This is a genomic window from Corynebacterium sputi DSM 45148, assembly GCF_000427865.1.
GTDB lineage: Bacteria > Actinomycetota > Actinomycetes > Mycobacteriales > Mycobacteriaceae > Corynebacterium > Corynebacterium sputi.
On record NZ_ATYV01000024.1, the window covers coordinates 1 to 41,300 of the forward strand.

Annotated in this window: 35 protein-coding genes and 1 pseudogene; 18 read left to right on the forward strand and 18 right to left on the reverse strand. The window is 62.2% G+C overall.

Annotated elements, in window-relative coordinates:
- The 3 genes and pseudogenes from YWU_RS16565 to YWU_RS18815 form a co-directional block, all read left to right on the forward strand.
- Nucleotides 1–260 (forward strand): annotated as a pseudogene (locus YWU_RS16565) (integrase core domain-containing protein); the annotation flags it as partial.
- Nucleotides 261–294: 34 nt separating this feature from the next.
- On the forward strand, nucleotides 295–1,341 hold the full coding sequence (locus tag YWU_RS16570; protein WP_276201926.1) for an FAD-dependent oxidoreductase: 1,047 nt from the start codon (nucleotides 295–297) through the stop codon (nucleotides 1,339–1,341).
- Nucleotides 1,342–1,647: 306 nt separating this feature from the next.
- The gene (locus YWU_RS18815) at nucleotides 1,648–1,773 is read left to right on the forward strand and encodes a hypothetical protein (RefSeq protein WP_276201925.1); all 126 of its coding nucleotides are present in this window, start codon (nucleotides 1,648–1,650) and stop codon (nucleotides 1,771–1,773) included.
- Nucleotides 1,774–1,819: 46 nt separating this feature from the next.
- Here the strand turns inward: YWU_RS18815 and YWU_RS0111600 are convergent, their stop codons facing one another.
- Entirely contained in the window at nucleotides 1,820–2,125 is a 306-nt protein-coding gene (locus YWU_RS0111600; RefSeq protein ID WP_027020611.1) for an RNA-binding S4 domain-containing protein, read from the reverse strand.
- A 36-nt stretch (nucleotides 2,126–2,161) separates the two neighbouring features.
- Between YWU_RS0111600 and YWU_RS16575 the strand changes: the two genes are divergently transcribed.
- Entirely contained in the window at nucleotides 2,162–2,683 is a 522-nt protein-coding gene (locus YWU_RS16575) for an HPP family protein (RefSeq protein ID WP_084142138.1), read from the forward strand.
- Nucleotides 2,684–2,705: 22 nt separating this feature from the next.
- On the opposite strand, the gene YWU_RS0111610 is transcribed toward YWU_RS16575, so the two are convergent.
- From YWU_RS0111610 to gltB, 3 genes are all read right to left on the reverse strand, one after another.
- A complete protein-coding gene (locus YWU_RS0111610; RefSeq protein ID WP_338025290.1) occupies nucleotides 2,706–3,026 on the reverse strand; it encodes a heavy metal-binding domain-containing protein in 321 nt (106 codons plus the stop codon).
- 182 nt (nucleotides 3,027–3,208) lie between these two features.
- On the reverse strand, nucleotides 3,209–4,759 hold the full coding sequence (locus tag YWU_RS0111615) for a glutamate synthase subunit beta (RefSeq protein ID WP_027020613.1): 1,551 nt from the start codon (nucleotides 4,757–4,759) through the stop codon (nucleotides 3,209–3,211).
- Entirely contained in the window at nucleotides 4,752–9,290 is a 4,539-nt protein-coding gene (gene gltB / locus YWU_RS0111620; protein ID WP_027020614.1) for a glutamate synthase large subunit, read from the reverse strand. Before gltB ends, YWU_RS0111615 begins: the two co-directional genes overlap by 8 nt.
- A 335-nt stretch (nucleotides 9,291–9,625) precedes the next feature.
- Between gltB and YWU_RS16580 the strand changes: the two genes are divergently transcribed.
- The 3 genes from YWU_RS16580 to YWU_RS0111635 all read left to right on the forward strand — a co-directional run bounded on the left by YWU_RS16580 (nucleotide 9,626) and on the right by YWU_RS0111635 (nucleotide 14,370).
- On the forward strand, nucleotides 9,626–10,387 hold the full coding sequence (locus YWU_RS16580; protein WP_051260305.1) for an HNH endonuclease family protein: 762 nt from the start codon (nucleotides 9,626–9,628) through the stop codon (nucleotides 10,385–10,387).
- Nucleotides 10,388–10,475: 88 nt separating this feature from the next.
- The gene (locus YWU_RS0111630) at nucleotides 10,476–12,503 is read left to right on the forward strand and encodes an acyl-CoA dehydrogenase family protein (protein WP_027020615.1); all 2,028 of its coding nucleotides are present in this window, start codon (nucleotides 10,476–10,478) and stop codon (nucleotides 12,501–12,503) included.
- 178 nt (nucleotides 12,504–12,681) lie between these two features.
- Nucleotides 12,682–14,370, forward strand: coding sequence for an AMP-binding protein (locus tag YWU_RS0111635; RefSeq protein ID WP_034647785.1), 1,689 nt, complete (start codon nucleotides 12,682–12,684; stop codon nucleotides 14,368–14,370).
- Here YWU_RS0111635 and YWU_RS0111640 read toward each other — a convergent pair.
- On the reverse strand, nucleotides 14,367–14,993 hold the full coding sequence (locus tag YWU_RS0111640) for an SDR family oxidoreductase (protein WP_027020617.1): 627 nt from the start codon (nucleotides 14,991–14,993) through the stop codon (nucleotides 14,367–14,369). The genes YWU_RS0111635 and YWU_RS0111640 overlap by 4 nt on opposite strands.
- A 6-nt stretch (nucleotides 14,994–14,999) precedes the next feature.
- The gene (locus YWU_RS0111645) at nucleotides 15,000–15,749 is read right to left on the reverse strand and encodes an SDR family NAD(P)-dependent oxidoreductase (protein ID WP_027020618.1); all 750 of its coding nucleotides are present in this window, start codon (nucleotides 15,747–15,749) and stop codon (nucleotides 15,000–15,002) included.
- 120 nt (nucleotides 15,750–15,869) lie between these two features.
- On the opposite strand from YWU_RS0111645, the gene YWU_RS0111650 reads away from it, so the two are divergent.
- Entirely contained in the window at nucleotides 15,870–17,894 is a 2,025-nt protein-coding gene (locus YWU_RS0111650; RefSeq protein WP_027020619.1) for an oxidoreductase, read from the forward strand.
- Here YWU_RS0111650 and YWU_RS16585 read toward each other — a convergent pair.
- Nucleotides 17,857–19,053 (reverse strand): MFS transporter, encoded by a 1,197-nt coding sequence (locus YWU_RS16585; protein WP_084142142.1) that lies wholly within the window; start codon nucleotides 19,051–19,053, stop codon nucleotides 17,857–17,859. The genes YWU_RS0111650 and YWU_RS16585 overlap by 38 nt on opposite strands.
- A gap of 206 nt (nucleotides 19,054–19,259) precedes the next feature.
- Between YWU_RS16585 and YWU_RS0111660 the strand changes: the two genes are divergently transcribed.
- The 4 genes from YWU_RS0111660 to YWU_RS0111675 are packed head-to-tail and all read left to right on the forward strand — an operon-like array spanning nucleotide 19,260 to nucleotide 23,100.
- Nucleotides 19,260–20,180, forward strand: a complete 921-nt coding sequence (locus YWU_RS0111660; RefSeq protein ID WP_051260307.1) for an ABC transporter substrate-binding protein — start codon at nucleotides 19,260–19,262, stop codon at nucleotides 20,178–20,180.
- The gene (locus tag YWU_RS16590) at nucleotides 20,177–20,968 is read left to right on the forward strand and encodes an ABC transporter ATP-binding protein (RefSeq protein WP_051260308.1); all 792 of its coding nucleotides are present in this window, start codon (nucleotides 20,177–20,179) and stop codon (nucleotides 20,966–20,968) included. Before YWU_RS0111660 ends, YWU_RS16590 begins: the two co-directional genes overlap by 4 nt.
- Nucleotides 20,968–22,554 carry an ABC transporter permease gene (locus YWU_RS17680; RefSeq protein ID WP_051260309.1) on the forward strand — a complete coding sequence of 529 codons (1,587 nt, stop codon included), beginning with the start codon at nucleotides 20,968–20,970 and terminating at the stop codon, nucleotides 22,552–22,554. Before YWU_RS16590 ends, YWU_RS17680 begins: the two co-directional genes overlap by 1 nt.
- Before the next feature lie 18 nt (nucleotides 22,555–22,572).
- On the forward strand, nucleotides 22,573–23,100 hold the full coding sequence (locus YWU_RS0111675) for a nucleoside 2-deoxyribosyltransferase (RefSeq protein WP_034647788.1): 528 nt from the start codon (nucleotides 22,573–22,575) through the stop codon (nucleotides 23,098–23,100).
- On the opposite strand, the gene YWU_RS0111680 is transcribed toward YWU_RS0111675, so the two are convergent.
- From YWU_RS0111680 to YWU_RS0111690, 3 genes are read right to left on the reverse strand one after another with little or no spacing between them, the layout of a single operon-like run.
- Entirely contained in the window at nucleotides 23,097–23,732 is a 636-nt protein-coding gene (locus YWU_RS0111680; RefSeq protein ID WP_156892829.1) for a nitroreductase family protein, read from the reverse strand. The genes YWU_RS0111675 and YWU_RS0111680 overlap by 4 nt on opposite strands.
- A 40-nt stretch (nucleotides 23,733–23,772) precedes the next feature.
- Entirely contained in the window at nucleotides 23,773–24,438 is a 666-nt protein-coding gene (gene trhA, locus YWU_RS16600; RefSeq protein ID WP_051260310.1) for a PAQR family membrane homeostasis protein TrhA, read from the reverse strand.
- 27 nt (nucleotides 24,439–24,465) lie between these two features.
- Complete coding sequence (locus YWU_RS0111690) at nucleotides 24,466–24,942, reverse strand: methylated-DNA--[protein]-cysteine S-methyltransferase (protein WP_027020623.1); 477 nt, start codon at nucleotides 24,940–24,942, stop codon at nucleotides 24,466–24,468.
- Nucleotides 24,943–24,982: 40 nt separating this feature from the next.
- On the opposite strand from YWU_RS0111690, the gene YWU_RS0111695 reads away from it, so the two are divergent.
- Nucleotides 24,983–25,630 (forward strand): DNA-3-methyladenine glycosylase I, encoded by a 648-nt coding sequence (locus tag YWU_RS0111695; RefSeq protein WP_034647805.1) that lies wholly within the window; start codon nucleotides 24,983–24,985, stop codon nucleotides 25,628–25,630.
- A gap of 411 nt (nucleotides 25,631–26,041) precedes the next feature.
- Here the strand turns inward: YWU_RS0111695 and YWU_RS0111700 are convergent, their stop codons facing one another.
- The 5 genes from YWU_RS0111700 to YWU_RS0111720 form a co-directional block, all read right to left on the reverse strand.
- Nucleotides 26,042–27,268 (reverse strand): hypothetical protein, encoded by a 1,227-nt coding sequence (locus tag YWU_RS0111700; protein WP_156892830.1) that lies wholly within the window; start codon nucleotides 27,266–27,268, stop codon nucleotides 26,042–26,044.
- A gap of 519 nt (nucleotides 27,269–27,787) precedes the next feature.
- Nucleotides 27,788–29,413, reverse strand: coding sequence for an ABC transporter ATP-binding protein (locus YWU_RS18365; protein WP_205618333.1), 1,626 nt, complete (start codon nucleotides 29,411–29,413; stop codon nucleotides 27,788–27,790).
- The gene (locus tag YWU_RS18820; protein WP_034647790.1) at nucleotides 29,410–30,795 is read right to left on the reverse strand and encodes an ABC transporter transmembrane domain-containing protein; all 1,386 of its coding nucleotides are present in this window, start codon (nucleotides 30,793–30,795) and stop codon (nucleotides 29,410–29,412) included. Before YWU_RS18820 ends, YWU_RS18365 begins: the two co-directional genes overlap by 4 nt.
- On the reverse strand, nucleotides 30,795–31,691 hold the full coding sequence (locus YWU_RS0111715; RefSeq protein ID WP_027020628.1) for a cation diffusion facilitator family transporter: 897 nt from the start codon (nucleotides 31,689–31,691) through the stop codon (nucleotides 30,795–30,797). Before YWU_RS0111715 ends, YWU_RS18820 begins: the two co-directional genes overlap by 1 nt.
- 10 nt (nucleotides 31,692–31,701) lie before the next feature.
- Complete coding sequence (locus YWU_RS0111720) at nucleotides 31,702–32,493, reverse strand: amidohydrolase family protein (RefSeq protein ID WP_034647792.1); 792 nt, start codon at nucleotides 32,491–32,493, stop codon at nucleotides 31,702–31,704.
- 30 nt (nucleotides 32,494–32,523) lie between these two features.
- Here YWU_RS0111720 and YWU_RS0111725 point away from each other — a divergent pair, with 30 nt between their 5' ends.
- Together YWU_RS0111725 and YWU_RS0111730 are read left to right on the forward strand one after the other, a co-directional pair.
- Nucleotides 32,524–34,869, forward strand: coding sequence for an ATP-dependent RNA helicase (locus YWU_RS0111725; protein ID WP_027020630.1), 2,346 nt, complete (start codon nucleotides 32,524–32,526; stop codon nucleotides 34,867–34,869).
- Nucleotides 34,870–34,880: 11 nt separating this feature from the next.
- Entirely contained in the window at nucleotides 34,881–35,579 is a 699-nt protein-coding gene (locus YWU_RS0111730; RefSeq protein WP_027020631.1) for a YggS family pyridoxal phosphate-dependent enzyme, read from the forward strand.
- On the opposite strand, the gene YWU_RS16605 is transcribed toward YWU_RS0111730, so the two are convergent.
- The 3 genes from YWU_RS16605 to YWU_RS0111745 are packed head-to-tail and all read right to left on the reverse strand — an operon-like array spanning nucleotide 35,576 to nucleotide 38,481.
- On the reverse strand, nucleotides 35,576–36,013 hold the full coding sequence (locus YWU_RS16605) for a BLUF domain-containing protein (protein ID WP_034647793.1): 438 nt from the start codon (nucleotides 36,011–36,013) through the stop codon (nucleotides 35,576–35,578). The two genes, YWU_RS0111730 and YWU_RS16605, sit on opposite strands and share 4 nt — an antisense overlap.
- Nucleotides 36,010–36,252, reverse strand: a complete 243-nt coding sequence (locus YWU_RS0111740) for a hypothetical protein (RefSeq protein WP_034647794.1) — start codon at nucleotides 36,250–36,252, stop codon at nucleotides 36,010–36,012. Before YWU_RS0111740 ends, YWU_RS16605 begins: the two co-directional genes overlap by 4 nt.
- A gap of 57 nt (nucleotides 36,253–36,309) precedes the next feature.
- Complete coding sequence (locus YWU_RS0111745; RefSeq protein WP_169718913.1) at nucleotides 36,310–38,481, reverse strand: acyltransferase family protein; 2,172 nt, start codon at nucleotides 38,479–38,481, stop codon at nucleotides 36,310–36,312.
- Nucleotides 38,482–38,640: 159 nt separating this feature from the next.
- On the opposite strand from YWU_RS0111745, the gene YWU_RS0111755 reads away from it, so the two are divergent.
- From YWU_RS0111755 to YWU_RS18960, 3 genes are all read left to right on the forward strand, one after another.
- Nucleotides 38,641–39,018, forward strand: a complete 378-nt coding sequence (locus YWU_RS0111755) for a phage holin family protein (RefSeq protein ID WP_027020634.1) — start codon at nucleotides 38,641–38,643, stop codon at nucleotides 39,016–39,018.
- 22 nt (nucleotides 39,019–39,040) lie between these two features.
- Nucleotides 39,041–39,526 (forward strand): glutathione peroxidase, encoded by a 486-nt coding sequence (locus tag YWU_RS0111760; RefSeq protein WP_027020635.1) that lies wholly within the window; start codon nucleotides 39,041–39,043, stop codon nucleotides 39,524–39,526.
- A 1,059-nt stretch (nucleotides 39,527–40,585) separates the two neighbouring features.
- On the forward strand, nucleotides 40,586–41,300 hold a 715-nt coding region (locus YWU_RS18960; RefSeq protein WP_476695845.1), incomplete at its 3' end, for an HNH endonuclease signature motif containing protein.

Here is a 41,300-nt window from a genome sequence, read left to right on the forward strand (position 1 = left end):
TCACCCGTCACCGCATGGTCGGATCGATGGGCAAAGTCGGCGCTGCCGGCGATAACGCGGCCATGGAATCGTTCTTCAGCCTGCTCCAGAAGAACGTCCTCGACCGCCGCACTTGGACCCGCCGAGAAGAGCTGCGCATCGCGATCGTGATCTGGATCGAACGGACCTACCATCGGCGCCGTCGCCAACCCCGCCTCGGACGTTTGACCCCGATCGAGTTCGAGGCCATCATGAACACGCCAGCCGCACTGGCTGCGTGACTAGAACCTGTCACCTATCCGTGCAGCAGACCCCATCAACACGTGGGCGCCGTTGCTTGTGCGGGAACGAGACGCCACTGAGCCGATCGCCGCTACCTACGCCGCCGAGGGCACTGATGTGGATTTCGGAAGTGTGACCCGCCAGCTCTTCGAGGATTTCACCCAGCGTGGCGGAAACATCAGCAGGGGCACCGAAGTAATTGACTTGCACCGTGAGACCAACGGCCTGTGGGAAGTGGACACACGCGACCGAAACTCCGGAGCGGTGTCGACACTTCATGCCCGCACAGTGCTCATTGGTGCGGGAGGCTGGACGCTGAAACTGTTGCGGTCAGCTCACGCTCCAGAGGTGCGCGGTTACGGGCTTTTGCCGGTCAGCGGCACGTTTCTGAGTACTACCGCCTCGGAAATTGTGGAGCAGCATCCGGTCAAGGTCTACGGTAAAGCGCCCACAGGTGCCCCACCGATGTCGATGCCCCACCTTGATGCGCGGGTTATTGACGGCAAACCCTCGGTGCTGTTCGGCCCGTTCGCAGGTGCGGTACCGAAATACCTAAAGAACGGGTCGATGCTCGACCTCCCCAAATCGTTGCGCCCAGACAATCTCTGGTCCCTGGCTACGATGAGCGTCAAGAACCTCAGCTTGGTCTCGCTTTTGGTACGAGACCTAATGACATCTCACGCCGGAAAAGTCGAAGCACTCCGAGCCTTCGCGCCCTCGGTACGCGATACCGACTGGCACACCACCGTGGCGGGTCAGCGCGCGCAGATCGTGAAACCTAACGCCAAAGGCCGCGGCGTGCTCCAGTTCGGCACCGAGGTGATTTCCTCAGCCGAAGGCACACTCGCAGGCGTTTTGGGAGCTTCACCAGGAGCATCCACAGCAGTGCCGATAGCTCTCGATATACTCGGCCGGAGCTTCCCAAGCAAGATCGATACGTGGACGAGCGGACTACTGCGCGACTACATCCCTTCGCTGGGTACGGCACTTGCTACCGACGCCAAACGCTCCGAAGAAGTGAAAGCATCCATCACCGCTACACTCAAGCTCAACCAGCCGAATTCCGGGTATCAGGGTTAAAACAATATCGGCGAAGGTGGTGCGATGAGCAGCAGAAGTCACCTGCTACCTACCATAGCCGGTCGAACCGTCACAGCCGCCCAAACCATAGGCACAAGCGCATAGAGCTGCGTGCGTCTTGTGACCGTTCGCAGCGGCTCCGTGGTGCTCTGCGATGAGTTCGGGGCGGAAACGGTCAATGTGGGTACCCAGTTGCGTTGACTACGTCCGAGTGACGGCACGGAATCCTAAGACACTCCGGATAACCGTTTCCACCGGTATGTACGGTCGTAGTAAACGGGTATCCAGAATCGAAATGAGGAATCCATGGGCATCGGCATTTTCCAGATCGTGGTCATAGTCGGGGCAATCGCGTTAGTTCTTGTCATACCCGCGATCTTGCTCGGCATATATCTGGAGCTGAGGAAGAGAAACAGGCACGACGGGAAGTAGCGCCCCACAAATCGGGCGTAGTCCGACTAGGGACACCGCCCGTCCGTTAGAGCTCCAGGTTGCGCCACTTCTCCGGATCGAAATCGTCATCGGCGGTGGCTTCGTCGAAGAAGTCGTCGTCGCCTTCGACATCTTCCGGCTTGGCGACACGGGCTGCGACCCCTGCGACCTCGACAACATCGCCATTGCGCAGCTGGCGGCCGCGGCGGGTGTCGACCTCGCCGTTGACCTTGACCTCACCCTCGGCGATGAGGGACTTACCCAGACCGCCGGTGTCGACAAGGTTCGCCAGCTTCACGAACTGACCGAGACGGATTGACTCATCGCTGATCGCGACATCATAGGGCTCCATGCCATCTAGTGTCCCACAGTCGTAGAGTCGTGCAGTATGTCCGATTCCAGTTCCCGATCACACCGGTTCGACAGGTACCGATCTCACGCCCCTAAGCGCCCGCCGTTCAAGAGCGCGGTGGGCGCAACGGTGCTCCTAGGAATCCCATTGGTGCTGATCGGACTGATGTCGGACCTCAGTGGACTTGTGCTTCTCGTCCCGCCGATTGGAGCCTCCGCGGCTCTGGTCATCGGTGCGCCCGAGTTACCGTTGTCTCAGCCCAGGAACGTCATCCTCGGGCACTTCGCCGGCATCGTCACAGGGATTATCGGCGGGCTGTTGGCCCCGGGTTCACTCGCAGCCGGCGGTATCGCCGGAGCACTCGCATTCTTGATGATGCTGCTCATGCGCTCAGCGCACTCCCCTGGAGTCGCGACCGCAATCATGCTCGTGATGCTGCCGACCTCCACGATTTGGCTGACCTCAATCGAGATCCTCCTGTGCGCTGTCCTGGTCACCCTGGTGTGCTGGTTTATCCACCGGGTCCGTCAAGTCCCCTACCCCGCGTATTGGTGGTGAAAGGGGCAGGAAGGGGACGTCGTTATGCGAGTCGTACTGCAGTTCCCGTTGCTGTCACCATCAACATGCCGTTGTCTGCTCCCAGAACTTCGTAGTCGATGTCGATTCCGACGACTGCATCCGCGCCGACCTGCTGGGCACGGTCGTACAACTCGGCCAATGCGGTCTCGCGGGTGTTCTGCAATTCATTCTCGTAGGCCTGTGCGCGGCCGCCTACCATATTGCGAATGCTCGCACCGAAGTCTTTGAACATGTTGACGCCGGCGACCGCTTCCGAGGAGACGATTCGGATGTACGCGGCGATTTCGCGGCCCTCAACTGTCGGGGTGGTGGTCATGATGATCATGGGTCCCAGAATACGACCGGAAGCGCCAGGCGGCGGTAGTGCTGGCGATACCTTTTGCTCGACCTCCGCACATAGAAAAAGAGCCTGCGAACCGAAGTTCGCAGGCTCTTCCCCATCACGTCCGGAAGCTCCGCCCTGGAGGGCTCAATCTGAAGGGCTCCGCCCCCGGACGCGCCGGACTAGACACCGATGGGCATGTCCGACGGATTGACTGCACGAGGCAGGTTCGTTTCGCCCATCAGCACGCGGTCAACGGCTTCAGCGCAGGCGCGGCCCTCGGAGATCGCCCACACAATGAGCGATGCACCTCGACCGTTATCGCCGGCGATGAAGACCGGACCGTCGAAGCCTCCGAAGGCGGAGGCGGTTTCGGCACGTTCAGCCTGGTAGTCCTCGTCACGGACCAGACGGCCACGCTTGTCGGCCTGCAGACCCAGGTCGTGGACAAGCCCGCCGCGCTCGGGGCCGGTGAAGCCCAGTGCCAGCAGAACCAGGTCAGCGTCGAGGTGGTACTCGGTGCCGGCGACGGGAACGCGCTGTCCGTCGACGACCTCGACCTCGTTCACCGTCAGTCCGGTGACCTTGCCGTCCTCGCCGTGGAACTCCACGGTGTTGGCCGAGAAGAGTCGGTCTGCGAGCGAGGAGCCGGTCTTGCGGTGAGCCAGGCCGAGGCGCTCAGCGAGCTCCTCCGGCTCTTCGCCGGTGACCACGTAGTCGCCTTCTTCGTGGGCAGAGGCGCTGCTCTTGATCAGCGGGAACATCGGCCACGGGGTGACCGGTGAGCGCTTCTCCGGAGCCGGAACGTGGATGTCCAACTGGGTGACACTCTTGGCACCCTGGCGCAGTGCGGTACCGAAGCAGTCGATACCGGTGTCACCGCCACCGATGACGACGACGTTCTTGCCCTTGGCATCGATCGTGTCCTCGTGGCTTTCGCCAGCAGCCTGACGGTTCGCCCAGGGCAGGTACTCCATTGCCTGGTAGATGCCGCTGTGCTTGCGGCCCGGGGCCGGCAGGTCGCGAGCGAGGGTAGCGCCAGTGGCCAGGACCACGGCGTCAAAGCCGGACAGGTCCTTCACCGTCGGCGAGACACCGACGATGAATTCAGTGCCCTCGGCACGCATCTGCTCCAGGCGACGGTCGATGTACTGCGCCTCGAGCTTGTAGTCCGGCACGCCGTAGCGCATCAGACCACCGAGCTTGTCATCACGCTCGAAGACAGTGACGCTGTGGCCGGCACGGGTGAGCTGCTGGGCAGCTGCCAGACCTGCCGGACCGGAGCCAACCACCGCGATGGACTGACCGGTGTCGAAGCTGGCCGGGATCGGCTGAACCCAGCCCTCTTCGAAACCGCGCTCGGCGATGGCGAGCTCGATGTTCTTGATCGTCACTGCGTCATCGTCGATGGCAAGCACGCAACCACCCTCACAAGGTGCCGGGCAGATACGTCCGGTCCATTCGGGGAAGTTGTTGGTGGCGTGGAGGCGGTCGAACGCCTCCTTCCACCGGTCCATGCGGACCAAGTCGTTCCACTCCGGGATGATGTTCGCCAGCGGGCATGCTGCGTGGCAGAACGGCACGCCGCAGTCCATGCAGCGGGACGCCTGCTTCTCGACGGTCGCTGCCGAATCATGCTCGTGGACTTCACGGAAGTCCATCAGTCGCAGCGGGATGGGACGGTGTGCCGGCTCTTCGCGGCGGTGCTTCAGGAATCCTCTTGGATCAGCCATTGTTCACAGCCTCCATGATCGCGGTGTCTACATCGGTGTTCTCTTCTTCGGCCCGCTCGATGACCTTGAGAATGCGGGCGTAGTCGCGCGGCATGACCTTGCGCATGTCGGCGGCGGTGACGGTGGTCTCGGAACCGGTGAACTCCTTGTGGCGTGCGATGGTCGCATCGAGCCACTCGGTCTCTTCCTCGGTGAGGTCCTGGAGGTCGACCAGTTCGGGGTTGACCTTGGCCTCGAGGGTGCCGTCGTTAAGCAGGTAGGCGATGCCACCGGACATACCGGCGGCGAAGTTGCGGCCGACCTTGCCCAGGACGATGGCGTAGCCGCCGGTCATGTACTCACAGCCGTGGTTGCCGATGCCTTCGACAACGGCGGTACAGCCGGAGTTACGGACGAGGAAACGCTCGCCAACGGTGCCGCGGAGGAAGATTTCGCCCTCGGTGGCGCCGAAGCCGATCACGTTGCCGGCGATGACGTCGCTCGCGGCGTCAGCGGTCGGCGGTGCCGAACGGGAAGGCTTGACGATGATCCGACCACCGGACAGTCCCTTACCCACAAAGTCGTTCGCGTCACCTTCCAGGGTGATCTGCAGACCCTTCGGCAAGAATGCACCCATGGAGTTACCGGCAGAACCGGTGAACCTCAGGTCCAGGGAGCCATCCGGCAGTCCTTCAGCGCCGGACAGTTGGGTGACTTCGTAACCAAGCTGCGTCCCGACGGACCGGTCCACGTTCGTAATCGTGTGCTCCAGCGTGACCGGCTCACCGGAGTAGCGCTTTGCCTCCTGGATGAGCTGCTGATCGAGGATGCCATCCAAACCGTGGTCCTGCGTCGTGGTGCAGCGCGGGTCCTGTTCCGGGAAGAACGGGGTCTCCGGCTGAGCCAGAATGCGGGACAGGTCCAGGTGGGAGTCTGCACGCTGCTGGAGGCAGTCGACCTGGCCGATGGCCTCGTCGAGGGTGCGGAAACCGAGGTCAGCGAGGTACTCGCGGACCTGCTCGGCGATGAACACGAAGAAGTTCACTACGTGGTCAGCCTGGCCCTGGTAGCGGGCGCGCAGCTCCGGGTTCTGGGTCGCGATGCCGACCGGGCAGGTGTCCAGGTGGCAGACGCGCATCATGATGCAGCCTTCGACAACCAGCGGAGCCGTCGCGAAGCCGAACTCCTCTGCGCCGAGCAGAGCAGCAACCATGACGTCGCGGCCGGTCTTCATCTGACCATCACACTGCACGCGAATGCGGTCGCGCAGACCGTTCATCATCAGCGTCTGCTGGGTCTCAGCGAGGCCGAGCTCCCAGGGTCCGCCGGCGTGCTTGAGGGAAGTCAGCGGCGATGCACCAGTTCCGCCGTCGTGGCCGGAGATCAGCACGACGTCAGCGTGTGCCTTAGAGACACCCGCAGCGACGGTGCCGACGCCCAGTTCCGAGACCAGCTTCACGTGGATGCGGGCCTTGGGGTTAGCGTTCTTCAGGTCGAAGATCAGCTGCGCCAGGTCCTCGATGGAGTAGATGTCGTGGTGCGGCGGCGGGGAGATCAGGCCCACGCCGGGGGTCGTGACTCGCACTTCAGCGATCCACGGGTAGACCTTGTTCGGCGGGAGCTGGCCGCCCTCACCGGGCTTGGCACCCTGTGCCATCTTGATCTGGATGTCCGTGCAGTTAGCCAGGTAGTGGCTGCTCACACCGAAGCGACCGGAGGCGACCTGCTTGATCGCCGAGCGACGCCAATCGCCATTGGGGTCCGCATCGAAGCGTGCCGGGTCCTCGCCGCCCTCACCGGAGTTCGACATGCCGCCGAGGCGGTTCATGGCGATAGCGAGTGTTTCGTGGGCCTCAGCAGAGATGGAGCCGTAGCTCATCGCGCCGGTAGAGAACCTCTTCACGATGGACTCGACCGGCTCAACCTCATCCAAGGAGATCGACGGGCAGTCGTTGGAGATCTCCATCAGGCCACGCAGGGTTGCCAGACGCTTGGTCTGGTCATCGACCTTATTGGCGTAGTCCTTGAAGATCTCGTAGCTGCCGGTACGGGTGGCGTGCTGGAGTCGGAAGATCGTCTCCGGGTTGAACAGGTGGTACTCACCTTCACGGCGCCACTTGTACTCGCCGCCGAGGTCCAGGTCGCGGTGCGCCTGCTCCTCCGGCCGGGGCAGGAAGGCGCTGCGGTGACGAGACTCGACCGCTTCGGCGATCTCTTCCAGTCCGACACCACCGAGCGGGGAAACCGCACCGGTGAAGTAGTGGTCCAGCAGTTCCTGGGACAGGCCCAGGACGTCTGCCAGCTGAGCACCGCGGTACGACTGCACTGCAGCGATACCCATCTTCGACATCACCTTCAACACGCCGGTAGCGGCGGCGTTGCAGTAGTTGTCGCAGGCCTCATCGAGGGTCAGGTCGCCGAGCTGCTGCTTCATGCGCAGCTCGTCGATGGTCTCAAAGGCCATGTACGGGTTGATGGCGTCTGCACCAAAGCTGATGAGCATTGCCATGTGGTGCACCTCGCGGGCATCACCGGACTCGACGATCAGCGAAACGCGCGAGCGATTGCGGGTCTCCACCAGGTGGTGGTGCACCGCGGAGACCAGCAGCAGCGACGGAATCGGTGCCTGGTACTCGTCCGACTCTCGGTCAGACAGCACGATCATCTTGGCGCCGCGACCGATAGCCTCCTGGACCTCACGGTTGACGCGGTTGATCGCATTGCGCAGACCGCGGCCACCCTGAGCGACCGGGTACAGACCGGAGATCGGCACTGCCTTGAAGTCCGGACGGAATTCGTCCTCTTCACGAAGGCCGATGAGGGTCACCAGATCGTGGTTGTCCAGAATCGGGTGCTTCAGTCGGATCTTGCGGGCTGCCTCAGCCGACGGGTTCAGCACGTCTGCCTCTGCACCGAGCAGAGTGAACATGCTGGTGACGGACTTCTCACGGATGGAGTCCAGCGGCGGGTTGGTGACCTGCGCGAAACGCTGTGAGAAGTAGTCGAACAGCATCCGCGGGCGGTTGGACAGCGCCGCGATCGGGGTGTCCGAACCCATCGAACCGATGCCCTCAGCGCCGGTCAGCGCCATCGGACGGATGATGAGGTCCACGTCTTCCTCGGTGATACCGAAGACACGCTGACGCAGGACCGCACGACGGTGCGGCATGTAGGAGTAGCGGCGCTCCGGAAGATCCTTCATCTCGATCAGTCCATCGCGCACCCACTCCTCGTAAGGACCGGTGACGGCCAACTCAGCCTTGATCTCTTCGTCCTCGACGATGCGACCGGCCTCGGTGTCGACCATGAACATGCGACCCGGCTCGACGCGGGTTCGCTGCACGATCTGCTCCGGGGCGATGTCCAAGACACCAGCCTCAGAAGCCATGACGACCAGACCTTCGTCGGTGACCCAGATGCGGCCCGGACGCAGACCATTTCGGTCCAACACCGCACCGATCTTGGTGCCGTCAGTGAACACGACTGCAGCCGGTCCGTCCCACGGCTCCATCAGGCACGCGTGGTACTCGTAGAAGGCCTTGACCTCCTGCGACAGGGTGTCGTCATGCTCCCATGCCTGGGGGACCATCATGAGGACCGAGTGCGGCAGCGAACGACCGCCAAGGTGCAGAAGCTCCAGGGCCTCGTCGAAACGAGCGGTGTCCGAACCTGCCGGATCGCAGACGGGCAGAACTCGGTCGATAGATCCAAGCACCTCAGAGCGAATCAGTGCCTCACGGGCACGCATCCAGTTCTCGTTGCCACGGACGGTATTGAACTCACCGTTGTGAGCGACCATGCGGTACGGGTGTGCGAGGGGCCATGACGGGAACGTATTCGTCGAGAAGCGGGAGTGCACCACGGCCAGTGCCGAGACCATCTCCGGACGCTGCAGATCCTCGTAGAACTTACCGAGCTGCGGCGTAGTCAGCATGCCCTTGTAGACGATCGTCCGTGCAGACAGCGACGGGAAGTAGACGGTATCGCCACCGATGCCTTCACCTGCACCGCGAGCGCCGAGCTCACGCTCGCAGCGCTTACGGACAAACCAGACCTTCCGATCCAGATCGATGCCGGACAGTGCCTTGCCCTTGCGATCCTTCGCAGACATGAATACCTGGCGGAACTGCGGCATGGCGTCCTTGGCCATGGAACCGAGCGACGATGCGTCGATCGGAACGTCGCGCCAAGCGAGGATTTCCACGCCTTCTTCAGCGCAGATATCTTCGACCGCGCGGATCGCGTCCAGGACAGCCATTCGGCTTTGTGGCAGGAATGCGATACCGGTGGCATACTCGCCGGCGTCAGGGAGAAGGACTCCCTCGCGCGACAGTTCAGTGCGGTAGAACGTATCCGGAATCTGCAGGAGAATGCCGGCACCGTCGCCGGTGGAATCCTCCGCACCCGCTGCACCTCGATGGTCGAGGTTAACGAGTGCACGAATGGCATGGTCCACGATCGCGCGGCTGGGGCGACCGTGGATGTCGGCTACGAATGCGACGCCGCAGGCGTCGTGTTCCTGTGCGGGGTCGTACAGGCCGGTGGTCAACATGGGTGAGCCCTCCCTTTCTCTCGGGTGTGACTTTTCAACAATCAACGAAACCACTTGGAACAGCGAATAATTGAATCCGGAAAACTGCAGGTGAGAGGGGCGCTGTGTTTTATGACACAGTGGCGAGAGACTAATGCACGGGTGCGAAAACGTTACGAAACGCACCTGAAACACACCAGTTGTTCGATGCGGTGGAGGCTTATGTCGTTAGCCTCAATATGGTCATGGGCATGCCTTACCCGCCCAACCGGACGTCGACCCGGTTCCAGAGCACAGTCCCGAACCACCACAGTCCACGGGGACACAACCGCAAAGGGCGGAATCAGCCCAAATATGTGACGTACCTGAAAGTGATCTTGAGCATCGCCATCATCGTCGCGGTGGTCGTCGGCGCATATGTGGCATACCGGGATGGGGAAGATGGTTTCCCGGCGAACTGGCCTTCTGCGGCTCCAGAAGACGAGGCGCTGGACGAGATCTTCGCGTGGCACGAACAGATGGACATTGCACCCCAGGGATCCCAAGACGGTTATGACCGGGATCTCTTCGGCCCCGCCTGGGCAGACACAACGGACACCGTGTTTGGCGGCAATGGGTGCGATACCCGAAATGACATCCTGATCAGAGATCTCACCGACATCACCTTCCGTGACGACGATCCTGGCTGCACCGTGGCAACCGGAGTCCTCGACGACCCGTACACCGGCCGAGTCATCGAGTTCACCCGTGGCGCGGCGACCTCGCATGCAGTTCAGATCGACCATGTGGTGTCACTGTCTAATGCATGGAAGACAGGCGCCCGGTACCTCAGCGAGGATGATCGACGCGCCCTGTCCAATGATCCGCTCAATCTGCTTGCCTCCGACGGACCAGCCAACATGGGCAAGAGCGATAAGGATGCCGCAGAGTGGCTCCCGGCGAACGAGGCATTCCATTGCCAGTTCGCTGCTCGTCAGGTGGCAGTGAAGCACCGATACCAACTGTGGGCCACGCCAGAAGAGCACGGGGCGCTGTGGCAGTCCCTGAATACGTGCCAGGATGCAGACCTTCCGTCGCTGGCACGACTGGTTGAGGGGCGCGAGGCTGGGCGCGCGTAATCCTGGCAGCGCCGCCACCGCCGAACACTAATGAAACTATTAGAAATTGCACGTGTGGCGCACATAACACCGCGGGTAGAGTGTGATCATGGAAAGCAACGACCAGATCAGTGCCAGCCGCCCGCAGACTCTGCCGTCGACGCCGGAGCCCGCAGCCGCGAAAGACATCCAGAAAGTCCTCGACGGGCGCTGGTGGGAGACCCGCAACAGGCTCCGTGAAGAACTAAACGACCCGAGCTACCGACCGGCATACGATCTGCCGCTCGAGGAAGCTCGCGAGCTCATGGTGGAGCGCCTGGAACGCATTCGCGACACCGGCCTTCCGCAAGGTGTGTTCTCCAAGGAGCACGGTGGCAGCGGAGACATCGGAGCAACCCTCACCGGCATGGAGATGGTTGGCCACGCTGACCTCTCTACGATGGTCAAGGCCGGGGTCCAGTGGGGCTTGTGGGGAGGCGCCGTTGACGCGCTGGGTACCGAACGCCACGGCAAGTACGTGGAACAGATCATCAACCTCGACCTCCTCGGTTGCTTCGCCATGACTGAGCGCGGCCACGGTTCGGACGTGCAGAGCCTGGAAACCACTGCCACCTACGACAAGGACACCCAGGAATTCATCGTCCACTCCCCCGTCGAATCCGCGCAGAAATGCTACATCGGCAACGCCGCCAAGCACGGCCGGATGGCTGCGGTGTTCGCCCAGCTCCACACCCCTGACGAGAACGGCGAGCCCGGCGAATCCCATGGCGTTCACTGCCTGATCGTCCCGATCCGAGATGAAGACGGCAATCCCGCACCCGGCGTCACCATCGGCGACCACGGCCTCAAGGCCGGCCTGCTGGGAGTGGACAACGGAACCCTGCTCTTCGACAACGTCCGCGTCCCCCGCACCGCTCTGCTGAACCGCTTTGGCGACGTCAGCGAGGACGGCGAGTACTCCTCCCCCATCGACTCGAAGAACCGACGCTTCTTCACGATGCTCGGCACCCTAATCCGCGGCCGCATTTCCGTCGGTGCAGCCTCCGGAGCCGCAACCCGATCCTCACTGACGATCGCCACCAGGTACGCGATGCGCCGTCGTCAGTTCGAAGGCGCACCGGGCGATGAGAAGCATCTGATGCAGCACCGCCAGCACCGTCTCCGCCTGATTCCTCGCATCGCCCGCTCCTACGCACTTGCTCTCCTGCAGAACAAAGTCATTGAGGAACTGTCTGATCAGAATGAACAGATGGTTGCAGGTGGATGGGACATCGCGACGCCGACTGAGGATCAGCAGTGGCGCCAGCGCGAGATGGAATCCCGCGCCGCCGCCGTGAAGGTCGCCTCCTCCGCCCATGCCACCGACACCATTCAGGAATGTCGAGAGGCCTGCGGTGGCGCCGGATACATGTCCGAGAACCTGATCTGCGTGCACAAAGCAGACTCGGACATCTTCACCACCTTCGAAGGTGACAACACCGTGCTGATCCAGATGGTCGGCAAAGAGGTCATGACCGCCTACGCCCGTGACATGCAGGATCTGAACCCGATGGACATGGTCCGGTTCGGCTTCGACAACGTCACCGACTTGCTGCGTAGCCGCACCCCGGTCGCCACGGCAGTGCAGTCTCTGCGAGACCGCGTCGTCGACCGCGACGAGGAGTCAATGTTCGACCCGGCGTACCAGCTCTACTTGCTGGAAGAGCGCCAGGAGAACCTGATGCGTTCGCTCGGCCGTCGACTTCGCCCGGCTCGGAAGATGGAGATTGAAGACGCCGTCAAGGTCGTCGATGGCGCCCAGGACCACCTCATCGCTGTGGCATGGTGCCGCATCGATGCGCTGCTGCTTGCCGCCCTTATCGAGGCCGAGGAGAAGATGCCGGAGGGCACCGCCCGCACCGTCTTCAACCAGGTCCGAAACCTGTTCGCGATGACGACCATCGGAGCTAACTCTGACTGGTACCAGGAGCAGAACCTGCTCACCGCTACCCGGTCGAAGACGACCCGTGCCGCGGTCAACGACCTGGTTGATTCCCTGGGGCCGTGGGCCAACGTCCTGGTCGACTCCTTCGCCATCCCTGATGCGCTGGTGGATGTCCCCATGCTCAACGACGCGGGGGTGGACCCGAAAAAGTAATCGCTGACTGTTTTTAGCGTTCTCTAATCAATATGCGCCGCTCCAGAGCCTCTCTGGGGTGGCGCTATTGACGTTCCGCAGGTGGCTAACACTATTTTCCGATAAAACCGTAACATTTTCACCCCCCAAGGCGGTTAGATACGTTGACGTAGGAAACCAACCCTGGAGGAACCGTCAAGTGAAGTCCGAAGTGAACGTCGCCCCGTACATCCCGCTTCCCGATCAGCTAAAGGCAATTAAGCAAACAGCCAAGCCGCTAATTGAATCTGGGGCTCTCTGGATGGCGCCGAAGCACGCTCCGAAGTTCGCGGAACTGATGGCACGGTGGAAGTTCGCTGTTGCGGGCCTGATCTGGTTCAGTGCGGTGCGCTATCCCAACCGACTCGCGTTGGTCGATGACGAGGGTGAACTGACCTACACCGAACTGCGTGACCGTGCCTTCGCGCTGTCCCGGTCGATGATGGATCGCGGCATGACCGAGCAGTCCGCATTCGGCGTCATCGCCCGCAATGGCCGCGGAATTATCCTCCCGATGGCGATGAAGGGGTACGTCGGCGCCGAGATCATGCTGATGAACATCGGTTCTTCACCGGAGCAGATCGAAGGCCTCATCGAGCAGAACGACGTCAAGTACCTGTTCATCGACGAGGAGTTCCTCCCGCAGCTCCCAGAGAACCAGGGTGACTGCAAGATCGTCGTGTCCCACTTGGAGAACCCGGACGACCGCTCGGGTCTGCCGGAGGGTGCGCTGGTTATGTCTGACCTGGTCGAAGAGGGCCTGCGCTCGGAGACGAAGCTCCCGCGGCGTCCGAAGCAGGGGCGGATCATCATCATGTCTTCGGGCACGACTGGCCTACCCAAGGGCATCCTTCGTGATGAGCCGAAGACCCCGTCGACCCTTGGTGCCATCGCGGATCGCATCCCGTGGCGTCGCAATATGGTTGTGCACCAGTCCGCGTCGATGTTCCACGCCTGGGGTTGGGCGAACGTCATCATTGCCATGGTCACCGGAGCCACGCTGGTCACCCAGCGCCACAACGACAGCGACCGTTTTGTGGAGCTGTGCGAGCGCTACCGCGTCAACGGACTGGTGTCTGCCGCTGTGTGGCTGCAGAAGTTCAAGGACGGCCTGGACAAGCGCCCCGATGCGAAGGTTGGCCCGTTCAACTTCATCGTGACCTCCGGAAATGCCACCCCGCCGTGGCTCGTGCAGTACCTGACCCGCAAGTTCGGTCCGGTCGTGTGCAACTTCTACGGTTCCACCGAAGCTGGCGCGACGACCATCGCTACCGGCCCGGAAATGGCCCGCAACCCCGAAACTGCCGGCCGCCCTGTCATCGGTGCGCAGGTGGTCATTCTCGATGACAACAACAATCCGGTACCGGCCGGCCAGATCGGCCGTATCCACACGGTTCAGGAGCTCTCGTTCAACGGATATCTGTCGGAGAAGGACAAGTTCCGCACTGTCGAGGGCAGGTACGAGATCGGGGATCTCGGGCGCATCGACGAGGACGGCTACCTGTACATCTGCGGCCGCTCTGACGACATGATTATTCGTGGTGGCGAGAACGTCTTCCCCCGAGAGGTTGAGGAGTTCGTCAGCCCGCTGGAGGGTGTCTACGACGTGTTTGCACGCGGCGTCGACACTGACGAGGTCATCGCAGGACTGCACCTTTATGTCGTCCGCACGGACAACGAAGCCGGCCAGGCCCTGACTGATGAGTCTCTCAAGGAAGCCGTCGCCGGCTCCCTGGCCTCCTGGTCAGTGCCGGACGAGGTCATCTTCGTCGATGAGCTCCCGCGCAACGCCGCCGGCAAGGTTGTGCCGCGTTACCTCGACGCGAAACTCCGCGGCGAGCAGGTCTAAGAGACCACTGGCCGCACCGTAATCTCCTCGACCGTGCATTCTGCGGTCGCGTCGACCACGGTGCGCACAGCCGCCGCGATGGATTCGGGGCGGACGTAAAGGGAACCGTCGTACTGCGGGTTCGCTTGGATCTGCTCCTGCATCTCCGTGTCGACCTTGCCCGGGTGCACGGCGGACACCCGCACCTTGCCGCGTTCTTCCTCGCGCAGCGCCATGGTTAGCGCGCGCAGAGCGAATTTCGTGCCGGAGTACATCGACTGCCCGGGCCCGGAGGTATATCCGGATCCGGAGTTGATCATCACGATCTGCCCGGATGCTGACCGCAGCGCAGGCAGCAGCAGGCGGGTTAGGTCCGCGACAGCAAAGACGTTGATCTCAAAGATCTCGCGCCACCGGTCTCGCCCGGCGCTGTCAACTGGCGCTGCGTCGTACAGCCCGGCGTTGTGGACCAGTACGTCTAAGCGCTCCAAACCCAGCTTGCCGACGGCCTCATCCACAGCCCCCTCATCTGCCAGATCACAAGCCGCCGATGACCATCGGATGACGTGGTGGTCGCGGGCCAGATCATCCGCGATCGCCTTCCCGATCCCTCGGGAGGCTCCGGTGACGAGTGCGGTCTTCATGAGTGACTACCTGCCGCAATTCGGCTTTGCGCCGCCGGCCTGGTCAATCGGGGTGACCTGGAGGAAATCCAGGTTCACGTGCGGCGGACGGGTTGCCACGAAGGTGACGATCTCGGCAATGTCATCGGCGGAGAGGGACTCCACGCCTTCGTAGACTGCTGCGGCGGCAGCCTCGTCGCCCAGGCGGACCAGGGAGAACTCCGTGGAGACGCGACCCGGGTCAATCTCGGTAACGCGGACGCCTTCTGCGGCGACTTCCTGGCGCAAGACCTCGGTCATCGCTCGCTCAGCATGCTTCGCAGCGTTGTAACCGGCACCGCCGGTGTAGACCTGACGGGCCGCGATGGAGCCGATGTTGATGACGGCGCCTTTGGCGCCCTTAACGTCGGGAAGCAATGCTCGGGTGACCCGCAGGGCGCCGAGCACGTTGACCTCGTACATCCAGCGCCAGTTGTCCTCCACCGCGCCCTCAATGGACTCCATGCCTTTGGCGCCGCCAGCGTTGTTCACCAGCACGTCCACCGGGTTGTCTCCGAGCTGGGCTGCAAGCGCGTCCACATCCGCCTGGGACGTGACGTCCAGCTGCACGACGGTGGCGACACCGCCAGCGTTACGGATCTCCGCAGCAACGGCCTCTAGGCGGTCGACGCGGCGAGCACCCAGATACACCTCGAATCCCGCTGCGGCGAGGTGACGTGCGGTGGCTGCGCCGATCCCTGAGGAGGCTCCGGTGACAACTGCGATGCGATTAGTCATGACAGAAACCGTACTCATTCGACGCGAACCCTCAATTCGCGGGCTTAGTTCACTTCAGCTACACACCAGAGACCTGGGCAAAATTCGGACACGACGGTTATTAGTTGAGATAATCATCACATGAAACAGCCCCGCCCATTCCCCCACCTCACCTCTCCCCTTGACGTGGGTCCGCTCACCCTCCGGAACCGTCTTGTCATGGGTTCGATGCACTCGGGCCTGGAAGACCACGCGAAGGACATCCCCAAGCTCGCAGCGTATCTCGGCCGTCGCGCCGAGGGCGGCACCGGACTCCTGGTCACCGGCGGATATGCCCCCAACATCGAAGGCTGGTTGCTTCCGGCCGGCTCAACGATGGCCACCGCCCGCACCGCCGACAATCACCGCGCCGTCACTGATGCGGTTCACGAACACGGATCACACATCGTGCTGCAGTTGCTGCACTCAGGTCGCTACGGGTATCACCCGTTGGTCCGTTCGGCGGACTCGTCAAAGTCTCCGATCAGCCCGTTCAAGGCCCGTCGCATGGCCGGATGGGACATCAAGCGCACGATCGGCGCCTACGTCCGTGCCGCGAAACTGGCCAAGCGCGCCGGCTACGACGGCATCGAAATCATGGGCTCGGAGGGCTACCTCCTCAACCAGTTCCTCGCTGAGCGCACTAACCACCGCTCTGACAACTGGGGCGGCTCTGCTGAAAAGCGGATGACTCTGCCCGTCGAGGTTGTCCGTCGCATCCGCGAAGCAGTCGGCCCGGACTTCCTGTTGCAGTACCGCATCTCCCTCATTGACCTGGTCGAGGGCGGCCAGACCTGGTCAGAGACCACTGACCTGGCACACCGCCTCGTCGACGCCGGTGTCGATATCTTCAACACTGGCATCGGCTGGCACGAGGCGCGGGTTCCCACCATCGTGACCTCCGTCCCGCGGGCAGCGTTCGCAGACCTGTCCAAGCGCCTCAAGCAGGAGGTCGACATCCCGGTGTGTGCCTCCAACCGCATCAACGACCCGAACACCGCGGAGGACCTCCTGGCCAATGGCAGCGCGGATCTGGTCTCAATGGCCCGTCCGCTGCTGGCCGACCCGGACTTCCTCAACAAGTCTGCCGCCGGCCGCTCTGACGAAATCAACACCTGCATCGGCTGCAACCAGGCCTGCCTAGACCACACCTTCAAGAACAAGCGCGCCACCTGCCTGGTCAACCCGAAGGCCGCCTACGAAACCGAGCTGCTCCCGACGCCCCGCTGGATCACCGGCTCCCGCTCCATTGCCGTCGTCGGTGCAGGAGTCGCTGGCCTGTCCTACGCGGAAACCGCCGCCGAGCGCGGACACAATGTCGAGATCTTCGAATCCAAGGACGCCATTGGCGGTCAGTTCCTGCTGGCCGCGAAAGTCCCAGGCAAGGAGGACTACGCAGAGACACTGCGCTACTTCCAGCGCCGCATGGAGGTTCTCGGGGTGAAGGTGCATCTGGGTGTGGATGCAGACGTCGGGAAGCTGCTGGAATCCTTTGACCACGTGGAGGTCGCCTCCGGTGTGACTCCGCGTATTCCGGAGATCGAAGGAATCAACCACCCTAAGGTCGTGCTGTACGACGAACTGCTCTCCGGCGCCCGCACCGCCGGCGAGCGCGTGGCTGTGATGGGTGCCGGCGGAATCGGAGTGGATGTCTCCGAGTTCCTCACTCGCGAGCCGAACATGTCGATCGAGGAGTGGAAGAAAGTATGGGGCATCGGCGATCCGGCCGAGCACCGCGGCGGTCTGACCGACCCGGTCGACGAAGACTCCGGCCGTGAAGTGCACCTGCTGCAGCGCAAGGACACCCCAATCGGCAAGGGTCTTGGCAAGACCACCGGCTGGGTGCACCGCGCGGAGCTGAAGAAGGCCGGCGTGATTAAGCACATCGGTGTGACCTACCGGAAGATCGACGACGCTGGCCTGCACATCACGGAGGACGGAGTGGAGAAGATCCTGGACGTGGACACCATCGTGGTGTGCACCGGCCAGGAGTCGAACCTCACCTCACTGGGCGATGTCCCCCGCGATCATCCGCGCATCAGCGTGGTCGGTGGCGCGGACGTTGCCGCAGAGCTCGATGCCAAGCGCGCTATCCGTCAGTCCGTGGAGGATGCACTGGTGGTGTAGCAGCCCTTAGCATCGCCACCATCCCGATCAGCGGCCCTGGCAGGAGGAGCAAAAACGCCCACTGCCAGGAGGTGGCTTCCGCCAGAAGTGACACTGCCTGAATAGAGATGACCGTCGCCAGAAACCCTGCGGCCGTCTGCAGGGTCAGGGCCGTCCCCACACCGGAGGCGGGCACGTTGTCGCTCAAGGCCGTGGAGAACATCCCCGAATCCGCGATGACCACCGCGCCCCACAGGCAGCACAGGGCTACGACCAGCGGCCCGGGCATAAGGAACATCGCTGGCGAGACCGCACACAAGACACAACTGACGGCGAGCACGATGCCTGCGCTGCGCTCGCGTCCAGACCGGTCTGCGGCCTTGCCACCCAGGTACGCACCCAGTGCGCCGAAGAGACCGATGGCGATGAATGAGGTCAGCTCCGCATTGACCACGGGCACCGCGGCTAAGAACAGAGGCAGCCAGGCCCAGAAGGCGTACAGCTCCCACATGTGTCCGATGTAGCCAAAGTTGATGAGCCTGGGGCGCCGCAGCCGGAATCCAGTGAACGCGTCAGCCAACCGCAGCTTTCCCGTCGAGGCTGGCGCATTCGGGCCGTCCCGGACGAAGAGGACAGCGACCAGCGCAGCCACCAGCGCGAACGACGCCGCCGTCACCATCACCCACCGCCACGGCAACGGCAGCGTCGCACGGATGAGCAGCGGCATTGCCGACCCGATGGTCAGGCAGGCGATAAGAACGCCAAATGCTCGCGCCTTCGTTGTGGGTGATGCCCACTCCGCGACGACTTTCATCCCGACGGGGTAGATCCCCGCAAGAAAGACACCAGTGAGAAACCGAAGTAGCAGGAACGCGGAGTACGTATCGGTGACCGCGGTGCCTAGCGTGCACGCTGCGGCCCCGAGTCCACTGATCGCGATGAGATACCGGGGCGCCACTCGGTCCGCGAGCCTGAACAGGGCAGACAAAACCGCACCCACAACGAATCCGCCCTGCACCACCACCGTCATCCACCCGACTTCGCTGGTGGAGAGCCCCATCTCCTCTTGAAGCGATGGTGCCACTGCAGTGGTTGTGAACCAGACGGACAGGCCGAACACCTGGATGGCGGCAACCAAGCCCAACTGGACCTGCGCGCGTGCCAAGGGGGATCCGACCATGCCCGTACCGTACATACACAGCTGATAACCACCTGTGATGAGCTGGAATCATCCGTTCCGTAATCTCAGGTTGCATTAAGCTAACTCGGAGACACCGACACTCCGGCACCGTTCTCACAGCCATCCTGGCGATTACTGCCCTCGCTCTCAGTGGCTGTGCACTACGGGGACTCGACGATGCCGCACTGCGGATCCAGCTGTCCTTCGTGAAGAATTCCCAGAACGTTGGCGAGTACATCGCCGACCACGACGGGTATTACGAGGACGAAGGTTTCACCAAGGTCGACCTGATCGCTGGGCCCACCGCCGTGGAGCAGTCCGCAGCCACCGGTCACGCCACCGTCGCCGGGTCAACCGCACTGGGAACCGCCAACGCGATCGACTCAGAGGGCATGCCGATCAAGATTATCGGCGCGATCTATGCGGTGAATGCCTTCACCATCTTATCGATGGAAGGCCCTAACGCCATCCGTACCCCCGCTGACCTGGAGGGAGCCCGGATCGCGGTCACCCCGGGCACCGCGCAGTCCATGGTCGAAGGCCTCGCTCGGGCCAATGACATCGACCCGTCCACCATCACGTTCGTTCCGGCCGGCGAGACCGCAGTGCTGACCACCGGCGAGGTCGACGGCTTCCACGGCCTGACCGCCAATCAGCTCATCGATCTGGAACGCGCTGGTCATGACGTGGTCTCTCTGCAATTGTCCGACCATGGCATGCCCTTCGCTGGCGCATCTTACGCGGTATCGCAGGAGAGTCTGGAGGAGAATCGCGACTACCTCAAGAAGTTCTTGGTGGCCTCTATCCGGGGCTGGCGTGCGGCGATCGCTGATCCTGCGTACGGCGCGGACCTGGCCACCGACGTCTACGGAGTTGATCTGGGCCTGGACCCTGAGAAGGAACTCCTGCAGGCCGAGGCCCAGATCTCCTTCATCGAGAATGACTACACCAACCCCGATGAGCTATTCCGGCTTACCGACGAGGCCATGGACGCCAACGTCGAGTCCCTCCGACTCGCAGGCATCAACGTCACCAAAGACGAACTGTTCGACATGAGCCTGCTCGACGAGGTCTACGAGGAAAACCCCGAGCTCAAGGAACCGATTACCGCGAAGGATGCGTCATGACCACCTCTGAACCCACCGTCGGCATCAGGCTCGACAACCTGACCAAGAGGTTCCCGGGAGGAACGACCGCCCTGGACGGGGTGAACCTGGATATCCCCCGCGGAAGTTTCCTCGCTCTCGTCGGCCCCTCCGGCTGCGGTAAGTCCACCATCTTGAGGATTCTCGCTGGCATGGAAGAGCCGACCGAAGGATCGGCCACCGTGCATGACCTCACTCCGAAGGAACTGCGCAGCCGCCACGAGCTCGGCATCGCCTTCCAGGACGCTGCCCTGCTGCCGTGGCGCTCAGTCGCCTCCAACATCAAATTGCCCCGGGAAATCGCTAAAGACCCGCTTCCGGACGCCACCCTCGCCGACCTCATCAGCCTCGTCCGCCTGACCGGCTTCGAGGATTCAAAACCGGGCGAGCTCTCCGGCGGTATGAGGCAGCGTGTCTCCATCGCGCGCGCACTGTCTGCAGACCCATCGGTGTTGCTTCTCGACGAGCCCTTCGGCGCACTCGACGACATGACCCGTCAGCGGATGAACCTGGAGCTCCAGCGCATCTGGACGGAGAGCCCCGCAACCACGCTGCTGGTCACCCACGGAATTTCCGAGGCGGTGTTCCTGGCCGACACCATCGCGGTGATGAGCGCTCGGCCCGGCACCGTCCAAGAGCTCGTCGAGGTGAACCCGCCTCGCCCGCGCACCCCGGAGATGATGCGCACCCCTGAGTTCCACGCGATCGTGGACCATATCTCCGACCTGTTGTTCTCCTTCGAGAACAGCGACGACTCGCAGGACGTGTGATGAGGACCTCCTACCGCGGCGCACTTAACGTCATCCTCGTTCTCGCCGGAGCGCTTGCGCTGTGGTGGCTGCTGGCAGCCACGGTCCTCCGCCCGCTCGGCTCGATCCCGACCCCCGGCGACATCGTCTCCCGGATTGCTTCGGACGGACTGAACTTCTACTGGGTGAACCTCAAGGTCACTGCAATGGAAGCCGGTCAAGGCTATCTGCTCGGTGTTGGCCTAGCGATCGCGGTATCAATCGTGGCTCTGCTGTTTCCACGCCTGCGCGGGATCGTCATGCAGTTCGCCGTGATCACGTACTCGCTGCCGATCATTGCCGTGGGCCCCGTTATCTACCTGATGGTTGGCGCTCCCTCCAGTGGCGACCCCTCCGCCACCGCGGTCCTCTTGTCGGCGTTGGCCATCTTCTTCACCACCGTCGTCGGAACCCTGCTGGGTCTGGACGCGGCGGATCAGCGCTCGCTGGATCTGGTGGACGTCTACGGCGGTACCCGCATCACCCGATTGATGAAGGTGCAGCTCATCGCGGCGGTGCCGTCCATCCTGACTGCGCTGAAGGTCGCTGCACCACTGTCGGTGCTCGGCGCGATCCTCGGTGAGTACGTCGGTGGCGTCGACCGTGGCCTTGGCCCAGCACTGCTGAACGCTCAGCAGACCGGAGACGTCTCTCGTACCTGGGCACTCGCCCTAGCCGCCGCAGTCCTGGCCGGTGGTTGGTTCGCCGTGATGGCACTACTGTCGACGGTCATCCCGCGCCTTGGCTGGGGATCCGCCGAGATCGCCACCACCGCTCCGGTGCGTCAGACGCGCTCCCCGCTCTCAGTCGCGATTGATGTTGTGGGGTCCCTGACCATCATCGGTGCGGTGTGGACCTTCGGACTTCGACTGTTCGGCATCTCCCCGTTTGTCGGTCGTACTCCTGCGGAGGTCCTGAGCTATCTCGCCGACAACAGCGACAGTCCGGATGGTCAGAACCATTTCGTGGCACTGTTGCCAGATCTCGGCCGAACACTCATGGACACCGGCATGGGATTCCTCTTGGGACTTGCCGCCGCGATTGTCGTGGCATCGGTGTTCCTGGTGTTCCCGACTTTCGAGCGCGCTCTCATGCCGATGGCCCTGTTCTTCCAGTCGGTACCTCTAGTCGCGATCGCCCCAGTACTGATCATCATCTTCGGACGAGGTCAGTTCACCGTCGCCATGATGGGCGCAATCATCGTCTTCTTCCCCGCACTGGTGAACATCGGCTCTGCGCTGAAGAACGTGCCGCCGGCATTGATCGACCTGGTGCGGACCTACGGCTCCGGACGTGCCACCGAACTGGTCAAGGTGCGAATTCCCGCCTGTCTGCCGGCGATCTTCGCCGCGATCCGTATCGCCGTGCCCGGCGCGCTGTCCGGTGCCCTACTGGCTGAGTGGCTGGCAACTGGTCAAGGAATCGGCTCAACTGTCATCACTGCGGTGGGCAGGGCTGATACCGACATGGTGTGGGCTTCGGTGACCGTGGTGACGGTGACCGCACTGATTCTGTACGGTCTGGCTGCATTGCTGGAGAACGTCGCCCGGAAACGCTGGGGGACCTAAAAACATGAAGGTGAATACATGAGCGACAACACGGATATCAAGGTCTACTTGGCTGGTCCGGAGGTGTTCCTTCCGGACGCTGCCCCAGTCGTCGAGGAGATGCGACAGGAGTGCCGCAATCACGGCCTCATCCCGATCGCGCCGCTGGATGCCGGCGTCGACGATGAACCCGCTGATCCGGATCCGGTCCGAATCTTCGACAAGAACATCTCCCGCATTCAGGAGTCGGACGCCGTCATCGCGAACGTCAACCACTTCCGCGGTGCAGAGCCGGATTCCGGCACCTGCTTCGAGATCGGCTTTGCCCATGCCCTGGGCAAGAAGCTGTACATCTACTCCGATGACGGAGCCACGGCCCTCGACCGCGTGCGCCAGTTCCACGGACCCGTCTCTGAAGAGCCCGGTGAGCGCCCGACCGACAAGGACGGCAACTTCGTCGAGAACTTCGGCTACGCCGTGAACCTGATGATGGCAGTGCCGGCGGTTAACGTCACCGGCTCATTCGCGGACGCGGTCCGAATCGCCAGTGCCGACTTGCTGGGCTAAGCCCACTGGTCGACGAATACTCGCGCGTTCAGCGGCAGGCGGCCCGGCGCCTTCGGGCTTTCGTCAGACTCACCGACGGCCAGCAGCAAGGCCACGGTGCATTCTTCCGGGACCCCGAGGATGTCTTTGACCTTGGCGTCGTCGAACCCGGTCATCGGCGAGGATGCCCAACCAAACGCCTCCGCCGTCACAATCCCGTACGTCGCCGCGATCATTGCGTTGCGGAGGGCGAACTCGCGGGTCAGACCTGCGGTGCGGCGGATCTCCTGGAATGAGGCGATGCGCTCGCTACGGGTCTTAGCGTCATTGTCATCCCAGAATCCAGTGCTGAGGTTCTGCTCGGCGACCTTCGGCAAGGTGCGCTCCCAGCCGTCGGGCTCAGCGACGAATGCCAGGAGCAACGGTGCCGAAGCAACCTGCGGTTGCTTGTTCGCGGCCTCGTAGACCCGCTCGCGGACCTCTGCGTCCTGAACGACGACAATCGAGTAATCCTGCAGGTTAAACGCCGTCGGCGCCTGCTGGATCAGCTCAAGAAACTCGCGGACCTCCGTCGGGTCGAGCTCGCTGTCCTTGTACCTGCGCGTCGCGCGGCGGTTCTTGAGCATCTGGGCGAAATCATCACGGAAAGTCATGCCGGTAATGGTACTCAGACGGCCCCCGAGGGCCGCCAATTCACCACACCACGAGCCAAATAGCGATGTAGTGCAAGATCGCCGCGATGATCGTTCCTGCGTGGAACACCTCGTGGAAACCGAACCAGCGAGGCGACGGATTCGGCCACTTCAGACCGTAGAACAGTGCACCAATGGAGTAGATGATGCCGCCAACGGCCAGAAGAATTGTGACCGTCCAGCCAGCTCCGGCGACCAACGCCGGCACCTCCCAAATGATCAGCCAACCGAGGAACAGATAGATCACGACATCCACCCACCGCGGATGACCGATCCACGCGACGTTCACGATCACTGCCGCCAACGCACCAGCCCAGCACATGATAAGCAGTCGAATCGCCGTGTCCGGAGGCAAGACGCTCGTTGCGATCGGGCCATAGGTACCAGCGATGAAGACGGCAATCATCGCGTGATCTGCTCGTCTCCAAGCTGTCACTGACTTCAAGCTCCGGAAACGCCAGCGGTGGTAGATCCCCGAGACCGCCATCGTCGCGGTGAGGCACGCCGCGTAAATCGCTGTCGCGGTGACCGTAGCGGTGCTCTCCGCACGCATTGAGGCCACGACGACTAGCAAGATGCCCGCGACCGCGGCAGCCACCGCTGCGCCGACGTGCAGCCAGCCACGGAGGATCGGCCTGGGGCCGCGATCAAATACCAATGAAGTCATACAATTATCCTACGGTGACGTAGGTAGTCACGCCACGCTTTCGTGCCGGAGCAGCCACTTCTTCAGTTCCGGGCCGGGCCCAAAGTCCCCCACTCCACCGGTCGCCGGCTTCACGCGGTGACACGGCACGATGATCGGCAATGGGTTCGTCGCGCACACCTGCCCCGCAGCTCGCGAGGCCTTCGGCGAACCTGCCGCCGCCGCGAGTTCGCCATAAGTCCACACCTCCCCGTACGGGATCGTCGCCATGGCCCGCACGCCTCGCTCGGAGAATTTGTCTCCCTCTGGCAGGACCAGGGGCAGATCGAATTCGCGGCGCGTTCTCTCGAAATACTCGCGCAATTGCTGCACAGCACGGTCGAGAATCTCGCTGTTACCGGTGGATTCTCGCCCGTCCAGCCAGTCACCGAAACGGATCTCGGTAAGGCCGCGCTCGTCGGCGGTCACGGTCAGCTTTCCGATCGGCGTGTCCATGACGGCCGTGGACTCCGTATGTTCGCTCATGCCCCGAGGGTACGGCCATTCCACAGTTACGATGCTGACCATGCCGGAAAACAATGGCCCCATCGAAGGCCCTGACGGTCTCCTCCGCACCCCTTGGGCCTACACCAACTCCCGCATGCTCAATTACTACGACACCGAGTGGGGCATGCCAGTTCTCACCGAACAAGGTCTATTCGAGCGAGTCACTCTGGAGGCTTTCCAGTCCGGCCTGAGCTGGGACATCATCCTCCGCAAGCGGGAGGATTTCCGCCGCGTCTTCCACGGCTTCGACGTCGATGCCATCGCCGCTATGTCGGACGGCGAGCAAAACGCGTTGCTTCACGACGCCTCCATCATCCGCAACCGCGCCAAAATCCTCGCCACCGTAAAGAATGCTCGGGCGACGATCGCACTTCGCGACTCCGACCAGTTCGCCCCAATCAGCACTCCCGTCGGCACCACCGAACCTGGGCTTCCGGCACTGATCTGGTCATTCCTCACCGACGAGACTCCCGTCCCGGAGGCCCTCGATCAAGTCCCGACGACCAGTGACGCCTCTCGCGATCTCGCCAAAACCCTCAAGAAGAACGGCTTCTCCTTCGTCGGCCCAACGACGGCGTATGCGCTGATGGAGGCGATCGGAATCGTCGACACGCATGTGGTCGGCTCGTGGCGACGAGGGTGCTCGGGGATCTTCCCTCACAGGTGACTGAAACCGATCACCGACAATTGCATTTCCCCAGGTCGGCATTCCTGCATGTGATCGGAATCAGTCACCTGTGCGGCCCTCGGACCAGACCGACCGCATCGGCGCATACGGGGCGCAGCGTGATTGGTTTTCAGATGAAGGTCTCATCGAAACAGCGGAAAGACTTGCCAAGTCTGGCATCGCTCTAAATCCGACTCAAGCTGAACAGGCATTCCAAATCAGATTTATTCATGAACCTCAATTTTTATGGGTTCCTAATCGATTCTCTTTTCGGCTAGCGCCAACGGCATCCGGGACGGAGAAAACGGTGTCTCTGGTCAGCTTGAAATATGGCTGCACCCCAATGAGTATTCGCCGGTCCGCTAACTAGCCTGCGGGTGATTCAGACGACGGAATTCAGAGAGTGACGATCTAACCGGCCTCGGTTCGCTCGGACTCGGTTCGGACGCCATCACGGCGAATGGCAGTGACCATATCGTTCAGGTTTGTGAAGACAGTCTCGGGACGCCCGAGGGCACGCTGCGCGTCTCGGAGTTGTGTACCAGTGTGGCCCTCAGCACAAACATAGTTAGCGTATCCAGCAGCGCTGGAAAGGTGGAACATATCGACTAGGTCATTGCGCCTCCATTTGGTCATGTGGTCAGTGAACCTACGAATGAATAGTTCAGATACCAACCCGACCATCGGTTGGGTTGAGAACAGGCGAGAAAGCTCGCTGTCGCTGAACGTCGGAAAATCGGCCGTGCGCGTGAGCCTCCTGTACGCGGCCTTATAAAAGGAAATGTTTTCGTTCCAGTAGCGACGTCTCGCGAGGCGCCGGCGCTGTTCTTTTGGCAACCCTTCGCCATGGATTTGTTCGGTGATAGAGGCATGATGAGTAACCCACTTCGAGAGGGGGTCTTTCGGTATCCGATCTGGGTCTGTGAGTATATCGAGGACGACGCTTGGCATGGTAAGCATCGCCATAAATTTGTCTTGTTCGGAGGATTTTTCAGTGATACCGAGGGAGGTATCTCTCCTGAAAAGTGCTCCGGGTTCGGTGACGATTGGATGCAAGACCGGCGCTTCCTCGGTCAGGCCCAAATGCTCACGGATTGACACTTCGCAATCATATTTCCAAAGATCGAGCGGGTTGCGGAATTGCCACCCACCGGCCAATTGCGCCATTACGACGCCAATCTCGTAGCGGCGGTGACCGTTCAGACCCGCGGTCTCGATGAGGTGCCCCGCCGAGAGAGGGAGCACTATCCCCGCGTCGGTGGCGAGCCGGATCAAGTCCTGGGCCGCGAGTCGTTCATCAGGGTCTTCAACACGATCCGGGTTTCGCACGGCATCGGCAACGGTCCTCCAGTGATTTTGGTCGAGGTAGACCGATGGCCGGCCATTTAGAGGAGGAGGGGACGCTGGGTTAAAACCCTCCGTAATGATTACGTCGTTCTTACTCGTTGTCGAGATGATCCACCACCTCTCCCAATCGAACGTTGAGGAAGCGACTAAAGAATTCTCCTGCTGGTGCCTAGGCTCAAGCCTCTCCTCAAAAATCTGACCGTCCTGACACTCGATGCGGATCTTCCCACGCTCGAAATCGACGTGCCAGTACTTGAACAGGTCGGCGGACAAGACCAAAGATTCATTCATGCAAGAAGGCTAACTGAGTTCAAAGGTAAATGAGTGACATAAGGGACACGACTCCTTGATTGACACTCCATCGGTGAAATTATCGGCGGCTTGAGAACCGCTTCACTGCTTCGCGAATGCCTGAGTGTCGAAGTCAACAGAGTGTAGGCGCGACCTCTCGCACCTCAGCAACTAGTGGAGAAGTCACCCATTCTGAAAATTCTCTTCTTAGATTATCTGGGGTTCATTGCCAATACCACCCTTTGGAAAATTGACTCCCCGAATGAGGTTGACTTAATCAAGCAAGTCAGCCGGCAAAGTATTACCTTCTTTCGCCCCTCATGAGATAACGAAGACCTGATCTCATCAGTATTTGTCCGTTCCGCCTGTCGCCGAAGCCTTTGGATTTCCACGACTCTCGGCCGGCTAGCAGGAATTGAAACTGCGATCTCTTGGCCACCAGCCAAGCGCTTACCAATCTGCAAGACAGTTCATGGAATTTATCTGAAGAAGCTCGGGCTGACCATAGCGGGGTTCGCTCTAGCGGCCCTCTGACCAGACGGACCACAACTGCGCGTACCGGCCGCCGGCGGCGACGAGGTCGGCATGCGTGCCGGATTCGATGATGGCACCGGCCTCCATGACGATCACTCGGTCGGCATTCACGGCCTGATCCAAGCGGTGCGCGATCATCAGGGCGCTACGCCCGGTGAGGACCACATCCACGGCGCGATCGAGTGCGCCGGCTCCGCTGGATCCGGCCTCAGCGGTGGCTTCATCGAGGATCACCAGGTCCGGATTCGCCAACTGCAGGCGCGCCAGCGCCAGCAACTGGGACTGGACTCCGGTGAGGGTGCGGCTGCCGTCGCCGATGAGAGTTGAGGGGCCGCCGGGAAGTCGGGAAATCCACGAGTCGGCGCCGACCTGGGAAAGGACGTGGAGGATGTGTTCGTCGGTGGCGTCGGGGTCTGCGACTCGAAGGTTGTCAAGGATGGTGCCGCGGAAGTTGTGGACTTCCTGGCTGACCATGGACACCACTCCCCCGGTCTCAACCTCACCAGAGTTGGCGGTCAGCTGCCCAGAGACGATCTTCGCCACGGTGCTCTTTCCCGCTCCAGTGGCACCGACGATGGCGATGTGGTGGCCGGGTGGGATGGATAGGGAGACGTCGTGAAGCACCGGTCCTCCATCTCCGTAGGCGTACTCCACGCCGGACAGTCGGAGCTCACCTGGAGCCAAGGGGCCTGGTCCTGCGACCTCGATGCCGTCGGCCGCGGCGAGCACTTCACGCATGCGAGTCAGTGAGGCTCCGGCGGACTGGATGCGGTCGAACATTCCCACGATCGTGCCGACTGGTCCGAAGAGGCGATGGAAGATCAGCGCTGCCGCAGAGACCGCACCAACGGTAGTGTAGTCGCCTCTGACCAGGAGGAATCCGGCTCCGAGGATGCAGATGAGCACAACGGCCTCGGCTCGGTTGTTCCGGGAGAACGCCCAGGTGAGGAAGCGGAAGACCTCGATCGCAATGTCGCGAGCCCGGGAAGAAGCGGAGTCGATGCGGCGGAGTTCGATGTCGGTGGCGTCAAAGGCACGAAGGGTCTTCACACCTTCGACACCACCAAGCAGGCGACGCGCACGTAGCCCGAACGCCTCGCGCTCGCTTCGGTACATCGGGCCTGAACGAGGCAGGTAGACGCGCAAAGTAGTCCAGTACATCGGGATTGCGATGAGGCCAATCAGACCCAGGCGCCAATCCACGGCAGTCATACCGATCGCAGAGACGACGATGGTGAACATGGAGGAGACAACGGTCGGGATGACTGATGTTGCGGCAGTGGAGATCTCCCGGGAATCGTCGGCGACTCGAGAGACTAGATCACCCCGGCGGAACTGGGAGTCGAGCTTCAAGGACGCGGCTAGGACGTCCTCGCGGAGCTTCGCGATCCACGGCTCGAGGACTCCGGCAAGCAGGACTGCTCCTGCCCAGGTGCCCAGCCCAGCGATTGCGCCGGCCAGCAGGATGATCAGCGCGTAGCGCACCACTGTGGCGTAGTTCGGGTCTTCCAGCATGATGTCGACCAACTGGCCCACGGACCAGGGGCCGACCAGACCTGCGGTGGCAGTGATCAGCCCAACGACGATCACTCCAGCAATACGGAACTTCACCGCGACTCCTCCATCACTACGTCAGCGACCGCACGGAACGCAGGCGAGGAACTGTAGACGACCGTCGTGCGCCCCCGCCTGAGTTCATGGACTCTCAATGCGATGGCCGCTTCAGTGACCGAGTCGACGGCGCTGGTCGGGTCCTCGAGTACGAGCACTTCCCGGTCCGCGTACAAAGCCCGCGCAAGAGCGAGCCGCTGTCGTTGCCCGCCAGAGAGGTTGTCGCCGGCTTCGCGGATCTCCAGGTCCAGAGGCAGATCGAGCATTGCCGCGTGTACGACGTCGTCTGGAATCACCACACCGTCCTCATGGCTCATCGCGATGTTAGAGCGCACCGTTCCCTCGAAGATGTCTGCAGAGCCCCGCTCGCGGTCTGTGGTGGGGATGAGGATGAATGAGGGGTTGGAGACGTCGGGAAGCCGTTCTTGACGCGGTTCCACCGCGGGTTCCGCGAGGAACTCCGCGATGCGACCGGCAGCGCCATGGGCGACGGCAGCGTCAGTGACGGCGATGCCCACCAGCCGGATCGGCTCAGAGAGATACACCGCGACGCCGACGATCGCGACGAGCTGACCTGCAGCGAGCTGACCATCAATAAGCCGGAACCCGGAGAGAAGAACAACCGCGGCAAGCGTCGCCGCAACGGCAAACTCACCGATTCCGGCGACCTGACCAGACACGCTAGCGGTGCGCTTGCCGGCCTCAGCGGAGTGGCGCGAGGCCTCGGTGTAGGACTGTTGGGCCCAACGATGACCGCGCACGGCCTTGAGTACCGGCAGCCCGGCCATGATGTCGCCAACCCGAGCGCCTGCCTCCGCAACAGCTTCTTGTTGGGCGCGGCTGCGATGAGAAATCCCCTTACCCAGGCGCATGACCAGCACGGAAATGAGCGGCACGACGATGAGCACGAGCAGCCCGACGAGCCAGTCAGTGTAGAGCAAATAGCCAGCAGCGCCAAGGAATCCAGTAATCGCAGAGGTTCCCGCACCAACCTGGCCGAAGATGCGAGTGGAGGCATCCGAATCAGCAGTCGAGCGCGACATCACCTCCCCAGGAACAAGGGTCTCCGGGTTCGCCTCCACTAGGGCCTTGCGGACGACCTCCATACGCAACCGGTGACCTTCGTGGTTCACAGCGGCGTTAAGCGAGCGCGAGCCAAAACGGTACGAGTAGCTCAGTGCCACGAAGAGCAGCGCGAAGCCGACGAGCCCGATAATGATGAGACGGGTGTCCAATGGCAGCACCGCGCGGTCAACGATCACACCGATCGCAACGGGCACCATCGCTTCACAGAGTTGCCAGAGCCCGAGGAAAAAACCACCGATGAGGACACGCTTCTTCTGCCGGAGGAGACTGCGGCGGAGGAGTTGTCCGCCGGTCATCACAGGTCCACGTCGTCGTAGGCCCGCTCATCTTCCACCGGTTCCAGGTGGGAGGCGATATGCACTCCAGGGAATCTCTCGCGCAGGTCCTCTTCCATCGACTCCACCAGGTCATGGCCTTGGTCCACTGTCCATTCTCCTGGGACTAGGAGGTGGAATTCGATGAACTCTTGGCGGCCGGAGACGCGGGTGCGGATCTCGTGGACGTCAATATCGTCATCCTCGGAGCGGTAGGCGTCGAGGATCGCGTCGACATCGCCGCGGTCATCGCCGTCCATTGCCTTGTCCATGAGTCCGCCGACGGACTCGCGCATGAGGTTCCAGCCGGTAACCAAGATGTTCAGCGCGACGAGAAGAGCCACAATCGGGTCCAGGATCTGCCAGCCGGTGATCCAGACCAAGCCGATGCCGATGATGACGCCGACGGAGGTCCAGACGTCGGTAAGCAGGTGCTTTCCATCAGCGGTCAGGGTGATCGACCGGTGTTCCTTGCCCGCCCGGATAAGGATCAGGCCGACCACACCGTTAATCACCGCGGCGATGAACATGAGGATCAAACCGATGCCAAGGTCAGAGACCTCCGCCGGATTAATTAGGCGCTCGGTGGCAGTGACGATGATGAACACCGCCGCCACCAAGATCATCGCGCCTTCGACTCCGGAGGAGAAGTACTCAGCTTTCGAATGCCCGAACTCGTGGTCCCGGTCGGCTGGCCGAGCAATGATCTTCAGCACGAAGAGAGCGAGGACTGCCGCCACCAGATTCACTGAGGACTCTGCGGCGTCGGACAGCAGACCGACCGACCCGGTCATCACGAAGGCACTTGCCTTCAGGAAGATCGTCACTAGAGCCGCCCCGATGGACAGCCACGCGAACCTGCTCAAATCACGTTGCATGCAGAAGAACTTACGCCGAAAAGTCGTAGAAGTCCGCTGCGTTGTCGTGCATGATCCGTCGCATTTCCCATTCGCCGAGAACGTCGACGAGAAGGTCCACATCACCCTGCTCGAAACGCCTTTGAGCGCGGGTTCCCGGCAGATCGGTGCCGAACATCAGCGCCTCAGGATTCGCGCGGTGAATCTTGTCGAGAGCATCAGCAGCTGCAAAATCGATGCGCCCAAATCCCGTGGCCTTCACCCGCACCCCGCACGAGGCCAGCTCCACCAGCTTCGGCACCCCAACGCCGCTTACCCCCAAGTGATTAATACAGACCGCGGGTAGATCCGCTAACTCATCAGCCAGTTCCGGCCGCTCCGCAATGTCGACCGCAATGTCTGTGGTCCACCCTGCGATGTCGTGAACCTTCTCCGCCACCGCCAGCAAATCCCCCTCAGCGATCGGCTGGCCCCGCAGCAAGTTGAACCTAATGCCGCGAATGCCTTCCGCGTGCAGTGTGAGTACCCGCTCCGCCCCCAGATCCGAGGTGCCAGTGATCATCCCGATGAAGTTGCGACCATCGGCCCGCGCGAATCCACGAGAGCGCGCTTCCAACTCCAATTGCTCCAGCGACTCGCGAAGCGTCTCCGCCCGTTCGTTCTTACTGCCGCCAACGACCACTCCGCCGGTAATCCGACCCCCAACGATCCGGTCTGTGACCTGCAGGTACGTGTCGACCGTAAACGGAGGGGGCGCAAAAGGCAGCGAGGGCTCCATGTCCCTTGCGCCAATGATGTGAAAGTGACTGTCGATGATGTCCATCACCGCTCATCCTAATGGCAAGCTGAGTGCATGAGTTTCGATATCACCCGCATAGGGGACGATCTGCCGTTCTCGGGGGCAGTCGAAACGCTCACGGAGGCCCTTCGCACCGCGGGCGTCGCGGTCGTCCAGGCTCCTCCCGGCACCGGCAAAACGACGGTCGTGCCGCCAGTTGTCGCGAACACGGTGGACGGTCGGGTCGTGGTCACCGCTCCTCGGCGCGTGTCGGTGCGTGCGGCTGCCCGGCGTTTGGCGCAGCTCAGCGGCACCAGACTCGGCGAGGAGGTCGGGTACACCGTTCGTGGGGACTCCAAGCGCAGCGCGCGAACGCAGGTGGAGTTCTGCACGCCCGGTGTTCTGTTGCGCCGGCTGCTGTCCGATCCGGAGCTGCCAGGCATCAGCGCCGTCGTTCTCGATGAGGTCCACGAGCGTGGCTTGGACACCGACCTGGTCCTGGCGATGCTGTGTGAACTGCGCGAACTCCGGGAGGATCTCACCGTCGTGGCAATGTCCGCCACGGTCGATGCTGCCCGATTCGCCGAGCTCCTTGGCGCCCCCATTGTCGATTCCCCCGCCGTCCTGCACGAACTGGATATCCGGTACGCCCCCTCATCGGGGCCTCGTTTGGGCCCGCGCGGGGTGGAGTTCGACTTCCTCGACCATGTTGCGGCTCAAGCTCTTTCGCTTTCCGACGCCCTCAGCGGCGACATCCTCACCTTCGTTCCAGGCGTCCGGGAGGTCGATCGGGTCATCGCGACCATCAAGGATCGGTCCAGCATCACGGTCCTGCCACTCCACGGGCGGCTGAGCTCTGCTGAGCAAGACCGGGTGCTGGCCGGTTCAATCGAGCAGCGGATCATTGTGTCGACCGTCGTCGCGGAGTCCTCACTCACCGTGCCGGGAGTGCGTGGTGTCGTGGATGCCTGCCTCGCTCGCGGCCCCCGCATTGATCTAGCGCGGGGGATGTCTGGCCTGGTCACCACCTCGTGTGCGAAGTCCTCTGCACAGCAGCGTTCTGGTCGTGCGGCGCGTCTGGGTCCGGGCGTCGCGATCCGCTGCATCAGTGAAGCCGAATGGCGGAACTTGGATGCCTGGCCCGCCCCGGAGATCACCGTCGCGGACCTGACCCAAGCGATGCTTGATCTTGCCGCATGGGGCACGCCCGGTGGTGAAGGACTCCCGCTTCCCGACGCTCCCCCACCCACCCACGTCCACGCCGCCCACCAAGCCCTTCATTCCATCGGCGCTATGGAAGATGGCCAGATCACCGAATTGGGCCAGACTCTGGCGAAACTTCCGCTGGATCCGCGGATGGGTCGGGCACTGCTCACCGCGATGTCCGTCATTGGTGCCAAGCGTGCCGCCGACGCCACCGCCGCATTGTCCGATGATGATCCCAAGCGACTCCAGAAACTCACAGGTGAGACGCCTTTTGCGAAGGAATCTGCACCGAAGGTTCCAGACATCTCCCTCGTCGCCGCCCTCGCCCGCCCCGACCGCATCGCCCGACGACGCTCCCCTGACTCGGACGAATTCCTCACCATCGGCGGCACCGCGGCCACCGCACCGGCCTCCTTCGGTGGCATGGAATGGCTGGCAATCACGGACGTGTCCCGAACCGGTAGCGGTGCCCGGGTCCGTTCGGCCGAGCCGGCAACTCGCGAACTGGCCGAATGGGCTGCCGCTGCCCTGCTCACCAGAACCACTGAGGTCACGATGGACACCTCGGTCCGCGCACGGGAAAAGACCTGCCTCGGTGCGATCGAATTGGCTTCCCATCCAGTGCGGCCCACACCCGCTCAGTGCAGAGAGGCGATATTTGGGGCGGGCGTGGACGTCGTGAAGCTCACGTCAAGCGCCGAGACCTTCAGGGCTCGGCTCGCGCTGCTGCATGCACAGCGCGGGGCGCCATGGCCAGATGTCAGCGACGCAGGCCTAGCCGAGCAGCTCGAGACGCTGCTGGCCAACGAGGCAGATTCGCCGACCCCAGGGCCGATCGGCGTCGACCAACTGCGGCGGCTGCTGCCCTGGCCAGAGGCTTCTGAACTGGAATCCCTGGTACCCGAACGGCTGCCTGTCCCTTCCGGTTCGAACATCCGAATCGACTACTCGGGCGAGGAACCGGTCCTCGCCGTGAAACTCCAGGAATGCTTCGGAATGGCCGACACCCCAACGATTCTCGGGATTCCCGTGGTGCTGCACATGCTATCGCCAGCAGGGCGTCCATTGGCTGTCACCAAAGACCTTCGTAGCTTTTGGGCCGGACCTTACTTGCAGGTCAGAGCCGAAATGCGCGGCCGCTACCCCAAACACCCGTGGCCAGAGGATCCGTGGAGCGCTCAGGCGACAAAGCGGACGAAGAACAATTCCCGTTAGGCTTTTGGACCATGAGTTTCACCGAGAGGTTCACGCAGATCCGCGACCGAGTCGACGCCGCTGCCCGCGAGGCCGGTCGAAACCCCTCCGACGTCCGGATTCTTCCCGTGAGCAAGACATTCCCGGCGGCCACCGTCGCCGAGGCGTGGTCGGAACTGCAGGACTTTGGGTGCGACACGTTCGCGGAGAATCGAGTCCAAGAGGCCTCGGAAAAAGCATCGCTTCTCGACGGCCCCCGCTGGGCCGTCATCGGCCCCCTCCAAACGAACAAAGCCAGTCAGCTGGTGGCTTTCGCGTCGGAATTCCATGCCCTGGACCGACCGAAGGTGGCCGGTGCGCTGCAGCGCAAACTCGAAGAGGCGGACCGGACGCTGGAGGTGTTCATCCAGGTCAACTCCTCAGATGAACCGCAGAAGGCTGGCTTCACCATCGACGAGGCGCGAGAATTCGCTGCCGAACTCGGCCCCGAGGGGCCGTACCCGCGGTTGATCCCGCGCGGCTTCATGACGATGGCGATGCTCTCAACGGACGACGACGCCATCCGCCGCTGCTTCTCCCGCACCCGCGAGCTCCGCAACGAGGTCGCACACGGGGACTTCCTCAGCGAATTGTCGATGGGAATGTCCGGCGATTTCGAACTGGCAATTGCCGAGGGCGCCACCACGATCCGCGTGGGCCAGGCAATCTTCGGGGAACGCCCAGCGAACTAAATCCCCGCGCCCTCTTTCACCTTGAACCACAACGAGAACTCGGTGGCTGCGCGGCTGAGGATGGAATAGTCAGTCTCTTGGGTCAGGTCACTGAAACTATCGCGGATACCCGCGCCTCCGTAGGGCCGACCTGCTCCGAGCTTCCGGTATCCCATCCGCCAGTCGGTGAATCGCCGATGTGCGGCTGATTCCTCAATGAGGACCCGAACGTCGCGGTGTCTGGGGTCGTCGTTAAGCACTGTCATGAGCGCATCAATGCGCTCCGGCGAGCCCTCCAAGAACTGAATAAAACGGTTACCGCGGAAAAGAAGGATCCCGGTGATATCGGCCTCAGCGTTGTTGCGACGAGAGCTCGTGAGGATGTTCTGCAGATCCTCGTCATTGGGCTCAAAGGTGGCCTGACTGGTGTAGACGAGATACTTCAGAACCGTCATGGGTACACCACTACTTCCGACGAGGGCAGAAAACTATCGGTCAGACGCACCATGGCGACATCTAGTGCGTCGAACTCTCCCACCGACTGCGACTTCATGTCGTAGGCATGGAAACCTTCGCCGGACGTATGGTCCACGTAACCGATGAAGTTTCCGGCGAAGCTGCCTACGTAGAAACCCGGCTCCACCTCCGACCATGTGAATCTCGAGTCATCGACCACACGGGGGATCTCGTCCATTATGTTCCTATCGTCATGACCTGCGATTCAGGCCGGGCAAAGACTAACACGAGTCGATCACCTGTTCCCAGGAGTCTCCTGCTCGAACATCTGGCGATCGATCTCGTCGGTGAGAGTCTCCACGAATAGGTTCGTCAGATGGTCCATATCGCGATAGACCAGCACATTGCCCACGACGCCGGGGCAACGACCGTTCTGGCAGAAAGCCTCTTGGAGGTTGATGTACACCACGTCCAGGCCTGCGTAACCGCCACGCGACGGGTCGATCGGGCCGAGAGTGTCCGGAAAGGAACAGTCCGAGTTACCGGCGGCGACGCAGATACGCATATTGCGCTCGCCGTCCTTGATGTACGCCGGCCACGGGTTGTCACGGACGCCGAAGGTGGTGATGCCGGCGGCGGAGAACTGGCTGACGGCGTCGTAGTACTCAGTGGGCACGTACTCAGTGCCGTCCGAATCTGGGTGCGCCGGCCGCGTGGTGGTCATAAAGACGCCCTCTGTCGGCGGGTGTTCCTTCACCCAGTTGATGACATTCGCAGACCACTCCGCGCACTCCGGGAAGTTCCGGCCGCTACCGGCGGCGTAGGAGTGGTTGAACGGGCAACCCATCTTCAGCATCGGGATCACGGCGAAGCCGCGCTTCTTACCGATCGCGTCCAGGGCAGGCAGGTAATGCTCCGAGTGGGACGCGCCGATCAGGTACAGCGTGTCCTCCGAACCGATATCTCCGTAGACACAAGGGATATCCGAGTTGCCCTGGTCCTGCGTGAAGATCAGGTCCGTGCCACCCCATCCGAGATAGCACCCATCTTCCTGCGTCTGCGGCTGCATGAAGGAAGACGTGGTTGTCAGCGGCAGCACCGGCTTATTGTCCGGGTAGCCGCGATCCTCTAGGGCAGCCTTCGCACCTGGGTAGTCGGCGTCGATAGCCGCTTCCAAAGTGTTCGTGGCGCGGTAGGTCAGGGTCCGCTCAAATACTGAGTGACTAAACAGCAACACGACGGCCAGAACCGACAGCCCCGCACCGGCCAAAGCCTTGTACTTGTGGGACGTCATTGCCTGGTACGCCTTGGAGAAGCTCGGCCATCCGCGCTCCGGTCGGCCTTCTTCTCCGAGCGGAATCTCGATCCACCGGTGCGTCGCCATGGCCAGCAGTACCGAGGCGATAATGACAACAATGCCGAGCGGAACCGAATGCGTCTCAACACCGAATGTCACCATCAGAATGATCAGCAGCGGCCAGTGCCAGAGGTACAGGGCGTACGAGATTCGACCAAGGAACTGGAACGGCTGCGTGGCCAGGAGTCGGTTCACTCCGCGGAGTCGTCCTTCTTCCTGACCGGCCAGGATCACCAGAAGTGCGCCGGTGAGCGGGAACAGCGTCCACGGTCCCGGGAACAGTTCCACACCATTAAGGAAGAACGGCGTGGCCATGATCATCGCCATGCCGATGTACCCCAGGATGCGGCCGAAGTAGTGCGGCACCGGGATACGGATCAGCAGCAGACCAGCCAGGCCACCCAGGCCGACCTCCCAGAAACGGGAGCCCGTCGAGTAGTAGTTCGCCATCTGGTCGGAAGCGCTCATGTCCATCGCCTGCAGGAAGGACAGCAGGGTGCAGACAGACAACACCGACACAGCCACCAGCCAGATGGTCCGTTGGCGCACTCGCAGCGACTCAGAACGCTTCAGCGCGAGATTGACCAGCACGGCTCCGAACGCGAACGCCACCATCGCGACGAGGTAGATCTGCATCTGCACGGACATCGACCACAGGTGCTGGAACGGGGAGACTCCGGTGCCCGCCTGGGCGTACTCAGATTCCGCGTCTACCAGCGCGATATTCATGTAATAACCGACCGCAGGCGGCACATCGGAGAGAATGTCCGACCACATCCACCGACCATTGGCCAGCAGCATCCACCCGGTACACAAGCCGACGACCACCAACAGCGCCGGCGCCAGGCGCCTGATTAGCCTCACGACGGATTGCCACAGCCGGATCCCATAGGACCTCGCCGCGTTATTGATCTGGGACTTGAAGAAGAAGTAGCCGCCGATCAGCAGGAAGATGTCGACACCGGCCGACACTCGCCCGTCGAACACGTGGAAGAACACGACAAGCGCGATCGCCAGACCACGCAGGCCGTTGATGTCCTGCCGGTATCCAGTCCGGGGCAGCGCCGCCGGTTCCGGCTCGCGCCGCAATCCCGCGAAAATCTTGCTCAACAAATCTGACTCAGTCCTGACTCAACGTCGTCCGGAGGTGATCACCGGTGAATTCTCTCCCTTTAAACTGGTCAAGGGTAACCGACTCAGTCCCGCTACGGGAAAAGTCGAAGGCTAGATCAGGGCCCTTCACCGGGGCCGACATGCGAGAATAAGCGCATGATGAGCTACCTGTTCCGCACTGCCCTCAACGGCTTCGCCCTGTGGGTGATGACCTTGGTCGTTCCCGGCGCCAACTTCGTCGGAGGCAATGACACCGCCAGCCAGCTCGGCGTTATCTTCGTCGTCGCGGCTCTGTTTGGTCTGGTCAACGCGATCAAGCCGATCCTGCAGATCCTCTCGCTTCCCCTGCTGATTCTCACGCTTGGTCTCTTCAGCATCGTTATCAATGCTTTCCTTCTCTGGCTGACGTCTCAGTTCACAAAGGTCCTCGGGTGGGGCCTGACGGTTGATCCGTTCTGGTGGCAGGCCATCTTCGGCGCGATTGTGCTGTCCGTAGTCAGTTGGGCGCTGGCAGCCGTTACTTCGCGCAACTGATCATTGCGGCACACTGGGCCGCATGAGCATCTTCGACATTGACATCAATTCCCTCGACGGCGAGCCGGCAAACCTCAGCCAGTACCAGGGCCAGACTGTTCTGGTGGTGAATGTGGCTTCCAAGTGTGGTCTCACGCCCCAGTACACCGGCCTGGAGAATCTCCAGAAAGCCTACGGCGACAAGGGTTTCACCGTTCTGGGTGTGCCCTGCAACCAGTTCATGGGCCAGGAGCCCGGCAGCCCCGAGGAAATCGCAGAGTTCTGCTCCGCGACGTACGGCGTCACCTTCCCGATGACGGAGAAGGTCGATGTGAATGGCGACAACCGCCACCCGCTTTACGACGCCCTCATCTCCACACCCGACTCCACCGGCCACACTGGAGACATTCGCTGGAACTTTGAAAAGTTCCTTATCTCCCCGGAGGGTGAAGTCGTGGATCGCTTCGATCCGCAGACCGAGCCGGAAGACGCGAAGGTGACTGCGGCGATCGAGGAGCAGCTCGCCTAGGCAACACATACCAGCAGGTGAACATTCGATAACACTATCGAAACAACCCCCTGGCCTCTTGAAACCGCAGAAACAACCTGCAATAGTCGAACACACCAGCGAAACAGTTCGACATCAAGAACAAAGGGGGGCACCACCATGGACAACACCCACGGCACCACCAACTGCCCCTTCACCGCAGCCCTCGCCGAGACCGCACCACAATGGGCACACGAGAACACCTCCGCCCGCGCCGAAGCAGCGCTGAACCGCAACCGCAGCGAACTCACCCTCGCCGCNNTNTGCCTNTGCNNCCCNGANGACGACGTGCGCCACCACACCACCTGCCTCACCGCAGACCTTGGCCAAAGCACCACCGCCGCCTGCGACTACCGCAAAATCGGCCTGCTGCTGCACCGCATGCCCAAACTCGCCACAGTGCTCACCACCCGCGGTTTCGCACCACTGCACCTGCTGAAAAAACTCGCCACCGCCACCTTCCCCATCGACCAGGCCCACCACGAGAGTCTCGAACCACTGCTANTGGCCGCACTGACCCCACGGGTCGACAAACTTGCCCTGCCTCCCTGGCGAGAGATTTTCGGCGCCATCCAACGCGCCATCGACACCGTCGAGCACNCCGCCCGGCCCACCGACCTCGCCGGAGCACCCATCCCCGAGGACATCCACGAGTCCTACCGACACAGTCCCGACCGCATCACCGTCACACTCTCCCGCGCCCACGCCGAGGAAGCCCACCGAGTCATCAGCACCATCGCCGCCACCGACAACTGCGATAACACCNCAGCTTTCATGCACCTGATCCGCGGCACCTCCACCGCATCGATCAACCTGCACCTATACCGCAGTGTNGANGGTGGCCCGGTATGGATGCCTGGAGTGGGGATGCTCNCTGAAGCNNTNACNNAGGAGTANNTNTCGATGGTGACCTCCGTGGACNNNNTGCACCCCTCCACCTCCGGTGNATATGCCGCCACCGAGTCCCAGCGGGCATTGATCATCGGCCGCGATGGCACCTGCCGCTTCCCCGGATGTACCCGCAGCGCTGCTGCGGCGGACATGGACCACATCACCAACCACGCAGAAGGCGGGCCCACCAGCACCGACAACCTGCACAGCTTGTGCCGGCGCCACCACAATGAGAAAACCAAAGGCCTGTGGGATGTGACTCGCTCGCTGGAGGGAACGGAGTATTGGACCAGCATCGGTGGGGCGCAGGTGGCGACCGAGCCGGCAGGGCCGCTATCGCATCCTGGTGCGGTGCCTTTTGCCGCGAGCATCCGAGCTGCGGCGAAACTGCGCGCCGAGCATAACGAGTATCGCGATGCGGCNAGAGCNCAGTGGCGCAATCTGGTTGCGCGGGCCCGCCGGGCCCAGCCGATTGTGCGGATGCTGCAGAGCCTGCGGATCATGGCACCGGACGAGGGCCCCGAGCAGATTATCTCCGCGATTAGNGAGCACGAGGCGAGCAAAGCTGTTGCCGCTGCCGCGCGGCGAGCTGAGGCTCGAGATGCGCATCAGAAGTTCAAGGCCCGCCGGTACCAAGGGCAGGTGCGCTCGTTGGAGCCGGTCAAGGATCCAGATCCGCCCAGTNTTGCNCCGCCGGATCCGGTGGTNGNGATGATGCAGGTGTATCTGTGNGAGCGTGATCCGATGGGNGCGCTGGCTGCGGTGGGTCCATTGCTCAAGCGGGTGGAGTTGGATCAGTTCGATGTGTGGCAGCGCGGGTTCGCTGATGCTGCGTCGTTGCGGGAGAAGGTTGCCCGGTGGCGTA

What these genes read in the sequence shown, in the direction of transcription:
- YWU_RS18815 (WP_276201925.1), top strand. Translation starts at nt 1,648, where the DNA reads ATGGGCATCGGCATTTTCCAGATCGTGGTCATAGTCGGGGCAATCGCG.
- YWU_RS0111600 (WP_027020611.1), bottom strand. Translation starts at nt 2,125, where the DNA reads ATGGAGCCCTATGATGTCGCGATCAGCGATGAGTCAATCCGTCTCGGT.
- YWU_RS16575 (WP_084142138.1), top strand. Translation starts at nt 2,162, where the DNA reads ATGTCCGATTCCAGTTCCCGATCACACCGGTTCGACAGGTACCGATCT.
- YWU_RS0111615 (WP_027020613.1), bottom strand. Translation starts at nt 4,759, where the DNA reads ATGGCTGATCCAAGAGGATTCCTGAAGCACCGCCGCGAAGAGCCGGCA.
- gltB (WP_027020614.1), bottom strand. Translation starts at nt 9,290, where the DNA reads ATGTTGACCACCGGCCTGTACGACCCCGCACAGGAACACGACGCCTGC.
- YWU_RS0111630 (WP_027020615.1), top strand. Translation starts at nt 10,476, where the DNA reads ATGGAAAGCAACGACCAGATCAGTGCCAGCCGCCCGCAGACTCTGCCG.
- YWU_RS0111640 (WP_027020617.1), bottom strand. Translation starts at nt 14,993, where the DNA reads ATGAAGACCGCACTCGTCACCGGAGCCTCCCGAGGGATCGGGAAGGCG.
- YWU_RS0111645 (WP_027020618.1), bottom strand. Translation starts at nt 15,749, where the DNA reads ATGACTAATCGCATCGCAGTTGTCACCGGAGCCTCCTCAGGGATCGGC.
- YWU_RS0111650 (WP_027020619.1), top strand. Translation starts at nt 15,870, where the DNA reads ATGAAACAGCCCCGCCCATTCCCCCACCTCACCTCTCCCCTTGACGTG.
- YWU_RS16585 (WP_084142142.1), bottom strand. Translation starts at nt 19,053, where the DNA reads ATGGTCGGATCCCCCTTGGCACGCGCGCAGGTCCAGTTGGGCTTGGTT.
- YWU_RS16590 (WP_051260308.1), top strand. Translation starts at nt 20,177, where the DNA reads ATGACCACCTCTGAACCCACCGTCGGCATCAGGCTCGACAACCTGACC.
- YWU_RS17680 (WP_051260309.1), top strand. Translation starts at nt 20,968, where the DNA reads ATGAGGACCTCCTACCGCGGCGCACTTAACGTCATCCTCGTTCTCGCC.
- YWU_RS0111675 (WP_034647788.1), top strand. Translation starts at nt 22,573, where the DNA reads ATGAGCGACAACACGGATATCAAGGTCTACTTGGCTGGTCCGGAGGTG.
- YWU_RS0111680 (WP_156892829.1), bottom strand. Translation starts at nt 23,732, where the DNA reads ATGACTTTCCGTGATGATTTCGCCCAGATGCTCAAGAACCGCCGCGCG.
- trhA (WP_051260310.1), bottom strand. Translation starts at nt 24,438, where the DNA reads ATGACTTCATTGGTATTTGATCGCGGCCCCAGGCCGATCCTCCGTGGC.
- YWU_RS0111690 (WP_027020623.1), bottom strand. Translation starts at nt 24,942, where the DNA reads ATGAGCGAACATACGGAGTCCACGGCCGTCATGGACACGCCGATCGGA.
- YWU_RS0111695 (WP_034647805.1), top strand. Translation starts at nt 24,983, where the DNA reads ATGCCGGAAAACAATGGCCCCATCGAAGGCCCTGACGGTCTCCTCCGC.
- YWU_RS0111700 (WP_156892830.1), bottom strand. Translation starts at nt 27,268, where the DNA reads ATGAATGAATCTTTGGTCTTGTCCGCCGACCTGTTCAAGTACTGGCAC.
- YWU_RS18820 (WP_034647790.1), bottom strand. Translation starts at nt 30,795, where the DNA reads ATGACCGGCGGACAACTCCTCCGCCGCAGTCTCCTCCGGCAGAAGAAG.
- YWU_RS0111715 (WP_027020628.1), bottom strand. Translation starts at nt 31,691, where the DNA reads ATGCAACGTGATTTGAGCAGGTTCGCGTGGCTGTCCATCGGGGCGGCT.
- YWU_RS0111720 (WP_034647792.1), bottom strand. Translation starts at nt 32,493, where the DNA reads ATGGACATCATCGACAGTCACTTTCACATCATTGGCGCAAGGGACATG.
- YWU_RS0111725 (WP_027020630.1), top strand. Translation starts at nt 32,524, where the DNA reads ATGAGTTTCGATATCACCCGCATAGGGGACGATCTGCCGTTCTCGGGG.
- YWU_RS0111730 (WP_027020631.1), top strand. Translation starts at nt 34,881, where the DNA reads ATGAGTTTCACCGAGAGGTTCACGCAGATCCGCGACCGAGTCGACGCC.
- YWU_RS16605 (WP_034647793.1), bottom strand. Translation starts at nt 36,013, where the DNA reads ATGACGGTTCTGAAGTATCTCGTCTACACCAGTCAGGCCACCTTTGAG.
- YWU_RS0111740 (WP_034647794.1), bottom strand. Translation starts at nt 36,252, where the DNA reads ATGGACGAGATCCCCCGTGTGGTCGATGACTCGAGATTCACATGGTCG.
- YWU_RS0111755 (WP_027020634.1), top strand. Translation starts at nt 38,641, where the DNA reads ATGATGAGCTACCTGTTCCGCACTGCCCTCAACGGCTTCGCCCTGTGG.
- YWU_RS0111760 (WP_027020635.1), top strand. Translation starts at nt 39,041, where the DNA reads ATGAGCATCTTCGACATTGACATCAATTCCCTCGACGGCGAGCCGGCA.